Raw genomic sequence first — 57671 nt, forward strand, 5'->3', positions numbered from 1 at the left:
GTAGCGGCGCGGATCTGTGTTGTCCACCTCCTGGCCGATTCGATAGATCTCCTCGACGCTGATAAGGCGTGGGTCATCATATTTACGCATGCCGCGCGGGTCACAGTAGACGATATATTTTACCGAGGGGATGCTGTCGCCCAGCTCCAGCAGCTTGTCACACTGCTCCTCATCTTCGGCGACGATCACCTTGGCCTCGCTGCGATTGAGCAGGTAGGCCACCTCTTCGTGCAGCGAGTCTTGATAGACACCCAGGGAGAAACAGGCCAGCGCATGGGCGGCGACTTCGCCCCAGACCCACTCGGGACGATTCTCCCCCAGCAGGGCGATGGTGCTGTGGGACTCGATACCCAGGTGGTCGAAGGCCAGCGCCATCCACTTCACCCGGTTGTGATAATCTTGCCAGCTGAATTCGGTCCAGATACCGAACTCCTTCTCGCGCATGGCGACCTCGCTACCCCAGTTGGCCGCATTATGGCGCAGGATCTTGGGAAAGGTGTCGAGTGAGCCCATGTCGAAGGCCCGCGCCGTCGACGCATTATTTACCTGAGTCATTAGCCAACCTCTTGTAATTGCTCGTCATCTTCAAGGCCTAGGTAGGCCTGTCTCACGTGCTCGTCGGCCATCACCGCTTCGGGCAGACCAGAGATCAGTTTCTTACCGAAATCGAGCACCATCACCTCATGGGAGATATCCATCACCACCCCCATGTCGTGTTCAATCATCACCACGGTAATGCCGAACTCTTCATTGAGATCCAGGATATAGCGGGCCATATCCTCCTTCTCTTCCAGGTTCATCCCCGCCATCGGCTCGTCGAGCAGAATCAGCTTAGGGTTGAGGGCCATGGCACGTGCCAGCTCGACTCGCTTGCGCAGGCCATAAGAGAGGGTGCCGGCGATGGATTTACGTACATGGGAGATGTCGAGAAAGTCGATGATCTCCTCCACCTGGCGGCGATGGGTCAGCTCCTCTTTCTGCGCCGGAGACGCCCAGTAGAGCGGGCCGGTGAGCCAGTTGTTCTTCATCAGGTGGTGACGGCCCACCATGATGTTGTCCAGCACCGACATGTGACCAAACAGCGCCAGGTTTTGAAAGGTACGGCCTATGCCGAGATCGGCACGGGCATTGGGCCTGAGATGGGTGACATCCTGATTATCGAAATGAATCGTCCCCTTCTGTGGACGGTAGCGACCCGAGATGCTGTTGAGCATCGAGGTCTTACCCGCCCCGTTGGGACCGATAATCGAAAACACGGCGCCGCGCTCGACCTCGAAGCTCACATCGGTCAGGGCCTTTACCCCACCAAATGCGAGCGAGATCTGATCGACAGTTAAAATGGTATCTTTCACAACCCTACTCCTTTAAACGGCTCTGCCTGGGTATTTCGGCGATGAGTCGCCCCGGCGGATGCCAGGACGAGGGTTAAACGGGTAAAAAAAGCGGGGAGGAATCCCTCCCCCAAGAGCACTTACAAGGCGTAACGCATTGAGAACTGTGCGTAGTTAGAATCGACGTTCTGGTCGTCCAGGGCGAAGTTACCCACTTCGATACCCACGGCCAGTGCCGGTGTCAGGTTTTGGAACAGGTTGACGCTCCACTGACTGCGATCCGCATCCGACTCGTCTGTCTCGATACGGCCATACAGGAAGGTGCTGCGCAGGGTATCTGTCCAGTAGTGACGGTAGGCCGCCAGATAAGAGGTGGTGGTTTCAACCTCTTCACCGATAAGATCTGGCGTCACCCCCAGGCCCACATAACGGCCCACTTCCCCCTGGTGGAACTGGAAGCGCAGATCGTCTTTACCGAAGGTGTTGATGCGACCGGCGATAGAGCCACCGAAGGCGGTTTCGCTGTTGCCGCCCAGGGTATTGAGCTGACGACCCAGGGCCGAGATGGAGACATTACCCCAGTCGCCCTTGAAGTTATAACGGGCTACTACGTCCGGCAGATCGTCGTTAGCGGTATCACCGCCGTGACTCTCAGGGTTCTCGATAGAGACCTGGAAGCCACCTATGTCGTAGCGGATCTGCCCCTGACGCACGAAAGCCAAACCGACTGTGGCACCGGCAAAGTCGGCGGTTTCCGGGATGGCGCTGGTGTTCATGAAGGTGGTCCAGGTCTGACCCACGGTTAAGTCTTTGTACTTGATGAAGGCATGACGCAGACGCGGATGGGCCGAGTTAGACACCACCTGGTTACCGCCACCGCCGAGGAAATCCATCTCGATGAAACCCATCACGTCGCCGTGAACATACTTGGTATTGAAACGAGACTCGTTGGCGAAGATACGGAACTGTGACGCGCTCTCTTCGAGCGGCGTGCCTGTGCCAATCCAGAAGTCGCGATAGCCGACATCGCCGTTAACATAACGGGCATCGACCTTGAGGTAGCCGCCAAACGACAGCTTGCCGTCGTCGCCGACATTAAAGTCATAGCCTGCCATGGCCGAACTGGCCATCAGGCCGAGTGAAGTTGCGATCGTGAGTTTTTTTATTGTTGATATCATCTTGATTATCCCCTTTTGTGGTTGCATTCAAGATGGAGAAATGCCTCCTTTGCCTCAATTGGGAATAGGTAGTAATGCAGCGGTAGTAGGCCAAAGGGCGCAATACGTGAGACTTAGACAGTAAGCACTAATACTTAAGTCGATGGCCGTAAATGCCGACTTTGGCCTTAACTGTGATATGTTGGCTTGAATAACAAAATAAAAGGAGTGAGCCGGGATGGCGAGATAAGCTCCTGAAAAGATAGGATAAGTGACAAATGTTCCCTAACTGGCTTTTGGTCGCCATCAGCATCAGCTACATAGGCCTGCTGTTTTTAATGGCGTTTCTGGGTGACAAGTACCGCGGCAAGTGGTTTGCCGGGCAGCACACCATCATCTACTCCCTGTCGCTGGGGGTCTACTGTACCTCCTGGGGCTTTCTCGGCACCGCCGGACAGGCCGCCAATAACTCCTTCGCCTACCTGCCAGTTTATATCGCGCCTATCCTGCTGTTTATCTTCGCCTGGCCCTTTATCCAGCGGGTGATCCGCGTCTGTCTCAAGCTCAACATCACCTCGATTGCCGATCTGCTGGCGGCCCGATTCGGTAAATCGCCCTTGCTGGCGGTGGTGGTCACCTTCGTCGCCCTGTTCGGCACCCTGCCCTACATCGCGCTGCAACAGAAGGCGATCGTCAACTCCTATGAGATCTTGAGGCAAGACCATCTGCTCTCCTCCTGGCAGCTGGGCCTGGTGGTGAGCCTGATCCTCGCCGGTTTCACCATAGTGTTTGGGGTGCGGGCCATCGACGTGACCGAGCGCCATCCGGGGATGATGCTGGCCATCGCCTTCGAGTCCCTGGTGAAACTCATCGCCTATCTCACCATAGGCATCTTCGTCTCCTTCTTCCTGTTCGACTCCCCCATGGAGATCTGGCAGAAGGCCACAGAGATCAAGCCGATTGCAACCGAGTTCACCTACCCCAACTTCATCTCGCTGTTTGGCCTGCTGATCATAGTGATGTCGGCGTTTCTCTGCCTCCCACGCCAGTTTCAGGTGTTGATCGTTGAGCTCAAATCACAAAAACATGTGCTCTGGAGCCGCTGGACCTTCCCCCTCTATGTGCTAGTGTTTGCCTTCTTCGCCACCCCGCTGGGTCAGGCGGGCAACATCCTCTATGGCGACTCGCTGCAGAGCGATGCCTATGTGCTGTTTCTGCCGGTATTCAGCGGCGATATCTGGCTGGGGCTGTTTAGTTTTCTCGGCGCCATCTCGGCGGCCAGCTCCATGGTGATCATCTCCACCATCGCCCTGAGTACCATGCTGAGTAACGAGATCGTCTTCCCCACGCTATTTAAGATCAACAACATACAGAGCAACGACTTCCACAAGTTCCGCTCGCACCTGCTTAATATCCGCAAGGCGTTGGTGCTTCTGGTGATCTTCTTGAGCTATGGCATGTTTCTCATCGCCCCGCCCGATACCCTGGCATCTTTAGGTGAGGTAGCCTTCGGCGCCATCGCCCAGATCGGCCCGGCCCTGTTTGCCGCCTTCCTCTGGCGTCGGGTCACGCTGATCGGCGTATTGGTGGGGATCTCCAGCGGCTTCGCCCTCTGGCTGGTGCTCAACCTGCTGCCACAGCTCGGCCTCTATGGCCATCCGTTTGCCGGTAGCGGCTACTCCATGACCACTATGGCGACCCTGGTTGGCCTGTTTGTCAACGTGATGGCTATCTGGCTGGTCTCCTCCTTCACCCGTCAGAGCGTGCATGAGCAGATGCAGATAGGCCACTTTATCGAGCGCCCCGAGCTGGATAAGGCGCTGCCCGAGGTGCCTAAACATGTGAACCCCACCGAGCTCGAACTCCTGGTGGCCCGCTTCATAGGCAAGGACAAGGCCGCCCAGGGCTTCTACTCCTTCTTCTCCTGTCAGCCTCAGCCGATTCAAGATAAGAACGCCCATAACCAGGCGCTGATCTTCTTTACCGAAAACATGCTCGCCAGCGTCATGGGGTCGGCCTCGGCGCGCCTGGTGCTCTCCTGCGCACTCCATGGACGCGACATCGCCATCGAGGATGTGGCCCAGCTGGTAGAGGAGGCCTCGAGCCACCGCAAGGAGTTCAGCCGCAGCGTGCTGCACAGCGCCATCGAGAACGCCAGCGAGGGGATATCTGTCATCGACAAAGATCTCAACCTGGTGGCCTGGAATCAGCAATATCTCAGCCTGTTTAACTACCCGGACGACCTCATCTACATCGGCTGCCCCGTGAGGCAGCTGATCGAATATAACCTCAAGTTCGGCAAGGGCTATATTCCCAACCTGGATGAGCAGGTGGAGCGGCGCCTCAACTTCCTGCGACAGGGCAGTCGCCACGCCACCGAGCGCATCCAGCCCGACGGCAAGACGATACGCATTCAGGGCAACCCCATCCCGGGCGGCGGCTTCGTGATGATTTTCTCCGACATCAGCATGTACCGCGAGGCGGAAAAGCTGCTGAAAGAGAAAAACTTAGACCTGGAAGCCAGGGTATTTGAGCGCACCAAGCGCCTGGAGCAGGCCAACCTGCAGCTGGCCAAGTCCAACGCCGAGCTGGCCGAAGCCCTACAGAAGGTAGAACAGGCGCACCAGAAGAAGAGCCAGTATCTGAAGGCCTGTAGCCATGATCTGCTACAGCCACTGTCGGCCGCGCGGCTGTTCTCCTCCGCCTTTGTCCAGGGGGGTCAGCTGTCGAACAAGCAGAAGCAGCAGATCGGCTATATCGACAACGCCCTGCAGGTGGCCAACGAGCTGCTGCTGGATCTCAACGAGGTGTCACGCATCGAGGGCGGTACGGTCGTGCCCGAGATCACCGAGTTTGCCCTGCAGGAGGTGCTCGACTCTCTGGTAGAAGAGTTCAGTGCCATGGCCAATACCACAGAGGCTGAATTTAAGTGTATCAAGACCAAGCTCTGGGTGCGCAGCGACAAGGTGCTGCTCAGACGCATCTTACAGAACCTCATCAGCAACGCGTTTCGCTATGCCGGTGGCGGTCGCATCCTGCTGGGCTGTCGCCGCCACGGCGATACCATCGCCATCCAGGTGGTGGATGATGGCCCGGGGATCCCGGATGACAAGCAGGCGGTGATCTTCGAGCAGTTTACCCGTTTGCAGCACTCGGGCCACGAAGGGGTCAACGGCCTGGGACTCGGGCTCAATATCGCCCAGGGCCTGGCGGAGCTGATGCAGCACAGGCTCACCCTGTCATCTAAGGTCAACCAAGGCAGTATCTTCAGCCTGAGCCTGAACGCCGTCACCCCGAAACTTGTCGAGGAACACGCCAGCCAGCCGGATATTCTCACCCTCAACGGCGTACATGTACTCTGTGTCGATGACGATCCGAACGTGCTGGCAGGCATGGAGGAGCTATTGAAGGGCTGGAAATGTCAGGTCTATACCGCTTCCTCGGCGCAGCAGGCCAAGGCCTGTGTCGGCCAATTTGCCAGTAAGATAGATATAGTACTGATGGACTATCAGCTGGAGAACAATCAAAACGGCCTGGATCTCATGGCCGAACTGCAGGCCATGTCCAGCCGCCCCATCCCGGCGATTCTGATCACCGCCACCATAGACGAAGAGGTGGTGCAGCGCACCAAAGAGTTGGGCTATGGCTATCTGCGCAAGATCATCAAACCCATCGCCCTGCGCGCCGTGATGAGTGCCACCCTGGCCAACAGCCTGCACAACAACTACTCGGCGCAGCCGAGCCCTCACTTTAATCTAGTAGACCCACTGACCGACTAACGAAAACGCCCCGCACCTGAAATCTACAGATGCGGGGCGCTTCTAGCTAGCTCAAACTGGGCCTATTGGTCCTGAACCTCTGCGGCTAAACCTCTGTGGCTAAACCTCTTCCACTTCGGCGGTCAGCGGCGTCTTATCCAGATAGAGCTGACTCATGGCGATCACCGCCTGGGTGCGTGTGTGTACCCCGAGCTTGAGGAAGATAGCACTGGCGTGGGCCTTGATAGTTGCCTCCGACAGGCCCAGTTCATAGGCGATCTGCTTGTTGAGCAGGCCATCGGCGAACATCATCAAGATCTTGTGCTGACGTGGAGACAGGCTGGCTATCTTGCTGCTCATGCTGTCCAACGTGACCGCGCTGAGATCCTCACAGCCCGGCGGCGTCCACTGGCGTCCTGCCATCACGGCATTGATCGCCTTGACCATCTGCTCGACCGGCGAGGACTTGGGAATAAAGCCCGCCGCACCGAAAGACATCGCCTTACCCACGGTGACTTTATCCTCCTGGCCGGAGATCACCACTATCCCGATATGGGGATAGCTATTACGAATATTGACGAGTGTGTTGAATCCATGTGCGTTAGGGATGTTCAGATCCAATAAAAGCAGGTCTGCATCCTGGTGCTGGGTTAAGATCTCATCCAGTGCCGTCACCGTCTCCGCCTCGAACAGCAAAGGCTGATCAAACTGGGTGGTTAGGGTGTTTACGAGTGCTTGTCTAAACAGTGGATGATCATCAGCTATTATTATTTTTAGTGGCTGTAACATTTTTGATCCCTCATATGTACTCATTTCCAGTCTACGCGAACCTTAGAGATTATCAAACAGGCCTAAAAGCCGTAGCCGAGGAAGCACTTGTCAGTTAACATTTACATTACAACTAGATAGCGGCATAAATTTGCTAAAGCCCATCCTCGGCAGTGGCGTCAATATAGACTTATTATCTAGGTCAGGGCGCTATTATTTGTGCTAGAGATGACGTATTGAGGAGATGTTCGGCGCTTAATGGTCCAATAACGGCCCATGGCTCGCACCGAAATGCCCCATGATTTGCCGAGAATCATCTATAGGCGCTGGCTTGAACATATCACACGGCTCACATATTCTAATCAATATCAGCCACGAAAATCATCGCCAAAGCGCTGGGCGAGACAGTACGCCTCGTCACTATTAGCAAGAAGCATAATAGCGCTTCAATACAATAAAAAGATCAATAATTTAAATCCTAACGCTCGACAACAGAAACCATTTAGAGGGAACGCAGTTGCCAGATAAGACAGCATTGGTATTAGGAGGCGGTGGTGCGCGCGCCGCTTACCAGGTCGGGGTACTCAAGGCGATAGTGCAGTTCTATCCCCGTAACCACGGCGTGCCCTTTAAGATCATCTGCGGCACCTCTGCTGGCGCCATCAACGGCACCTCGATTGCTACCCACGCCTCCTGTTTTCACCTCGGCGTACGTAAGCTAGAGTGGGTCTGGCGCCACTTTAACACCCATAAGGTCTACCGCTCCTCTTTCGGCGGCATCTTCTCTCACCTGGCACAGATGGCATTGATGGGACTACAGGATGTGAAGATCAACACAGAAGCCGGTAGCCTGTTCGACAACCAGCCCCTGAGAAATCTGCTGAACAACCTGATTAATTTCGAGCGGATCGATCGCAACATTGCCAATGGCGCCCTGCACGCCCTTAGCGTAGACACCTCCTGCTATAACTCGTCGCGCTCGGTGAGTTTCTTTCAGGCCGCCAAAGAAATTGAAGACTGGAACCGTGCCCGACGTGGCGGGCAGCGCACCCATCTGCATACCGAACACCTGCTGGCCAGCTCCGCCATCCCCCTGGTATTCCCCTCGGTGAAGCTCAATCGCGGCTATTACGGCGACGGCTCAGTGCATCAGCTGGCCCCCCTGAGTAGCCCGATCCATCTTGGGGCGGAGAAGATCATGGTGATCAACTTAGAGAGTCCCCACAAGCAGGTACATAAGGAGTTCGAACATCATCCCAAGACGGCAACCATAGCCGGTCACCTGCTCGATACCATCTTCTCCGACACCCTCAACAGCGATCTCGAGCGATTGCAGCGGATCAACGGCACCATAAACCTGATCCCCGAGGAGCGCCGCCATGAGGCGTCGCTCAAGAACATAGACACGCTGGTAATTAAGCCCAGCGAAGACCTTAGTCTGCTCGCCGCCCAGCACTATCATGAGATGCCCCTGGCGGTGAAGCTGCTGCTAAGGCTGATCGGCATCAACCAGCAATCGGACTCGAGTATCGTCTCCTACCTGCTGTTCGAGCAGTCATACTGTAGCGCGCTGATCAACTTAGGTTATCAAGATGCCATGTGTCAGATAGATGAGATCAAGGCCTTCTTCAAAATCCCCTAGACCAGATTAGCAAGGTGTTGCCCAGACTCATCAGCACTATCCGATGAACAGCCTGGGGTGTGCTGGGTGAGAATGACCTGACTGGCACATTCGGCCCACAGACGATAGCTGCTGGCGCTGGGGTGAAAGCCATCGCTGGCCAGGGCTTCACTCGTCAAGGGTAGCCTTAGCGGCAACAGCTGGCAGGCATTCTGGTCACGGCAAAACTGTTTTAAGGCCTGATTAAATAGCGCCTCTCTTCGCTGCAACACACCGGCCAGAGGCTGAGCAAAGCCGGGAAAGGCCCCCAGGGGTGGCAGTGGCGTCAGCAGCAGCCTGGCATCTGGCGAGTCCTGTAACAGTCCCTCGATAAGTGCGCGGGTCGCGCTCAGCCAGCGCTGTACGCCTATGGGCGAGAGTAGATCGTTGACCCCCAGGGAGATAAGAATGACGTCGACCCGAATCGGTTCTTGCCGGATAAGCCTTAGCGTCTGGGACGTCGTCATGCCCGACTTGGCCAGCAAGCGCCAATGCAGGCGAAAGTGGGGCTGCAACAGCGCCGTCAGCTGACCACTCAGGGCCTCATCCTGACGGGCTACGCCAACTCCGGCGGCGGCAGAATCGCCCAGAATTAGTAGCCTAAGCGGCGGTCCCTCCCCCAGCTCGCCGCAGCGTTCGCCTTCGGGCTCGGGCAACCTGGGCGTGCGCAACTTTACCCACAGGGCCTGCATCAGCAGCAGGGGAGAAAATACTAATAACAGGCTTGCTCTCATCATAGGCTTGCCATCGCTTTAACCCTGAAGCAGATAGTGCTCGGCCTTCTCGATGCGCCGCGGCTTACCCAGGATGATCAATATATCCCCCGGGCGGATCAGCCAATCCAGCTCGGGGCTTTCCACCTCGGCGCCGCTGCGGCGCACCGCCCTCAGCTCCACCCTCAGCTTCTCCCAGGGAATGGCAGAGAGTGGCTGCCCTACCACCTGCGCCCCCTTAGGCAGGGCGACGGCGTGCAGCAGCTCCAGGGTAAAGTCTGTCTCCTCGCCAGAGAAGAAACCATGCAGATATTGGTAGTGATTGCGCCGCTCATACTCGAGGCGCTTGAGGATGCGAGTCAGGGGCACGCCGCACTGATAGAGCACCTGAGACACCAGCATCAGGCTGCCCTCTAAGGTCTCGGGGATCACCTGACTGGCACCGGCTTCCTCTAATGCCTCCATCCCCTCATCGTCACGGGTTCTCACCAAGATCTTGGCCTCGGGCGCCAGCTGACGACACAGGGGCAAGACCTCATCGAGCACATGACTGCTGGTGAAGGTCAGCACGATCAACTTGGCCTGTTTAATCTGCGCCTGCTTGAGGATCGCCCGCTTGGCCACATCACCAAAATAGACAGGCTCGCCGGCCCGGCGCGCCTCGGTCACCCTGGTGGGGTCCCTGTCGAGCACCAGATAGGGGATCGCCTCCGTCTTCATGAAGCGTGCTATGGTCTGCCCTACCCGGCCATAGCCCAAGATCAGCACCAGGTCACTACTCTGCTCTGGGATCGGAATAGTTTCATTGCCCCCCTGCTTGATGGACTTGACCCCATGTAGGCGCCTGGCGATATCCACGCTGTGGCGCACCAACCAGGGGGCCACGGCCATGGAGAGTACCGCCACCATCACCAGCTTAGTGCTGACGGTGATCTCCAGCAGTTGATAGTTAACCGCCAGCGCCAGCACCACGAAGCTGAATTCCCCCACCTGCGCCAGGCTGATGGCTGTCGCCACCGAGGTACGAAACGACTCCTTGGCGGCCCTGAGTAGACCAAAGACGATCAATGCCTTGGCGATGATCACCGCCACCACCAACAGAATCACCTGCCACCAGAAGGTGATCACCAGGCTAAAGTCGAGCAGCATACCAATAGAGATGAAGAAGAGCCCCATCAGCAGATCCCTGAAGGGACGAATATCAGCCTCCAGCTGGCGTTTATATTGGCTCTCGCCAAGCAGCATACCGGCGATAAAGGCCCCCAGAGCCATGGAGAGGCCAAGCCACTGGGTCAAGGCGCCTGTCACCAAGGCCACGACCAGGGTTGAGAGGACAAATAGCTCGTTGGAGCGAGAGCGGGCCACCTCGTCAAATACCTTAGGTAGCGCCCACTTACCCACGGCCATCAGCGCGACAAAGGCCAGTACCCCTTCGCCCATGGCGAGCAGTATCTCATGCCAGCTGAGCATCTCACCATCAGAGGCCAGCAGCGGCATGAGAATCAGCAGGGGCACCACTGCCAGATCCTGAAACAGCAGCACACTGACCGACAGCTCCCCGTGACGCCGTCTGAGCCAGCCGCGCTCGTTGAGTAACTTCAAGACGATGGCGGTAGAGGAGAGGGCTATGGCCGAGCCCACCACGATAGACTCGCTCAGGTTAAGGCCCATCAACATGCTGATGCACATGGTTAAGACGGCAGTCACGAACACCTGGGCGCTACCCAGGCCAAACACTGTGCGACGCATAGCCCACAACCTGGGCAGAGAGAATTCGAGGCCGAGAGAGAACATCAAGAGCACCACCCCCAGCTCGGCCACCGAGTGGATCTGCTGCTGGGTGAACCAGTTGAACGCAGAGGGGCCACTGATCACCCCAGTGATCAGATAGGCCAAGATCGCCGGCAAGCCCACCCGCCTAAAGAGGGCGATCGCCACTATGGCCATCATCAACATCAAAAGGATCTTAACCAGTATACTGTGTTCCATTAACGCTCCATTCTACTTGCGCCGCCCTCAATTAAGCCTGCCCCAATTCGCCCCGTGGCGCGACCTCATAGTGTCAAGTTTATTGCCACAGTCAAAATACTGTCATCATCTAAGTTGCTGCTACCTCAGACTAACTCAATGACAAATATAAACAAAATCATCATTTAGTATTAGGCACGATTTTTGCTTTATATAATCTATCTCGGGTCCGTTACATTGTGGAGTAAAGATTATGGACTTTGCCTTAGCGACAGAATTTTCGTTTGACGAATATCGCTATCAGCCAGATCACCATCACAATACAGTCGGTGCGCCTAACCTGGTCACCGTCATGCAGCAGCTGCATGAGAGCCTAGATCCACGGACGGTATTTGCCTGCTACGGCAAACTCATGGGACAACACTTGCCTGTGCAGGGAATCACCCTGTGCTATAAAGAGTATCAGCTAAGCTGGGGCGGTGAGCAAGGTTTACTAATAAAACAAAACCTTAGCCATGATGGGGTGAGCATCAGCATCGCCTATCGTCTGTCGGCGCCGCTGATCAAGCCACAGACAGAGCTGCTGTACCAGTTGCAATCGCTGTTGTTGAGCCCTCTGGTAAACGCCATCGCCTACCAGCAGATGGCGAGACAGGCGATGCACGACTCACTCACCCAGCTTGGCAACCGCCGCTACTATGAGCAGAGTCTCAAACAGGTACTGGCCCGCGCTCAACGCCACGGCGACGCCATCACCCTGGTGGTGCTGGATCTCGATAACTTCAAGAGTCTCAATGATAAGTATGGTCACCTGGTCGGTGATGAGGTGCTGAGTCAATTCGGCCAGACGCTGAGTCAGGCGATTCGCGACAGCGATCAGGCCTTTCGCATCGGCGGGGACGAATTTGCCCTCCTTATCGAAGGCGATGCCCAGGCGGCAAGCGTGCTATGTGAACGTATCCTCGCCATGATGGAGCACGATACCCTGCTGAATAAGTTTCAGGTGCAGACCAGCATAGGCGTGGCTCAGTGGCAGCTAGGTAATGAAACCGAGACCCTGTATCTCAGGGCAGACAAGGCCCTCTATCAGGCCAAGGCGGCGGGACGTCGCTGCTACCGCGTCGACTAGCAAGCGACCTAAACTAACTTTGCTAAAATCGTGGCGAAAATTGTATCAAAAACTAGTCACGCGGCAGCAAAGGACGCCGCCATGTGAGTCCTATCCCGGCGTTAGGCGAGGCTAAACTGCCAGCCGCCCTCGCCCTCAGCCGCCAGATAACGTTTATCCACCCAGAGCCCGACTGCGGCCACTAAGTGTTCGCCTGCGAAAATCAGCGGGATCCGCCCGCGCTCCCAGGGCGGCACGGCAAACTCTTGCCACAGCTTCTTCAGCTCCCGCCCCTTGTCTCGCCCATGGGGGTGACAGCGCAGCGCGCCCGGGGCGCCAAAACGCAGCGTCACCTCATCACCTTCCAAAAGCAGCCGAGGCCCAGTCATGCCCCACTTAGCCACTAACTTGCTGTGGCTATCGAGGGGCCAGCTTAGCTCGCTCGCACCTTGGGATAGTGTGTCAAGGCTCAGGCCTGACAAGACTTGCTCGCACCTTGGCTCAACCTCGACAGGGTCCAGATAGAGGGATTGCTGAAAACGTCTCAGCACCATAGATTTGATACGAATCGCCACCTGCGCATCGGCCTTGGCCTCGAGCTGCGCCAGAATATCGGCAAGCTGCGCCGCCGAGGGCAAGGCGAAACCACTATGTTCGATAAAGCCCCGCAGTAGATGGGGGCGCCAGCGCTTGGGTTCTTGCGCCAGCAAGGTGAGATCCAGCACTGGCTGCCGACTATAGGGCACAGACATCAGCATGGCGGGTAAGCGAAGACTCACCTCCTCGTCGATAAGCGCCTGCTGCTCGGCGCACAGCTGGGCGCTGCGACTCGCCGTGGAGGCAAAGGCCGGCCAGCGCGCCGTGAGGGTCGGCAGCACTTCATTACGCAAAAAGTTACGGTCGAAGCGACTGTCCTGGTTACTCTCATCCTCGATATGCTCAAGCCCCAGTGCCTTAGCAAACGCCTCAATCTGGGCGCGGGAACAGGTCAGCAGCGGCCTGAGCAACAGATTCTCTGGGGTAAAGGCCTGCACCTCTCCCATGGCCGCCAACCCCTTGGGCCCAAGGCCGCGCTTGAGCGCCAGCAATAGGGTCTCGAGTTGATCGTCCTGATGATGGGCAGTAAGCAGAATATCGCCAGGGGCCAGCTCACTTAACAGCGCGTCGTATCTCGCCTCGCGAGCCGCCGCCTCCAAGCTGATGCGGGCGCCGCTGGCTACGGTCACCGATTTAACCGCTATAGGCAAACCATAGTCATGGGCGCGGCGCTCACAATGAGCCTGCCAGGCGCCAGCATTGCCGCTGAGGCCATGATGCACATGCACCAAAAGATATTGATACTCGGGATGCGCCTTGGCAAAACGGCTCAGCCCATAGGCAAGCACCTCTGAATCGACGCCGCCACTGTAAGCCAGCACTAACTTCATAGCTGGCTTAGTGCCGGGCTCAGGTGCGACACGCGCCAGCAACTGGGTCAGTGCCGCAGTCGGACAGAAGCTATCCTGCGCCATCTAGAAGAGGATCCTTACCTTGTCTGAGCCGGTCAGTGTCTCCAGCGCCAGCATCAGCTCGTCGGTCGGATTGACCCGCCACTCATCCCCCAGCCTGAACTGGGCCTTGGCGGTGGGCTGAGCATAGTTGATCACCAAAGGTACACTCCCCGCCTTCCAGGGCTCGACAGCTTGTTGGAACTGACTGAGCCAATCGGGATTGATGCTCTCGCCATCCAGATCGACCTCGACCGCGTGGGCGAAGTGACTGCGCGCCTCACCCATATCGATGATGTTGCGGGCCGTCATGCGATTGCCGCCGGAGAAGTCGTCGAAACTCACCTCTCCTTCGACGATCAGGATCCTGTCTTTCTCCAGCAGTTCGCCAAATTTCTCAAAAGCCTCGGTAAACAGCATCACCTCGAGGCGGGCACTCTTGTCATCCAGCGTCACCAGGCCCATCTTGGAGCCGCGTTTGGTCATCATCACACGGGTAGCCACCACCAGGCCTGCGGCCTTGGTGGTCTTGCCCCGCTCGGTAGGATGCACATCCTTGAGCCTGCCCGAGGTATAGTGCTTCAGCTCCTTGAGATACTGATTGATGGGGTGGCCGGTGAGATAGAGGCCCAAGGTCTCCCGCTCGCCTTCGAGCCACACCTTATCGGGCCAGGGCGTGCAGTGCACAAACTGCTGCTTGTTATCTTCCGGCTCGCTGTTGAGCAGGCCGAACATGTCGTGCTGGCCAATCGCCTCGGCCTTGGCGTGCTGATCCGCGGCGCGTATCGCCTCTGGCAGGGTCGCCATCATGGCGGCGCGGTGCGGCCCCAGGTTATCCAGGGCGCCGGCGCAGATCAGTTTTTCGATAACTCTTCGATTGAGCTTCTTGAGATCGACCCTGGCACAGAAGTCGAACAGATCCACGAATGGACCTTCTTCACGGGCCTTGAGGATCGATTCCACCGGCCCCTCACCCACGCCCTTGATGGCGCCGATGCCATAGACGATGTTGAGGTCGTCGTCCACGGTGAAACGGAACAGGCCCTTATTGACGTCCGGCGGCAGCAGCGGCAAGCCCATGCGCTCACACTCGTCCACCAGGGTGACGATCTTGTCTGTGTTGTCCATATCCGCCGACATCACCGCCGCCATAAACTGTGCCGGATAGTGGGTCTTGAGCCAGAGGGTCTGGTAGGACACCAGGGCGTAGGCGGCCGAGTGCGACTTGTTAAAGCCGTAACCGGCGAACTTCTCCACCAAGTCGAAGATCTTCATCGCCAGCTCGCCATCGACGCCGTTCTTCACCGCCCCCTCTTCGAAGATACTACGCTGCTTGGCCATCTCCTCGGGCTTCTTCTTACCCATAGCACGACGCAACATATCCGCGCCGCCCAGGGTGTAGCCAGCCAGTACCTGGGCGATCTGCATCACCTGCTCCTGGTAGAGAATGATGCCGTAGGTTGGCTCTAGGATCGGCTTGAGACTCTCGTGTTGCCACTGTTGATCCGGATAGGAAACCTCTTCACGACCGTGCTTACGCTCGATGAAGTTATCTACCATGCCCGACTGTAGCGGCCCGGGTCGGAACAGGGCCACCAGTGCGATCATATCTTCGAAACAGTCAGGCTGTAGTCGCTTAATCAGGTCTTTCATGCCGCGGGATTCCAGCTGGAATACGGCGGTGGTCTCATAGCGCTGTAGCAAACGGAAGGAGGCCGGATCATCCAGCTCGATCGCCTCGATACGCACCGGCTCTTTGCCCTGCTTCTCGAGGTGCGGATTGATCATCTGCAGCGCCCAGTCGATGATGGTCAGGGTCCTGAGACCCAGGAAGTCGAACTTCACCAGCCCCGCGGTTTCCACGTCGTTCTTATCGAACTGAGTAACAGGGTTGTGGCCCTCGGCATCACAATAGAGCGGCGCAAAGTCGGTGATCACAGTCGGGGCGATCACCACGCCCCCGGCGTGTTTACCCGCGTTACGGGTGACCCCTTCGAGCACCCGACACATGTCGATGAGATCTTTAACCTCTTCGTCGGCATCATAGGCCTCGGGCAGCGCCGGCTCGGCCTCGAACGCTTTGGCCAGTGTCATACCGGGCTCTGCCGGGATCATCTTAGAGATGCGGTCGACGAAGCCATAGGGGTGACCCAGCACACGGCCCACGTCACGCACCACGGCCTTGGCCGCCATGGTACCGAAGGTGATGATCTGTGACACGGCGTCGCGGCCATAGAGATCGGCCACGTGATCGATCACCTCGTCGCGTCTGTCCATACAGAAATCGACATCGAAGTCGGGCATGGAAACACGTTCTGGGTTAAGGAAACGTTCGAACAGCAGGTCGAATTCCAGCGGATCCAGGTCGGTGATCTTAAGGGCATAGGCCACCAGAGAACCCGCCCCCGAACCACGGCCAGGACCGATAGGGATGCCGTTGTCCTTACCCCACTGGATGAACTCCATCACGATGAGGAAGTAGCCGGGGAATCCCATGTTGTTAATTACGGTCAGTTCGACGTCGAGACGCTCGTCGTACTCGCCCCGGCGCTCGGCGCGCTCCGCCTCCTCTGGGAAGAGGAACTCGAGACGCTCCTCCAGGCCCTTCTTGGAAACCTCGACCAGGTAATCTTCGATGGAGAGGTCACCGGTGGGGAAATTCGGCAGGAAGTATTCACCGAGTCTCACCGTCACGTTACAGCGCTTGGCAATTTCGACACTGTTTTGCAGCGCCTCGGGGATATCGTCAAACAGCTCGCACATCTCATCCTGGCTGCGGAAATATTGCTGCTCGCTATAGCGGCGCGGCCGCCTTGGATCTGCCAGGGTGAAACCATCCGAGATGGCCACACGGATCTCGTGGGCCTCAAACTGCTCCGGCTGTATGAAGACCACCTGATTGGTGGCCACCACAGGTAGCTCTTTCTCACCCGCCAGCTCGACGGCCATATGCAGGTAACGCTCCTCGTCGGGGCGACCGGTGCGGATCAGCTCGAGATAATAACGGTCGGGGAAATGGGTCTGATAGAAAGCGACCAGGGAATCCACCTGACCGCAGTTACCCTTGAGCAGCGCCTTACCGACGTCGCCATCTTTGGCACCAGAGAGCAAAATCAGCCCTTCGCTGTAGCGCTCCAGCCAGGCCTGGTCGATCACAGCCCTGTCTTTTACATGGCCACGCAGATAGGCATCACTGATCAGCAGGGTGAGGTTCTTATAGCCCTCGTTGTTCATCGCCAGCACTGTGATAGAGCAAAACTCGTCCTCGAAGCCCGGCACAAGCATGAAGAAGTCACAACCGACGATGGGCTTGATCCCCGCGCCGTGGCAGCCGCCATAAAACTTCACCAGACCACAGAGGTTGGTGTTGTCGGTCAGGGCCAGCGCGGCCATCTGATCTTCACTCGCCTTGGCGAGAATGGGCTTGACCTTGGCCAGGCCATCAGACATGGAAAAATCACTGTGTACGCGCAGGTGCACGAAACGAGGTTCTGACATATGGAGGTTCTAATTTAGTTAGCTAGTTTTCTAATATTTATGCGACGAACTATTCCCGTAAAAGAGTCGCCTTGAAAAGTCACCTTTAAAGAGCAACCTTGAAAGAGTATCAGAGTCACACACAGGGCACCAGTGGCGCCCCGGCGCATCGACTCAACAGGCGTCGAGACGCTCCTTGACCGGCCTGAAGCTCTTGCGGTGCTCGGCCAGTACACCATGGGCCTCGAGCGCCTCAAAATGGGCCTTGGTGGGATAGCCCTTGTGCTTGGCAAAGCCATACTCTGGGTAACGCTCATCCAGGGCTTCCATCTCTCTATCGCGCACCACCTTGGCAACAATCGATGCGGCGCTGATGGCCGGGATCAGGCCGTCGCCCTTGATCACCGCGTGGCCCTCTAGGGTGGCGTCCTCGAAGGCGGGTACCCGATTGCCGTCGATAAGCACCCTATCGGGTCTGGCCCGCAACCCAGCCACGGCGCGCTGCATCGCCAGCATGGTGGCGTGCAAGATGTTGAGCTCGTCAATTTCGCTCGGCGAGCAGCGCCCGACGCTGACATCCAGCGCCTTGGCCAGGATCTCCTCGTAGAGGGCGTCGCGCTTCTTCTCCGACAGCTTCTTGGAATCATTGAGCCCTTCGATGGGAGTGTTAGGGTCCAGCACCACGGCTGCGGTGACCACATCGCCCACCAAGGGGCCGCGGCCCACCTCGTCGACACCGGCGTAGAAGCCACTACATAGCTCATCCACCTGCTGCGGGGTGATCTGCTTATAGATTGCCATTATTTTATCTCCCCTAGTTGGTCTCGATGAGTTCGATAACGGCCTGAGCAGCGCGCGCACTGGCGTCACACCTCAACTGCTGATGCAGGGCCATAAAGGTCGCCATCAAGGGCTTATGATCGCCATCAAGCTGGTTTGCGACGGCCTCGGCTATCTTCTCTGGCGTACAGTCGGCCTGAATCAACTCAGGAATGATCTCCTTACCCGCCAGCAAATTAGGCAGCGAATAGTGGGAGATCTGCATCATCCCCTTGGCGATGCGATAGGTAATAGGCGACACACGGTAGGCGACCACCATGGGACGCTTCACCAGCATGGCCTCCAGGGTCGCCGTGCCTGATGCGAGCAGAATAGCATCCGCCGCGGCCATCACGGTGCGAGACTGTCCCTCCACCAGATGAATGTCGAGATCCGGCGCATGGGTCTTAAGCGCCTGCTCAAACTGGGCGCGGCGCTTGGTATTGACCAGCGGGGTGACAAACTTAAGGTCCGGGTAGCGCTGACGCAATTTCACCGCCGCCTGCACGAAAGGCTCGGCCAGCTGCTTGAGCTCACCGCCGCGAGAGCCGGGTAAAATGGCTAGGTATTCATCATGAGGCGCTAATCCCAACTGCTCGCGGGCACTTACTTTATCGCTTTCCAGCGGAATATCGTCCGCCAGCGTATGACCGACAAAGGTGCAAGGCACATTGTGCTTGTCGTAAAAGGCCTTCTCGAAAGGCAGCAGCGACAGCACCATGTTAGTTGCCTTGGCGATCTTGAAGATCCGCTTAGGGCGCCAGGCCCAGACCGAAGGGCTGACATAGTGGACCGTCTTGATCCCTTGGGCCTTGAGTTTCAGCTCCAGGCCGATATTGAAATCGGGGGCATCGATACCGATGAAGCAATCGGGCTTTAGGGCGGTGATCTCGTCGATCAGCGTCCTGCGTACCTTGAGCAGGCGTGGCAGGCGCGACAACACCTCGACCAGCCCCATCACGGCCAGCTCTTCGAAAGAAAACAGGGATTCAAACCCCAGGGCATCCATCTGTGGGCCACCGATACCGACAAAGCGGGCATCCGGGTATTGCTGTTTCAAGGCCTTGATCAGGCCGGCGCCGAGAATGTCGCCTGACAACTCACCCGCCACCATGGCGAATACTTTTTGATTGCTCTGATTCATCTTCTGTTACTTGCTTATACCAATCCTAATAAATAACTGATCATGCTAGCTTGTTAAAATACTCGGTCACGGCATTATAATTTTTAATTTTATAACAACTACTTACCTAAAAACCATGCCTTTTCCCAAGCGTTTTCCAGCACTAATTCTGCTCACTTACCGTGATTGGTATTACTGAAAATAAAAAAGCCCGTGAATACGAGCTTTTCTTCGATAACCAATACCGATTAATACCGATTAACGCGACCGATTAACCCAACCGATTAATGCAACCGATTAGCGAATAATGCCTCGGCTTGAGTTGACCACAAAGTCCATCATCAGCTTAACCTGCTCATCCTGGGCATCCTCACCCAAGGCGGCAACCGCCTCTTCTACGGTAAAGCCCTTACGATACAAGGTCTTGTAGGCACGGCGTACCGCTAACTGGCTCTCCTTGGAGAAGCCACGGCGTTTCATGCCTTCGCTGTTCAGTCCCCTTGGGATGGCTGGCTGACCCGATGCCATCACGAAGGGTGGGACATCTTGCAGGATCAACGAATAACCAGCAGTAAAGGCGTGGGCACCGATATGAACAAACTGGTGCACGCCTGTCATGCCGCCTAAAATCGCCCAGTCGCCCACATGGACGTGACCTGCGATAGAGGCGTTGTTGGCCATGATCACGTTATTACCCACCACACAGTCGTGGGCGATATGCACATAGGCCATAAACAGGTTGTTGGAGCCGATACGGGTCTCGCTGTTATCCTGCACCGTGCCGCGATGTATGGTGACAGACTCACGGATCACATTGTTGTCGCCGATAATGAGTCGGGTTGGCTCGCCAGCATATTTCTTATCCTGGCAATCTTCCCCTACAGAGGCGAACTGGAAAATACGGTTACCCTTACCGATAACCGTAGGGCCCTTGACCACCACGTGAGAGCTGAGATGACAATCGTCGCCGATCTCGACATCTGGGCCGATGTAGGTCCACGGGCCTATGGTAACATTGTTACCGATTTTGGCATCTGGGTGTACAAATGCTAACTTATCAATCACTTGGAAATCTCTCTGCGGGCACACATGATCTCTGCCGAACAAACTAGTTCGCCATCAACCTTAGCTTCACCTGTGAAGACGCCAATCCCGCGGCGTTCTTTAATCATCTTAACTTCGAAATGAAGTTGGTCACCTGGCTCGACCACACGCTTGAAGCGGGCATTATCGATACCGGCGAAATAGTATAAGGCATCGCTAGATGGCTCATCGCTCATGGTTTTAAACGCTAACAGACCGGTTGCCTGGGCCATGGCCTCGAGGATCAATACGCCTGGCATAACCGGCGCCACAGGGAAGTGTCCCTGGAAGAATGGCTCGTTGATGGTGACATTCTTGATCGCGTGCAGTGTTTCACCTGGCGTAAAGTCGAGGACTCTATCGATCAATAAAAACGGATACCTGTGAGGTAGAAACTTTAGGATCTCTTTGATATCCATCGTATTTAATTGATTTGACACTCAATAACTTCCTTAGCTGCCCTCGGGCAGTTAATCATCTGAATTAACGTTTTTTTCAAGCTGTTTCACGCGCTGGAATAACTCATCAAGTTGTCTGAATCTGACGGTATTACGTCGCCACAACTTGTTTTCCATCGCAATGGTCGCAGAAGAGTATACACCAGGCTCGCGAATAACACTCGTCACATTAGTGCCACCCGAGACATGGGTACCGTCGGCAATCGACAGATGCCCTGCTACGGCGCTGTTGCCGCCAATGATACAGTATTTACCTATGTTACAGCTGCCGGCAAAGGTCGAACTGCCTGCCAGCGCTGTGTTTTCACCCACTATAACGTTGTGGGCTATCTGCACCTGGTTGTCGATGATCACGCCATCGTGGATCTCTGTATGATCCAGCGCGCCGCGGTCGATACTGGTACAGGCGCCGATCTCGACACGATTGCCGATACGCACCCCACCGGTTTGTGGGATCTTGATCCACTGACCACGCTCGTTGGCATAACCAAAGCCATCAGAGCCGATCGCTGTGCCCGAATGGACGATACAATCTGTGCCCAGATGCACATCGTGATAAATCGTCACATTGGCCCAGAGTATGGTATTTGAACCTATGATGACATCCTGGCCTAGCACACAGCCGGGACCTATCTGCACATTCTCACCTAAGATGACGTTGGCGCCGATCACCGCATTGGCACCTATGGCGACACCTTCACCCAACTGGGCACTAGGGTCAATAACCGCACTAGGGTGAATGGCCTCGGCGGCCTTAGGCGTGGTGTCGAGCAGCTGGGCCACTCTTGCGAATCCCACATAGGGGTCGGCTAACACTATGGCATTGCCGTTGTAATGCTCCGCCATCTTGGGCGAGAGCAACACGGCAGAGGCTGCCGTGCCTTCTAGCTGACTCTGGTATTTGGTATTTGCCAGAAAGGAGATCTCCCCCGCCTGAGCCTTCTCCAGCGTGGCGACACGGTGAATGGTCACCGTCTCGTCACCCTTGACCTCGGCATTTAGATGGGCGGCGATCTCACTTAGGGTATAACTTGTCATCAATGCTTAGCCTTTGCTCAGAGCTTCAACCACTTTGCTGCTGATGTCTGATGTCGGCTTCACGTAGATCACGGCGCCGCGCTGTAGCACTACGTCATATTGCTCTTTCTCGGCGATGGCGCTGATGGCTTTTTGAACCTTAACCAATAGCTTGTTTTGCTCTTCACCGTTACGACGACGCATATCTTCGTCTAGCGCCTTACCCTTAAGCTGTAGCTCAGCCTTGAGAGACTCCATCTTACGCAGCATCTCAGTCTTCTGAGTTTCGCTCATCAGCGCCGCATCGCGTTGCTGCTTCTCTAGCATGCCGCGAAGCTCGTCCTGCATCTTCTGCACGCCAGCCACACGATCACCGAACTCGGTTTTCAGTGTCTTGCTGACTTCTTCGCGCTGTGGTAGCTGCTCAAATACCGCCTGCATATCGACTACGGCAATTTTTTCAGCTTGTGCCGCAATAGGCGCACCCAACAAAACCAACACCATCATTGCGCGATTAAACATCTTATTCAAAATAAACTCCTTATAATCAGCAAAACTTGCCGATGACTTTTTATTTAAATTAGTTCTACTTTAGAAAGTTTTACCAATGTTGAACGAGAAGATCTCTGTGTCATCATCTTCATATTTTTTGATTGGCCATGCAAGACTAAATACCATAGGTCCCATGGGCGACAACCATTGCACGCTCATCCCCGCCGAGGCGCGGATGCGCCCTGGGTCTGAATAGTCCGACAGCTTGTCAAACTGCTCAGCCGGCAGGAAGCGATAGGCGTCATAATCGAACTCGGTATCCCAGACGTTACCCGCATCGACGAAGAAGCTGGTACGAACCGAGTTGGTGTAGGCCTCATCCAAGAATGGGGTTGGCACTATCATCTCGACACTCGCCGTGGCAATGGCATTACCACCGATAGAGCGACCATCACTTACCGTGACACGGTTAGGATCGCCAGGCAAGGTACAGGTATCACCGGCAGGATCCGGCGAGCAAGGCTCGCTGCCACGGTACAGGTAGAATGAACGTGGACCGACAGAGTTAGACTTGAAGCCACGCAGTGAGCTGCTACCACCCGAGTAGTAGTTCTCCCAGAAAGGTAGGATCTGGTCATTGTCGTTAAACTGGCCATAACCGTTACCATAACCCAGGCGCGCCTTAGTCAGGAGCACGAAGCTGTGACTACGGTTGATTGGCCAGTAGAAGCTGGTATCGAAATCAGTCTTAAAGTACTGCAGATCCGAGCCCGGTACCGTCATCTTACCGCTCAGGCGCTGTGATGAGCCGTCAGTTGGGAAGGTACCGCGGTTAAGCGTGCTGCGGTACCAGCCAAGGGTCAGCTCGAAGTTGTCGAACGACAGGTCGGCGTTAGGATCGTTGGCATCACGGTAGATGTTGTAGAAACGCAGGGCCTGCTCGTAGGCCGAGATCTCCGAGATACTGTTGTGACGATAACCGATACCACCGTTGATACGGTTGTATTCGTTGATCGGGAAGCCAGAATTCAGCGCAATACCGTAAGAGCTGTTCTTATAGCGCTCAAGGTTCGCTTCCTGAGCGTCAAACTCGTTCCAGTAGATGCTACCACCCAGGCTCACCCCATCTTTAGTGAAGTATGGATCTGTGTAGTTGATGTTGACGTTCTTGGAATACTTGTTGGTATTGAGGTTGATCCCCGCCTGGTTACCCGTACCGAGGAAGTTACTCTGCTGCACACCAAACTGCAGGCTCAGTCCCGACTCGGTACCATAACCCACACCCGCGTTGAACGAGCCAGATGGCTGCTCCTTCACGGTAAAGTCAACATCCACTAGGTCATCAGTGCCCGGTACCTGAACTGTCTGGGTATCGACGGTTTCGAAGTAACCCAAACGATTCAGACGCGCTTTAGACTGTTCGACCTGAGCCGAGTTCAGCCAGGCACCTTCCATCTGACGTAGCTCGCGGCGCATCACCTCGTCTTTAGTCACCTGGTTACCGGTAAAGTTAATGCTACGCACATAGACACGCTTACCCGGCTTGATGTTAACGTTGAGGGCGACCTCTTTGGTCTCATCATCAATCTCAGGATAGGTCTTCACCTCAGGATAGGCGTAACCGAAGCGGCCCAGATACTTGCCGTACATCTCTTCGGTAAAGGTCACATCCGCGCCGTTATAGGTATCACCAACCTTGATTGGCAAGATCTTCTCCATCACCTCTTCGCGCCCCATGAGGTCGCCAGTCAGGTTAACTTCCTTAACCTTGTACTGCTCACCCTCATCGACGTTAATGGTGATATAGAGACCCTTACGGTCAGGCGTCATCGCCACCTGAGTCGAGGTTACCTCGAAACGGATATAACCACGGTTATGATAGAAGGTCTTGATGGTCTCAAGGTCGGCCTGCAGCTTCTGCTTCTGATAGCGACGCTCGCCAAAGAGATCCCACCAGGCCACATAGTCTTTCAGCTCCAGCATGCCGATAAGCTCTGCATCGCTAAAGACAGTGTTACCCACCACGTTGATCTGGCGAATCTCTGCCGCCAAACCTTCGGTAAACTTAAACTTCAACTCGACACGGTTACGTGGCAGGTTGATCACCTGCGCTTCCACCTTGGCGCCATATTTACCTACGCCGTAGTAGAAGTCCTGCAGACTCTTCTCGATGCCGCTAAGCATGGTGCGGTCGAGTGACTCACCCGACTTGACGCCACTGCCGTCGAGACTCTCTTGCAGCTGCTCGTCCTTAATGTCTTTGTTACCTTCGAAGGTCACTACGCTGATGGTAGGTCTCTCTTTGACCGTCACCACCAAGACACTGCCGTCGCGACTCACCTCGATATGCTCGAAGTTGGTCGAGGAGTACAGGCTCTTGATCGCCTGCTGCAGACGCATCTCGTCAACCGTATCCCCTACCTTGATGGGAATATTCAACAAGGCGGCACCCAGCGCGACACGCTGTAATCCTTTAACCTGGATGTCGGTCACTTCAAAAGGCTGGAATGTATCGGCCCAACCCTTCCCTGATAAAGACGCACCGACTAATAACATCGAGGCAAAAATTTTATTCAATCTCATAGAGCGCTTCTAATTATGTGTCTGTCCTTGCTCAGAGTCGGGAAAAATCATTGAAAAGGGCGATACTCATCAACATTAGCAGCAAGGCTGCCCCAAATCTGAATCCAATTTCCTGCACCTTTTCCGGTACAGGCCTGCCTGTGATCACTTCGATGAAGTAATATAACAGATGCCCGCCATCAAGCACGGGTAAAGGCAATAAATTAATAATGCCTAAATTCACGCTGATTAATGCCAGGAATCCCAAAAAGTAAACTAATCCGTAATTGGCGCTGCTTCCCGCGCCCTGAGCGATGGAGATAGGACCGCTCAAATTCTTCACCGACACGTCACCGGTAAATAACTTGCCGATCATCTTAATGCTGACCGATACAAGTTGCCATGTTTTATCCGCAGCGACCCAGAGGGACTCGCCGACGCCATATTCGAGCTGCAGGCGCATCTCTTCGGGCCAAGGTGCCTGGGTCGGCGCCACGCCAATCACCCCCTCGACCTTACCACCATCAATGGTACGAGCCTTAGGAGTAACATCAAATTTAAGCTGTTCGCCGTCGCGTCTGATGGTCACGGTAAGCCGCTTGTCGGCAGCGGCCTTGACCTTAGTGACAAACTGATCCCAGTCGCTATAGGCACGGCCGTCGACGGCAACCAAGGTATCGCCGACCCTCAGACCCGCAGCGTAGGCCGCGCCATCTTCGTCGACAAATCCCAGCGTAGGGGTAATGGCGGGTCTATAGGGGTTAAGGCCTAAAGAAGTAATAGGCGACTCTGTCTCTGGGTTAAACTTCCAGTTGCGAGTGTCGAGCTTATAGGTACGCTCCTCGCCCATCACGCCAGATAAGGGCGCCAAGGTCACATCGATGGCTTCATCGCCGATATGGCCCACCAGGGCATAGGTCACCTCTTCCCAGTTGCGCACACTGCTATCGCCAACGGCGATCACCTGCATCGGCTTGTTGACCTTAACCACAGCCGCGGGGGAATCAGCCTGGGTCGATTCGATCACCGGCTTTATCGAGGGCACACCTATGAGGTACATGATGTACAGGGCAAAGATGGCAAAGACGAAGTTCGCCATAGGGCCGGCACCGACGATGGCGATGCGCTGCCAGACTGATTTGCGGTTAAAGGCCTGTGGCTTTAGCTCATCGGCAACGGTATCGACGCGCTCATCGAGCATCTTGACATAGCCACCCAAGGGGATCATGGCCACCACGTATTCGGTACCATCGGCACCGATTTTGCGCCAGATAGCCTTACCAAAACCGATAGAGAAACGCTCAACTTTCACGCCACAGCGTCTGGCCACCCAAAAGTGACCATATTCATGGGCCGTGATCAGAATCCCAAGGGCAATGATGAATGAGCCCAAGTTCCACAAAAAGTCTAGCATTCCTCTCCTTATCTCTGCTTCTGTTGGCGCGAGCCTGAAAACCTAATTGGCGCGCCTTAAAGCTTATTTGGCATGAGCCTTAAAACTTATTTGGCGTGAGCCTTAAAGCTTGGCGACTCGTTCCTGCGCCGCACACCGTGCCAGGCTGTCCAGCGCCAAAATATCTTCTATGGTGTCTAAGCTACGCTGCTCGACATGGCTTAGGCAATACTCGTTTACCCGGGCGATATCGGTGAAACGTATCTTGCTGGCCAGGAAGGCCTCTACCGACACCTCGTTGGCCGCGTTCAGTACCGTTGTGGCTTCCTGCCCCTGCTCGCAGGCATCTATCGCCAGCTTCAAACAGGGAAAGCGGTTGAAGTCAGGCTTAAGAAAGCTTAACTGTCCGACTTTGAAAAAATCTAAAGGTTCAACGCCCGCCGAAATTCTTTGCGGATAGGCCATGCAGTGAGCGATAGGGGTGCGCATGTCAGGGTTGCCCATCTGGGCCAGCACGCTGCCATCCTTATACTGCACCATAGAGTGAATCACGCTCTGGGGATGCACCACCACCTTGAGTTGGTCTTTGGTGGCGTTAAACAGCCAGCGGGCCTCGATATACTCGAGCCCCTTGTTCATCATACTGGCAGAGTCGACCGAGATCTTGCGGCCCATCGACCAGTTAGGATGTTTGCACGCCTGATCTGGCGTCATCTGACTCAGGCTGTCGAGATCCGAGCTGAGAAATGGTCCGCCGGAGCCTGTCAGCAGAATATGTGAGATACCCGCACCGGCCAGATCACAGGCGCCAATGGCCTGCTGAGCAGGCTCAGGCAGACACTGGAAGATGGCGTTATGCTCGCTGTCCACAGGTAACACCTTGGCGTTTGAGCCCTGCATCGCATCGATAAACAGGCGACCCGACATCACCAATGATTCTTTGTTGGCCAGCAGCACCCTTTTACCGGCCTTAACCGCCGCCAGTGTCGCCGGCAAGCCCGCCGCGCCGACGATGGCTGCCATGACGCAGTCGACCTCGGGGAGCGCGACGATAGCCGCCAGCTCATCTTCACCCGAAGAGACGGCAATCGCCATATGCGGCGGCAAGCGACGCTGCAACTCGGCCGCCGCCTGTGGGTCGACCATGTGGGCGATCGATGGATTGTGCTTGATACACAAGTCCAGCATCTTATCGACGCTCTTATGGGCAACCAGGGCAAATGCCTTGTAGGCCTCAGGATTTTGCTCGATAACGCTCAGGGTACTGGCACCGATAGAACCTGTGGCGCCCAGAATCACCATTTTCTGCATGGTTACATCCAAAATGCGATATAAATTAGGGTAAAGATAGGCAGTGCCGCCGTCAGGCTGTCGATGCGATCCAGCACACCACCATGACCCGGCAATATGGTGCCCGAATCTTTAATCTCGGCCACCCGCTTAAACATACTTTCAGAGAGATCCCCAAGGGCGGAGACCAGGGCAACAAACAGGGTAACACAGATCACTAGCCCCAGCTCCTGCTCGGGCGAGACCATCATGACCCCGGCCACTACAACCATAGTGGTCACCAGGCCACCGAGAAGCCCCTCGACGGTTTTTGCCGGGCTGACGTTTGGCATCAACTTGTGTTTGCCCAGGGCCTTGCCGGCGAAATAGGCGCCGGAATCGGTCGCCCATACGGTCAGCATCACCAGGAACACCAGGGAGCCGCCATAGTAAGGCATGCTCGCCGTGCTCAGGGCTTTTAGCGCGATCAACGCAGTGAAACAGGGAACTAAGGTCAGCTGGCCAAACATGGACTTGAGCATATGGCTCTTGGCCCACAACGCCGAACTTTTAGGGAAACTCAGCACCAAGAGGAGTGAGATGGTCCACCACATGGCGCCAATGAGGGTGATGGCCAGATAGACGGGGTGCATTTGCCCCTTAAACCATATCTCTTCGGTAGGCACCAAGAGGTTTAACGCTACCAACAAGATGCCTATGGTCAGGGTGAAACTCCACTGGGTCACATTGCAGCGCTTGTCTATGATGCGTCCCCACTCCTTGGCGGCAATCAAAAATACCGCCACCAAGGCCCATGAAAAATACTCCACAGGGAAAAAGAAAATGGCTCCCATCACCAATGGGATCAACCATACTGCTGTTATTATTCTATGTTTTAGCAAAACTTTCCCTCTTATATTTATTACTCAGCCTGCAAAGTCTCAATTTGAGAACCCGTCAATCCAAAACGGCGCTGCCGGGTAGCAAATACGGCTACCGCATCTTTAAAGGCTTGTTCATCAAAATCTGGCCACAACACATCAGTAAACACTAACTCTGCATAGGCAGCTTGCCATAACACAAAGTTACTAATGCGAAAATCGCCACCGGTGCGAATCATTAAATCAACTTCCGGTTGATTTTGCATGCTTAAATGCTGACTTAGCGCCTCCTCGGTGAACTGACTGCTGGTCATTTCACCAGATTCCACCTTTTTGGCTAAGGTTTGCGCCGCCTGCACTATGTCCCAACGACCGCCGTAGTTAGCGGCCACATTGAGAATTAAACCATCGTTGTGAGCCGTCTTCTCCATCGCCGCGGCGATCTGCTTCTGCAGTCGGGCAGAGAAACGACTGGTGTCCCCTATGACGTTGAGCCTGACACCGTTTTTATCCAGTAGTTTTATTTCTCGTTGTAAAACGGTGAAAAACAGCTCCATCAATAGGCTGACTTCTTTCTCGGGTCTGCGCCAGTTCTCACTGGAAAACGCAAACAGGGTTAACGAACCTATCCCCATCTCTCGTGCCATACTCACGGCGCGACGAACAGTCTTCACACCGGCCTTATGACCCACGACACGGGGCTTGCCCTGTGCCTGTGCCCAGCGCCCGTTGCCATCCATGATGATAGCCACGTGCTTGGGGATAGACTGTTTTACCAGCTCTGCGAGTGCTTCATTAGATAACTCAGAGCCAGATTGAGATTCGATTGACATCTATTACAACCCTTAAAAATAGCAAACGCCGTGTAGTATACCCCTACACGGCGTGCGAACTCTAGTAACGAAACAGGGAGATTAGACTTCCATCAACTCTGCTTCTTTTGCCGCCAAGATCTCATCGATCTGCTTGATGTGAGCATCAGTAAATTTCTGAATCTCATCTTCGGTGCGGCGTACATCGTCTTCGGTACACTCTTTTTCTTTCTCTAGCGCTTTCACGTCAGAGTTAGCGTCACGACGTACGTTACGTACGGCGATACGACCGTTTTCAGCCTCGGCGCGAACGACCTTGATCAAGTCTTTACGACGCTCTTCGGTCAGTGCAGGCAGTGGGATACGGATAGTCGTACCGGCAGACATTGGGTTTAGACCCAGATCTGAACTCATGATCGCCTTCTCAACGGCTGCAATCATAGTGGTATCGAAGACTGTGATTGCCAGTGTACGAGAATCTTCGATCGATACGTTACCCACCTGCTTAAGCGGCGTTGGCGTACCATAGTAAGGCACCTTGATTGAATCAAGCAGACTTGGGTGAGCACGACCAGTACGTACCTTAGCCATTTGATTCTTAGTCGCTTCAACACACTTCGCCATGCGGCTCTTTGCATCTTCTTTGATTTCGTTAATCACGTTAAATATCCTTAAATTCGTTCGTATCGGGTTATTTATTCGGCAGTCTTACGGCTACTTCTGATAAGCGTACCTTCATGGTCGCCCATGATAACACGTCGTAGCGCACCAGGCTTGTTCATATTAAACACTAAGATAGGCATATCGTGATCTCTTGCAAGAGTAAATGCCGCAAGATCCATCACTTTCAATTCTTTTTCTAGGACTTCGCCATAACCCATCTCGTCATACTTCACCGCTTCAGGGTTCTTGACCGGGTCATCTGAGTAAACACCATCTACCTTAGTGCCCTTGAGCACCACTTCGGCTTCGATTTCGATACCGCGCAGGCAGGCGGCAGAATCTGTGGTACAGAAAGGATTACCCGTACCGGCAGCGAAGATCACTACTCGGCCAGATTTAAGCAGGCTAATCGCTTCGGCCCAGTTATAGTCGTCACACACGCCTTTCAAAGGGATGGCCGACATCAGGCGGGCATTCACATAGGCTCTGTGCAGCGCATCGCGCATCGCCAGGCCATTCATTACGGTTGCCAACATGCCCATATGGTCACCCACCACACGGTTCATACCGGCTTGTGCCAGGCCTTCACCGCGGAAGAGGTTACCGCCACCAATCACAACACCTACCTGAATACCAAGCTCGACCAGCTCTTTAATCTCTTGTGCCATGCGATCTAGCACCTTGGGATCGATGCCAAAGCCCTCTTCGCCCATCAGGGCCTCGCCACTCAGTTTGAGAAGAATACGTCGAAAAGCAGGTTTTGGATTTGTGCTCATAGTTGTTTATCCTGATAAATGCCGATGGGTAACGTGCCAATTATATAAGAAAAAAAGCGCTCTGCAGCAATCTAATTGGCATAATAAAACCGCAGCGAATGCTGCGGTTTTTAGGGTATCTTACAACTGGCTATTAAGCCTTAGAAGCGGCGATTTGCGCTGCTACTTCAGCGGCAAAATCTTCTTCTTTCTTCTCGATACCTTCACCAACTTCTAGACGAATGAAGTTAGTTACTGTAGCGCCTTTCTCTTTTAGGATTTCGCCAACAGTCTTCTTAGGCTCCATGATGAAAGCTTGACCAGTCAGTGATACTTCACCGGTGAACTTCTTCATACGGCCAGAAACCATCTTCTCAGCGATCTCAGCAGGCTTACCTTCGTTCATTGCGATTTCGATCTGAACGGCTTTCTCTTTTTCAACAACTTCAGCTGGTACGTCTTCTGGGTTAACGTAGTCAGGCTTAGAAGCTGCAACGTGCATAGCAACGTGCTTCAGAGTCTCTTCGTCAGCTTCGCCAGAAACAACAACACCGATACGGTCGCCGTGACGGTAAGAAGCTTGGTTAGCACCATCGATGTACTCAACGCGACGAACGTTGATGTTTTCACCGATTTTAGCAACTAGCGCAACACGAGTTTCTTCGAACTGAGCTTGTAGATCGGCAACAGATACCTTACCTGCTGCAGCAACATCTAGAACTTCGTTAGCAAATGCTAGGAAGTTAGAGTCTTTTGCAACGAAGTCAGTTTGACAGTTAACTTCTAGAAGTACTGAGAAACCTTCGCCTTGCTTGATCAGGATAGTACCTTCAGCAGCGATGTTACCCGCTTTCTTAGCAGCCTTAGCAGCACCGCTCTTACGCATGTTTTCAATCGCTAGCTCAATGTCACCATTGGTTTCAGTTAGCGCTTTCTTACAATCCATCATGCCAGCGCCAGTACGCTCGCGTAGTTCTTTAACTTGGGCAGCAGTAATTGCCATTGTTAAATCCTCTATAGGTAACTCTACAAATCAAATGTGAAAAAACAGGGGCCTGTGGGCCCCTGTTCACCAATTATCTATCTTGGTTAATAAGGGCGATGAAATTCATCTCGCCTTTATTATTCAGCTTCTACGAAACCGTCTTGCTCAGCTTGTACCGCTAGGTCTTGACCACGACCTGCTTTAGCAGCCGCTGCTACTGACTCAGCATACAGACGAATTGCACGCATAGCGTCATCGTTACCAGGAACGATGTAGTTGATGCCGTCTGGAGAAGAGTTAGTATCAACAACAGCAACAACTGGAATACCTAGGTTGTTAGCTTCTTTAATAGCGATATGCTCATGGTCAGCACCGATAACGAAGATAACGTCAGGTAGGCCGCCCATGTTCTTGATACCACCAAGAGACTTTTCTAGCTTCTCAAGCTCACGAGTACGCATTAGCGCTTCTTTCTTGGTCAGCTTGTCGAAAGTACCGTCTACAGACTGGCTCTCAAGATCTTTTAGACGCTTGATTGATTGACGAACTGTTTTCCAGTTAGTCAGCATGCCGCCCAACCAACGGTTGTCAACGTAGTATTGATCACAAGAAATAGCAGCTTCTTTGATCGCTTCGCTTGCAGCGCGCTTAGTACCAACGAAAAGTACTTTACCTTTCTTAGATGCTACGTTGCTGATGAACGCTAGTGCTTCATTGAACATAGGCACAGTGTGCTCTAGGTTAATGATGTGTACACCGTTACGAGCGCCGAAGATGAAAGGCTTCATCTTTGGGTTCCAGTAACGAGTTTGGTGACCGAAGTGAACACCGGCCTGAAGCATGTCGCGCATTGAAACTGTAGTCATTTTTTTACCTTAAAAAATTAGGGGTTAGACCTCCACGCATCCCATATCTCCGACCTAAATAGGCACCCCGAAGAACGTGTCGATACGTGTGTGATTTAGTATTTAGTCATAGCCATGTATAATGGCCGCCACATTCGCTCTGAGATGGGGTAACAATGCACCTCATCGACAAGAGTCAAACATAACGGCGCGCTTTATACCATAATATCGGCGCCAACACAAATTTTTAGCGCCCTGAGGCGCCCCGAATTCGACTACCGACACAACAGAGAAAGCTTAATGAGTATAGTGATAAAAACCGCCGAAGAGATCGAAAAAATGCGCGCGGCAGGCAAGCTGGCCGCCGAAGTATTAGAGATGATTGCCCCCCACGTTAAGGCTGGGGTCACCACAAACGAACTCAATGATATCTGTGCGAAATATACCGAAGAGCAAGGCGCAATTTCGGCCCCGCTGGATTATCACGGCTTTCCTAAATCTATCTGTACTTCCATCAACGAAGTCATCTGCCATGGTATTCCCAGCGATCGCGCCCTCAAAGATGGCGACATCATCAATATCGACATCACAGTGATCAAAGATGGCTACCACGGCGATACCTCAAAGATGTTCCTCATCGGCGATGTCAGCGCAAAAGACAAGCGCCTGTGCCGCGTGGCTCAGGAAAGCCTATATGAAGCGATCAAGAAGGTACGTCCAGGCATGAAACTGGGCGAGATCGGCACCATCATCGAAAAATATATCAAGAGCAAGAAAACCGGCCTGGAGAAATATAGTATCGTGACCGACTACTGTGGCCATGGTATCGGCGCCGGCTTCCATGAGGAGCCACAGGTGATGCACTACAAAAACAATGACAAGACAGTACTGCGTCCTGGCATGTGTTTCACCATAGAACCGATGATCAACGCCGGTCGTCACACCAGTGTATTGGATAAGGACGACAACTGGACCGTCACTACCTCCGACGGTAAAAACTCGGCCCAGTGGGAACACACCCTGCTGATCACGCCAACTGGCGTGGAAGTCCTGACTCTGCGCGAAGAAGAAAACTTCCCCCGCATCATCAACCACTAATCGCACACGCAGCTAAATTGTGGTTTACTCCCATAGCAGGCCATCCGGCCTGCTATGCTCGCTCTGAGGTTAAGGACTGCAATGAACACTGCGCTAACAGCTAAGAACGCCCTAAAACAACAAAACCAAGAACTCCTAGAACGTTTCAGCGCCGGCGAATCTGTCACCGCCCTGGTCAGCCAACGCTGCCGTTTCGTCGATGAACTCCTCATTGCCCAGTGGCAAGCCCATCAACTCGATGAAACCCCTATAGCCCTGATCGCCGTCGGTGGCTATGGGCGTGGGGAGCTGCACCCGCAATCCGATGTGGATCTGCTGTTCCTTATCCAAGGCGCCCTCGCCCAGAGTGACGAAACCAAACTGAGTCAGTTTATCGCCTTCCTCTGGGATTCGGGCCTCGAGGTGGGCCACAGCGTGAGAACCCTGGATGAGACCATAGCTCAGGGCAAGGCCGATATCACCATAGCCACCAACTTGCTCGAAGCCAGATTACTCTGCGGGCCCCAGGCCATGTTTAACACCCTGTATGACAAGGTGCGCGAAGGTGACTTCTGGCCCGCCAGCGACTTTTTTGTCGCCAAGCGCGATGAACAGGTCATGCGCCACGCCAAGGCCAGCGCCTTCGATCTCGAGCCAAATCTTAAATCTTGCCCGGGCGGCCTGAGAGACATCCAGACCATCACCTGGGTAGCAATGCGCTACTTCGATGCCAGCTGCGCCGAGGAGCTGGTCGCCCATGGCTTCCTCGAGCAGGATGAACTCGAGGAGCTGCTCGAGTGTCAGGGGTACCTGTGGCAGCTGCGCTTTGCCCTGCACCTGATCTCGGGGCGCGACGAGAACCGTCTGCTGTTCGATCTGCAGCGCCAGGTGGCAGAGCTTCTTGGCTACAAGGATGAGACTCAACTTGCGGTCGAGCAGATGATGAAGCGCTACTACCGCACCGTGCGCCGGGTGATGGAGCTCAACCAGATGCTGCTGCAACTCTTTAAGCGCGCCACCTTGGGCCACACCAAGGAGCTGGAGATCCAGCCCATTGACGAGCATTACCAGCGCCGCGGCAGTTTCATCGAATCTCTCCAGGCGGATCTGTTTAAGGACCCTGTGGAGATCATGCGGGTATTTTTACACGCGGCGCGCAACTCCAACATCAAGGGGATCTACGCCCCTACCCTGCGCAGCCTAAGACGCGCCCGTCGCGCCCAGCAGGCGCCGCTGATGGACAATGAAGATTGCCGAAAGGTGTTTTTGGAGATATTGCGTCATCCGCGTGGTATCGCCTCACTCTCCTTGATGCACCGCCATGGCATCTTATCGGCCTACCTGCCCGCCTGGCGTAGCATCGAGGGGCAGATGCAGTTCGACCTATTTCACGCCTACACGGTCGATGAGCATACCCACAGACTACTGCTCAACATCGACAGATTCTCACAGACGGAGCAAAAGGATGAGTTCCCTCTGGGCTCCATACTGATCAATCAGCTGCCCAAGAAGGGGCTACTGGTACTCGCGGCCATCTTCCACGATATCGGCAAGGGACGCGGCGGCGATCACAGTAAGCTCGGCGCCGTCGATGCCCAGGATTTTTGCGATCTACACGGCCTCAACAAGCATGACGGCCGCCTGGTCAGCTGGTTGGTAGAGAATCACCTGGTGATGTCGGTGACCGCCCAGCGCCGGGATATTTCCGATCCCGATGTGGTGGCCGAGTTTGCCGACAGGGTGCGCGACGCCGTGCACCTGAGTTACCTCTACTGCCTCACGGTCGCCGATATCTGCGCAACCAACGAGAAGACCTGGAACAACTGGAAGGGCTCGCTGCTGCGCGATCTCTACTTCTCCACCCAGAGGGTACTCGCCCGGGGCAAGGAGAAGCCGGTGGATATTCGCGCCCGCGTGCGCGAGCATCAGGCCAAGGCAAAGAAAGAACTGCTACGCCGCGGGATCAAGGAGAAGAGCCTGGATACTCTCTGGCAGCGCTTCAAGGCCGACTACTTCCTGCGTCATCAGCCCAATCAGGTGGCCTGGCACGCCGAAGCGATACTCAAGCACAAGCATGACGAGGCCCTGGTGCTGATCTCCAAGCACACCACACGTGGAGGGACCGAGCTGTTTGTCTACAGCCAGGATAAGCCTAAGCTGTTTGCCACAGTGATGGCCGTGCTGGACAACAAGAACATCAATGTGCACGACGCCAATATCATGACCTCTAAAGATGGCTACGCACTGGATTCTTTCGTCATTTTAGAGCAAGATGGCAGCCCGGTGTCACAGATCTCCCGTATCCAGGGGATCAAGAAGGCATTGGTGAAAGCACTAAGCAATGACACGGCAAAACTGCCAAAATTTAAGAAGCTGCCGCGTAAGATGAAACCCTTTAGGGTACCGACGCAGGTGAGCTTCCTGCCGGCGCGCAAACCAGGCACCAGCATGATGGAGCTGATCGCCCTAGACAGCCCAGGGCTACTGGCCAAGGTGGGGGATATCTTTTATCGCTGTGAGATCACCCTGTTAGCGGCAAAGATCACCACCATAGGCGAGCGCGCCGAAGATTTCTTTATGTTGCAGACACGAGATGGGCAGCAACTGAACGAGACACAACAAGAGGCGCTCAGTGAAGCACTGGCCAAGGCGCTCGATACGCATAACCAAGTTTAATCAACAGACTATTTTACGATAATTGGGAGACGTTAATGGAGGCTTTACGCCAACGTATAGAAGCAGCTTTTGAAGCTCGCGCAGATATCACCCCTACCACAGTCGAGCCGAGTGTTCGTGCCGACGTTGAGAAAGCCATCGCCATGCTGGACACTGGTGAAGCACGCGTTGCCGAGAAGATCGACGGCGAGTGGCATGTGCATCAGTGGCTGAAGAAAGCCGTATTACTCTCTTTCCGCATCTTCGACAACCAAGTGATCGACGGTGCAGAAACCAAGTTCTTCGATAAAGTACCGATGAAATTTGCCGACTATGATGAGGCACGTTTCAAGCAGGAAGCGATCCGTGTGGTACCACCAGCGGCGGTGCGCAAAGGCTCATTTATCGGTAAAAATACCGTTCTTATGCCATCCTACGTTAACCTCGGCGCCTATGTCGACGAAGGCACCATGGTAGACACCTGGGCAACCGTAGGCTCTTGCGCCCAGATTGGTAAAAACGTTCACCTGTCAGGCGGTGTCGGTATCGGCGGTGTATTGGAGCCACTGCAGGCCGGTCCAACCATCATCGAAGACAACTGCTTCATCGGTGCGCGCTCAGAGATCGTCGAAGGCGTAGTGGTCGAAGAAGGCAGTGTTATCTCTATGGGGGTATACATAGGCCAGAGCACCCGTATCTATGATCGTGAAACCGGCGAGATCCACTATGGCCGTGTGCCCGCGGGCTCGGTCGTGGTTTCTGGCACCCTGCCATCTCAATGTGGCAAATACAATTTATATGCCGCCATCATAGTGAAGAAGGTCGACGCCAAGACCCGCGGTAAAGTGGGTATCAACGAGCTACTGCGCATCGTCGATTAATCACTTTCGCGACCCAATTTAGAAAAGCCAGGTGATCGCCTGGCTTTTTTATTTCTTTAGGGATAAACAGACACATTCTGTTACTCCCAGACACAGTCAGATCCACTCCTCATATACCGATACATTTCGCGACAAATCGCTAACAGCTTTTCACTACATAAAGGGCTTTACTCATAATCGATCCCAACGGAAATATGCTAGGAGCACAAAATGAAAAAGTTACTAACGATTGCCGCCATCGCATTAGCCCCACTGGCTTTTTCTTCTCAAGCCGCCATGTCGCCTCAGATGGAAAAAACCTTAGTTGCCGTATGCAAGGCCGGTGCAAGCAACAACATGGTTGAATTTAGCAGTACACTCAGAGAGTATCGCATCAATAAGCAGCGCGTGTTCCCACGCTTGGTATGTAATGATCAGAGCTTCCATCAGTTTGCCCTGAGCAACGGCGCCGATCGCACCGCCGCCAAGATTGCCCCATACGCCCTAGGTACTGTGACCATTAAAGATATCGCCATGAATTATGGTGACCAAGATATCTTAGCCGTTAACTTCTAAACCAATAGCTAACGAGTCTAAGACAAAAGCTACGCTAGATTGCCGATAAAAAAAGAGCCTAAAGGCTCTTTTTTATTGGGGGTCGCTGATAAATAAGCTCGCTAAAACACAACCGTCTTATTGCCGTAGACAATCACCTCTTCTTGCAACACCAGTTGCAATGCCTTACTGAGGACACTCTTCTCGACATCCCGGCCACATCTGGCCAGCTCCTCGGCGCTGTAACTATGATCCACTGGGATAACGTCCTGCTTGATAATCGGCCCTTCATCCAGACAGTTATTGACGAAATGGGCCGTGGCACCGATGATCTTCACCCCTCGCTCCCACGCCTGGCGATAGGGAGAGGCACCAATAAATGCCGGCAGGAAAGAGTGATGGATATTGATGATACGATTGGGGTATTGCTCAACAAATTCAGGGGTCAATACCCGCATAAATTTCGCTAACACCAGGTAGTCTGGGTCATATTGCGCTATGACTGCTAGCATCTCCTGTTCATGTTCATGGCGGGTCTTGCCCTCGTGAGAGACACAGTAGAAAGGCACATCAAACTTGTCGGCCAGCGGCTTGAGCGTATCGTAGTTGCCAACGATAGCGGCTATCTCCACATCCAGACCACCATAGTAGGCCTTCATCAGGATATCCCCGAGGCAATGCGCCTCCTTGGTCACCATCACCACCACACGCTTCTTGCCCTTGACCACCAGCTTTCGATGTCGCTGCTCAGGAAGCACCTCATCGATATCGGCCAAGAATTTCGCCTCATCGAACACACCTTCCAACTCGGTGCGCATGAAGAATCGCCCCTGAGCATTATCGACAAATTCACTATTCTTAACGATATTGAGCCCGTGGGCATAACAAACACCCGTGATCTTAGTGATAAGTCCTGGTGCGTCGGCACAATCTGTGATTAATACTCTCTGTTGCATCTTCTCTACCTCTTAATGTCAAAATCTCACTATTTGTGCCTATCTAGATAGCGTTGCAGTAAACGCCTGATACTCTCCGCTTTCGTGCCATAAACCAGCTGAACACCGTTTCCGACTAACACCACCCCCTTAGCCCCTAGCTGATTAAGCTGAGCCTTGTCCACCAACTCGGCATGCTTCACGCTGATACGCAGCCGTGTCAGGCAGGCGGTTAACTCATTGATATTATCCTGCCCCCCCAGGGCGGTGATCATGGAGATCAGGCCGGCCCGCTGGCCGCTCCCCGCCTCCATGCGTCCCGGCGTCTTGAGGTTAAAGGCCAATATGGTGCCGCGAAACACCAGGTAATAGATAACCGCCGTGATGGGACCGAGGATCAAAAACCATTCTACATTTCTGGACTGTCCCAGCAATAGACTGAAATCGACTAAGCCATGGGAAAACACCACGCTGTGGTGGATATCCAGCGAAATCGTCACCGCATAGGCAATCCCCGTCATCAGGGCGTGCAGGATAAACAGCAGCGGGGCGACAAACATGAAGGCAAACTCGATGGGCTCGGTGACCCCTGTCAGCCAACAGGCGGTGGCCGCCGACAGCATGATACCAGCCACCCGGTTGCGCTCATGTTTATCGGCGCAGCGCCAGATGGCCAGCGCCGCCGCGGGCAGCCCCCACATCTTAATCAGGTAGCCACCAGCCAGGTTACCGGCCTGCGGATCTCCCGCCAGGTAGCGGGCCACCTCTCCCCTTACCCATTCATCGCCATTAAAGTATTGCCCCATCTCCAGGTAGAAAGGCGCATTCCAGATGTGATGTAACCCAAGGGGGATCAGCAGGCGTTCCACCATGCCGTATACGGCAAACGCCGAGGCGGGTTCCTGATAAACGGCCCAGTTAGAGATCTGCTCAATCCACTGTGAAAGCAAGGGCCACAACAGCAGAAACAGATAGGCCAATAAGATAGCCATGGGCAGCATCATCAGGGGCGCCGAACGACGCCCTTCAAAGAAAGAGAACACCGCAGGCAAACGTATGCGCTCGCTATGTTTGACCGCAAAACAGGTAAAGGCCCCGACCATCATGCCACCGGCAATCCCTGTGTCTATGGTGGCTTGCCCCAAGATCATCTCGGTGGGCAAGTGATGGATCTTCGCCAGGGCCGACAGGCTAGAGAAAAATACCCCATAACCGAATACGGCGCTAAAGGCGGCAATCCCCTGATCTTTGCAGAAACCTATGGCTATGGTAACGGCAAACAGCATGGGCATCATGGAGAAAACCAGGTTGCCTACTGTCCACATTAGGGTAGCAAGATCGGCCGAAATAAAGGGGATGGGATTAGTCGCCAGGCCTATCATCACCCCCGCGGCGGGCAAGATGGCGATAGGCAGCAGCAGCGCTTGGCTCAGCCGCTGGGCAAACTTAAACCATTGACGACTGATCCGACTTAATCGGCCGCGCGGTCGTTGATGAGTTGGGTCCATTGGGTTAACCATGCTTTTGCTTCTACTTCCGGCTCCATCGTCTCACAGGCATCTATCTTAAGCAGTTCGCCTATGCGTGTGCCACCAAGCTCAGTCAACAACTCATCGAAACGTATGCCGGCAAAACAGAAGGTCTCGTAACTCGAGTCCCCCAGCGCCACCATGCCATATTCGAGTTTAGGCAAATAGGGCGCCTCGCCCCTCAGGGTCTCAAACCAAGGGCTGATATCATCGGGCAGATCGCCCTGGCCCGTGGTTGAGGTCACCACCAGCAGCAACTCATCCTCGGGTGGTACGAAACCATTGAGCGTCTCAGGCGTCATCAGAGTAACCTGGATATCTTTGGCCATCAGCTCTTCTTGCAGGGTCTCGGCAACAAACTGCGCATTACCATAGACAGTTCCATATACCAGATTCACTTTTCTCATGTTTTACTTAGCCCTTAGCGCATTATTTACTTATACTCTAAACATACTTTATTGAAAGCTTGATAGCTACACTAGGTTATTGAGTTTCAAGGATCAATTAGATGCGACACTCGAGCCGACAGAAACATCTAAAGCATGTTCACCGCAGCGCGCACATCAGGCGCATGTGTTATTTCAGAACCGTTCAGTCCCTCTCGCTCAATCCGCATCCCCCATCAGAAACAGACGCCCCCGAAGAGAAACTATCCCCCCTCTCGGCAATCAAATCGGCCTGCGCACTGGTAAAGTAACCACAGGCCCTTAGCCTTGAGCAACAGAAGTTTTGCTTTGAGACATTCTGTTTTCGAGGCTAGATGCTAGAAACTAGACGTTAGACATTAGAAGTTAGCGATTAGACGTTAAAGGTTAAGCCTCACAGATTAGCTGCGCAGCTTCGCCGCTCAGCAGTGTATCGTCCCACCCCAGTAGCTGAAACAGCGCCAACCACTCACTCTCTAACTCTGCCTCTACCGCAATTCGCTCGCCACTTCGCGGATGATTAAATTCCAGCTTCTTGGCAATCAGCCACAAACGATTGATGCCACTATGCTCACGCATGAAACGGTTCTGTTTGCCGTCGCCGTGAGTAGTGTCACCTATGATGGGGTGACGCAGATGTGCCATGTGCCGGCGTAGCTGATGCTTACGCCCTGTATGTGGTGTCAGCTGAATCAAGGCATAACGACTGGTGGCGTATCGGCCTGAGGGATAAGGGATCTCACAGTTGAGCAAGGGGCGATAGCTTGTCTGCGCCTCCTGCGCCGCCTTATTGGGATCGACATCTTTGTCGCCCAGCTCATCGAGTTCCTGCTTCAGAGGATAATCCAGCAGCCCTGGCTCGTGCATATTGCCCCTGACCAAGGCGATATAGTGCTTTTTCACCGACTTACTGGCGAACTGTTCGCACAGTTGATTCGCCATCTCACTGCTCTTGGCAAACAGCAATACGCCAGAGGTTGGCCTGTCGAGACGATGGACGGGGAAGACGTGGCAGCCCACCAGATCCCGCGTCATCTGCATGGCAAAATATTTCTCCCGCCTCGCCAGATAACTGCGGTGTACCAGCAGGCCGGCAGGTTTATGGATAGCGACCAGGTCGTCATCTTCGTAGAGGATCTCGATTTTCGGTGCCACTTCGACTCTGGTGCTGTCATGATCACCGGCTAGTTGCTCGGTAAGATTTTCCATAGGTTCAGGATTAATTGGATCCACTCAAATGCTCATCTAATTGATTAATAATGTTGATTAAAGCTTGCATCTCGCCCCGCCCCTGCCACACATACTCAGCCATAGGGCCTAAAGCTATCTGACTGGGTAGCGTGCCATTGACCGCAATGATCTCGCCCATCTTGGGCAGAAAGATAAACTGTAGCCACTGCTCAAAGGCCATGGACTCGCAGGCAAAGGGGGTCGGGTCGGCCATCGCCTCGACGGAGGGCGGCTCGTCTTGCCACAGTTGCAGTCGTTTCAATTCGGCTTCGATAAGCCTTAGCTGTTTTTCGGTATAGAGCGACACACTTTCCTCAATGATATCTTTCCCCACGGCGCCTAGACCTGCGAGCTAATTCGGCCGAAATTGTACCATCTCACCTGACTTCTCCCTATAATAAGCGCCATTTAATCTGTTCCCTGTAAGTAAAACGGCATTCAAATGACTGAAATTACGACCCTGACTCAATTTCTCACCACGGCTAATACCCAGTTCCAGGTCTATGATCTCGGCCGCCGGGTACAGCATATCGACATGATGGCCTTCTCCCAGATTGAGGCCCTCCAGGCACCTTACCCTTCGCCTATACAGGGTCATGCGCAATTTGCCATCGTCTTCTGGGACAAGTCTAACCAACACTTCATCTGGTTCCTCAAGTTACCTCTGGATGAACGTGGCCTGCTCTCACCGGCGCCGAGAACACAGTTTATCCGCATGGTGATTGAGGCCCTAGGCAGCGACCCGACTCAGGCTTTATCCGAGGAGCAGCAAGACAAGCTCGCCAACCACCCCTTCGCCTTCAAACCCAGTGCGGAGAAACTGGCGCTGTTCAACGCCTTGGTGCGTAAACAGCTGGGCCTACCTGCCTCGGCGCAATATGAATTTGCCTATCAATACCTATCGGGACAAGTTTCACCTGAGCGTTGGCAAGATGTGGGCTTACAGGGATTAGCCGACATCTGCGTGCGCGCCACGGCGCTCGACCACAGTGAGCAGCTGCTTAACGCCTTTGAGCACAGCGCTGACGAAGTCAAGGTAGCCCTGTGCCAACAGCTAGAGCACATCAGCCTCGAGGCGCCCTTAGCCGAGCGGCTGCTTGAGGCGTTTTATCAAGCCAGTCCCGAACAGAGACTCTACTATCTGCGCGCCCTAGCCTCGGCGCCAGCCCTGGCACAGCAAGCGATACAGTACCTGGATGAGCAAGATGCGCTGGATGACAACGCCTTGATCACCATAGCGGGCCGAAATTGGACCGCATTAAAAGACGATCGGACTCGCAAGATCTATCTCGAGGCCTTAGCAAAACAACCCCAGGGCTTCTTTAACCAGATCTTTGCTGATATTGTGGCAATTCCAGCGATACGAACTCAACTCTTGATGGCATTAAGAGACAGCGAGCGCAGCCAAGCCCTCGCCAATGCCATAGGTGGACTCTTTAGGGTGACCAAAGCATGATGACAGACTTTTTAATGATCGCCGCGCTGGTGATCATTGCCGCCTTCTTCTGGCAGCTAAGACAGATGGCCGAGCTGAGCCGGATGTTCGCTAGCAGTGAATGCAAGAAGCAGCGAGTACAGCTCCTGGCTATCGCCATGGAATCGGCCCGTCCCAGCATTGGCGGCACTAGCGGACTCACCTGGAAAGCCAAGTTCTTGATGGAGTTCAGTACCGACGGTATCAATCAATATCGTGCACATATCTGGATGCATGGTAAGAAGATAGAAAAAATTCAGTGGCCCATCTTTCCCGAGCCGGAATGGCTGGAAGCCCCTGAGGCAAGAGGCTCGGTCGGCGGCAGCTGTGGCAGTCGTGGCGGTTGCAACTCTGGCGGCTGTAAATAAGCGATCAAGTTCACCTCTAAGGCTGATCCACAATAGTGCTCAGCCAGCCGCAATGCCTTAATCAAAGAACTTTGACCAAGATACTTTAATCAAGGCGCCTAAATCGAGGCGCCTCTGATGACAAATAAGGCTCACGGATAGAAATTCTCTATATGGCGCAGATAAAGAAAAAGCGCGGCTCAATTAAGAGCCGCGCCTTCTGTCTTTTTCGCTAAGCAATCCAGCTATTTAAGTGCTCCCTGCTCCATCCTTGCGAATTTATGCTCCTTGCATCTTCCTTGGTCCTTCCGTTCCTTGTACCTTTTAGCACTTGCGTACTTAGGTACCGTCCCTTTGCTTGGTCATCCATTTACCAAGTTTGCTTAATCCTTAAGCATGTCCAGTCTCGTCCTTGGGATTCCTTTCCTACACTCCTTGTCATCTGCCATCCTAGGCAGATATCCATCATCCTTGAGTGTTTGGCCTTCCCTAGTTGTCGACTCTTCCGTGAGTTGCCATCCTTGTACCATCCTTGCCATCATCATCCTGATGATGATTAGGTCGTCCTGACCCTTCCTTATCCATTCATCCTTGAACACTGTTAATTCTAGCGCCCTTGTCGCCCAATAATAGAGGCGGAAAAAGTTCTGCTTAGCTGGTCACATTATTGCCATCTCAATAAAAATAGATAAATACATGAATTTAATGACAAATAAAGACTGATACAGATATAGATAGCAGGCCGTCAGCTTTATCTCTCACATCAATGTAAGAGATGTCTCACACGGCGGCGGGCACTTTTTGTGAGTTAAGGCTAACACCTGCAAAACCTTTCGTTTCGTGCGCCCAGGCCTAGGGCTTAGATAGCCCAAAGAGATTAACCCAAAAAAGAAAAGGCGCACCATAAGTGCGCCTTTCTATACTCTTGTGTTAGCCATCCTGCTATCACCTTGCTCCCTGCATCATCCTGATCACATCGGCTTCCTGCCGTCTCCAGTTCCTGAGACATCCTATCTTTTTCTTCCCTGGGTGGTCGACTCATTCAACCACGCTCCCACATCCTATGGGCTCCGGCGCTTCCTGCCGCTATCCTTTTATGCTTACGCTTACCTGTTCCCTAGTAAGTTGTCCTTTGGTTACACTCGTATCCCTTGAGTGAATATCCATTTCGCGATGATCCGTATCGCCTATCGTCCTAAAGCATCCTGCTCTCGTCCCTGATAAGATTCTCGCGTCCTCGACAATCTTGCTCTTCCTTGGCCTGCTATTCCTTAGCTTTGGCTATCCTTTGCCTTCACATTGCTTAAGTAAGCTTCTTAACTTAATTTCAGTATACTGGGCGCAGCGCCAGAATGTACGCCTCTGAAAACGACCTTAAACCGATTAATTTTCAAACAAAGCAAAAGTTAAGCATAAAATATTGAATATAAAGATTATTTAAGTATCCGCAGGAGAAAACAGGGGGTAGATAAGGAGGAAGACTCACATACTTGTAAGCGATCTCTCACAAACAGCTTGGCAAATTGTGAGTCGCCTGTGCCATAGTGCGATTTTCAAAGACCTTCTCTGAACCAATTTAGCGCCTCTAAGCCAAGCGCTGCCCCCCCGTTTATTAACCAGGAGCCACGAGCTTAATCTGCCGCGAGATAACTGACATCAGTTAGACCACCTTAAGACAGCGTTATTGACCAAGCAATCATCGACGCCCGGTAAGCCACTGGGCCAACATCACCCAATCGGCAATGAAACTGTAGAAGGGATACTCAAAGGTCGCAGGCCTATTTCGCTCAAACACGAAATGTCCTATCCAGGCCGCACCATAGCCCAAGATGGGCAGCAGCCACAGCATCCAATAATTGCCCAGCACAATAGCCATGACTAAGAGTGCGACCACCGACAGGCTACCGACATAATGCAAGGTGCGGCACCTGGGATCTCTATGCTGCGACAGATAAAACGGATAGAAATCCCGAAAGCTGGTATAGCGTTTACTCAATTTCGGTGCTCCGATAGAAAAGCAGCTCCCCCGGCACACCACCGATAACGAGGCGCTCGATGGGCGCAAAATCCATAGAAGAAAAGAGATGAGCATGCTCGTCCTGTGTCACGTAAACCCCAACGCCTTCGAGCTCGGGTTGCTCATCACACCAGCTCATTACCGCCTGAATCAAACGCTTACCTAACCCCTTATGCTGCTCGATCGGGGTGACGGCAATGAACTGCAATATGCCGCATTGAGTGCTGGGCAGATGCTCGAGGATCGAAGACTCTTTCTTCATCAGCGCCTGGGTCGACTGCCAACCGGCGCTTAACAACATCTTGAGGCGCCAATGCCAATATCTGGCTTCCCCTAAAGGCACCTGTTGGGTCACGATACAGGCCAAACCAATCAGGCGTTCCTCCTCAAACAGGCCGATCAAAGCCTGCTCCTCTTGCCAGAGGGTATGCAGTTCCTCGCGAATAGCCCCACGCAGCTTCTGTTCATATTGCGCCTTGTCTCCCTTATGCAGGGCGGCAATAAAGAAGGGATCATCATGGTAGGCGTTATAGAGAATCGAGGCGGCGACACGTAGGTCTTCGGCGGTTAAATAGACAGCTTTATAGGTTTCATTAACAGGTGGGGTAGCTGTTGTCATCATTGCTGTTATTCCTTGATCTAGATCAACATTGTCCAATGTAACAAGCTCGTAAAAAAGTGCAAACTTTAATCGATTCGAAACTTTATCAATTTATTGCATACTAAATAGGAGCACCTCATTACTACTAACAAGCGAGGGATAAGATGGATATAACACAACCCGATCTAGCCAGCTTATTTGATCAACTCGGCCTGCCGAGCGACCCCGATGCCGTAGAGGCTTTTATCAAGCAACATTCCATCGCCGCGGAGATCCATATTGCCGAGGCGCCCTTCTGGTCTCAAGCCCAGAAGCACTTTTTAGCCGAGGCCTTAGCAGAAGATGCCATGTGGACAGAGGTGATCGATCATCTCGATGCCCAGCTTAGAGCCTAGGCTATAGAGCTAAAGTATCACCTTATAGCGCAACGAACTAAAGCCGCAAAAAGGCTTAACACCAAAAGGCCTAAACAAAAAAGGCAAGCCAAGTTGGCTTGCCTTTAAAGGTTAACTTATTCCATTACATGTTGTGGTAGGCCTTCTCGCCCCAGCCCACGACGCGGTTATCCGTGATCACGATAGGTGTACATTCATCCTTAGTGGTCGTGCCATCTTCGCGCGTACGCTGGGTACGATAGTAGAGTACGTTGACCGTCTTATCTTGCTTGGTATAGGCCTCATTAAAATCGGCAGTGCCCATCAATGTCATCACCTGGTCGCGGGTCATCCCCAAAGATAACTTAGACAGATTAACGCGGTTCTGCTCCTGCACGCGCTCCCAAGAATTACCCGTGCTCCATCCCTTGTCGCCTTCGCCCACATTCAATACACACCCGGATAGCGCTAAACTGGTGGCGCCTAAGACCAATGCTGTTGTTAATTTTGTTTTCACTTTCACGTCCTGTTTATCTATTATAACTGGATTCAGGTAAAGCAAAGCTTATGCCAAACAGACATATTTATATTTATCAACACCTTAAAATAAATTTGATTTTTAATTTATGTCAGCCAAGCTAAAAAGTAAGGAATTTCACCAATCATGAGTCCTCTCGAACAGGTGCTGGTCGCCGCACGAAAATTGAGTCTGGCGGGTAAGCCCCCCAGCCTGGCCTTAATCAAGGCGAGTCTCGGCAACTCACTTCCCATGCCCGTACTGGTACAAGGGTTACAACGCTTTAAATCCATGTCGGCCGACGAACAGTCGGCGATAGTGGTTAGCGCAGCGGCACCTGCACCAAGTATTCAGAGTGCAGAGGCGGCGCCGAGTCTTGCCCATCTGGCACAGCAGGTCGCTAAGCTCACTGCCACTCAAGAGATCTTGATTGAACGTATCACTGAGCTCGAAGCCAAATTAAACGACAAGGGTGATTGCTGATGCACGTGGTGGAACTCAGATTTGAGTGTTTTGACAACACCACCATCACGACCGCCGAGCGTGCCATTAATGGTCTGCTCGAAGCCTACCGCGCCAATGGTCAGGTATTGGGACGCGAATTTGCCGTGGCCTTCAACGAAGGTGAATTCAGGGTGCGTCTGCTGTTACCGGAAAAGAGCAGCCTGGCCAAACGTTTCAACAGCCCCTGGGTCAACTATGCCCTCGAAGAACTCACCGAGGCCAAACTGCTGCATCCAAGAGAAAAATATATCGGTCAGGATATCAACTCTGAGGTGAGCAGCACTGAGACACCCAGCTGGCAACTACTCTATACCAGCTATGTGCATATGTGCTCTCCGCTGAGAAATGGTGATACCCTGCAGCCCATTCCCTTGTATCGACTCCCGGCGACCTTTAACGGCGATCACAAGCGGGTGATCAAGTGGCAAACCGAATGGCAGGCCTGTGATGAATTGCAGATGGCGGCGGCCACTAAGGCAGAGTTTGCCGCCTTAGACGAGCTGAGTCAGTGCGACAGCGACCTGTTTCGTCGCGGCTGGGATCTGCGTGGACGCATCGAATACCTCACCAAGATCCCTACCTACTACTATCTCTATCGTGTAGGGGGCGAGAGTCTGGCCGCCGAACAGCAAAGACCCTGTCCACGTTGTGGTAACCCCCACTGGCTACAGGAGACACCGCTGCTGGATCTGTTCCACTTCAAATGCGATAACTGCCGTATCGTCTCCAACATCTCCTGGGATCACCTCTAACCTAGGCGCCGCTTCACCCAAGACGCTTAGCCGATATAAGCCTTTGCGAAGAGACTCTCTCTAACGCCAGGCTGAACTCTTTACCCTTTAGCGCGCAGATGACGCCACATGGTCTTGAGTCGCTGCCAGATCCCGGGATGATCCGTCTCGGGCATAGCGACTTCGACCGGTTTCTGCGGAGGACAGACTCGCGGGCGAAGAGAAGCAATAAAATCCTCCAGACTATCGGCCAGTTGACGATGAGGCTGCTCACCCGGGAGCTCTATCCAGACGCTGCCATTCTCATTATCCACCACCAACATCTCGTCGCCTTCCCCCAGCACGCCAATAAACCAGGTCGCAGGCTGTTTCAGCTTCTGCTTCATCATCAGATGGCCGATGAGATTTTGCTGTAAGTATTCAAAATCTTGCTGGTTCCAAGGCTGTAGTAGCTCCCCTTCGCCAAAGTCCGACTCAAACATCAGCGGCGCCGCAAAGTAGCGACCATACAAGGCCTGTATGCTAGGATGCAATCTGATGGAGAGCGCGTGCTCTATGTTGTCGAACTGCCCCTGGCTGTCGCGTCTTACCGCCTGCCACTGCACCGAGCGCTCGGGCGACGCTTCCACCTTTTCCTGATCGCACGCCAGGACGCAGATTGAGACTTCCCCTAGCGGGAAATAGCGGGGAGATTCCCCCAATTTGTCGCTATAAGCTTGATGATAAAGCGTAAAAAATTGATCCAGTGCAGGCAAAGAAGACACTTAGCAGTTACCCGAATTTTAAGTATAATGTGCGCCTATTTTGACATGGAAAAACGATTGATGACACAGGTTCATGACCCTTATCGCGACGCCCCCGCGTTGTCCAAACTGACCTTAGGTAAATCGACTGACTATCAGGCCCAATACGATGCCTCCCTGCTACAAGGCGTGCCGCGCCAGCTCAACCGGGATGCCATCGCCTTAGGCGATACCCTGCCCTTCCATGGCGCCGACATCTGGACCGGCTATGAACTCTCCTGGTTAAACACCAAAGGCAAGCCCATGGTGGCCATTGCCGAGTTTATCCTCGACTTCAACAGCGACAATCTGATCGAGTCCAAGTCTTTCAAGCTCTATCTCAACAGCTTCAACCAGACCCGCTTCGACTCCATCGAGCAGGTTCAGCAGACTTTAGCCAAGGATCTGTCGGCCTGCGCCGGCGGTGAGGTGGTGGTGAAAATCATCGAGCCAAAGCAGTTCGTCCATCAGCGCGTCGTAGAACTGCCAGGCACCTGCATCGACGATCTGGATATCGAGATCGACAGCTATGAATTCTCTAGCGATTATCTTATCGATAGTACGGATGACAAGAGCGTGGTGGCCGAGACACTCACCTCTAACCTGTTGAAGTCTAACTGCCTGATCACCTCTCAGCCCGACTGGGGCAGCGTGATGATCCGTTACCAGGGCCCTAAGATAGATCGCGAGAAATTGCTGCGCTATCTTATCTCTTTCAGGCAGCACAATGAATTTCACGAGCAGTGTGTCGAGCGTATCTTCGTCGACCTCAAGCGCCTGTGTCACTGCGCTAAGCTGACCGTCTATGCCCGCTACACCCGCCGCGGTGGCTTAGACATTAACCCCTATCGCAGCGACTTCGAAAATCCACCGGAAAACCATCGACTGGCGCGCCAGTGATCCGTTGAATGCGTAAATAAGCCCGCACTAAGCGGGCTTTTTATTGCCCTGAAGATGCTGCGCCTGTAGCAGGCTCACCAGCGTCTGGCGCAGCCACACATTGGCAGGATTCTGAGCGAGCCGTTTTGACCACAGCATATAGATATTCAGTGGCTTGGTCTCAAAGGGGGGCTCAAACACCTGCAGCTTAAACAGTTCGGCATATTCCCTGGCGTAAGACTCGGTCACAATGGCTAGGGCATCACTCTTCGCCGCCGTGGCTATCATGCTCAATAGCGAAGACTGTTCACAATACACCTTACGCTCCGGCAGCACCTGAGTCGTCAGCATATCCACCACCTTGAGGTTAAAACGCCTGAGGTTGAAGATGATATGCTTTTCCGCAAAATACTGCTCAAAACTCAGACTCCCCTGAATGCGAGGATGCTGCTGGCGCGCCACACAGACGATGCGCTCTTGCAATATCTGGGCAACGTCGAAGCCGGCTTCCTGTGGCTTAGAAACATCGATAGCCAGATCCACCTTTTCAGTTTGCAGATCTTTCAGAAAATCCTGCTCCTGCACCGGCGCTTCCTTAAAGATGATCTCCACCCGCATCTCACTGAGGTGTTCCTCAGCCGCCGTCTGAAGCAGCTCAATGATGGTGTCGTTGGCATAAACGGTGAAGGTTCTCTGGCTCAACTTAGGATCGAAAGCCTCCAGGCCTGCAACCAACTGCTCGATTTCAGCCAAGGGTCCAGCGAGATGCCGATACAGATTCAGCGCCGCGGCCGTGGGTTTAACGCCTCTTCCCACGCGCACAAACAGGGCTTCGCCAACCCTGGCCTTCAGGCGGGCGATGGCATTACTCACCGAGGACTGAGTGAGATCCAGTTCCTCAGCCGCCTTGCTAAAGGACTCGGTACGACAGACGACGGCAAACACCCTTAACAGGTTCAAGTCTAGTGGTTTACGTTGTGGCATAGGCTCCAATACTATTTATATTATAAATATTATAAAGCAGGTTACCCCTAATTATTTAACAGCTCAAGCGCCATATACTGACCTCATCGATTAAAAAACCAGCTAAGGGTCAGACCATGAAAAAGACACCATTAACGCTTTGCCTGCTCGCCGCATTATCCAGCAACGCCCAAGCCGCCCAACATGAACACGACCACATCAGCGTCGGTTATCAGGGTAAGGCCGCCACTGCCCACACCAAAGAGGCTAATAAGGCACTGGCACAGAAACTCAACTTTGCCGACACGACCGCCTTCGAGGCGTCTAGTGCCAAGCTGATTGCCGAGTTGGATAAGACGACTGCCGCCATTCTGCGCGCCGACTTTACCTTTCTCGGCGACGAGGCGCCAGACACCATCAACCCATCGCTGCATCGTCAGGCAAGGCTCAACATGGTCGCCAACGGACTGTACGAAGTGCGTGATGGCATCTATCAAGTCAGGGGGACAGATCTCGCCAACCTGACCCTTATCCGAGGGAAAACCGGCTGGATTGCCTATGATGTCTTACTCACCAAAGAGGCCTCAATGGCATCGATACAGTTTGCCATGAAGCACCTGCCCAAAGATGGCGATCTCCCCATCGTCGCCATGATCTACTCGCACAGTCATGCGGATCATTTCGGCGGCGCCAGGGGCGTGCTGACGCTTTACCCAGACGTCAAAGTCTACGGCTCTCATAACATCACCAAGGAGATCGTCGACGAGAACGTGCTGGCCGGCAACGCCATGAGCCGCCGCGCCGCCTACCAATATGGTGCTACCTTAGGGAAACATGAACACGGTATCGTCGATGCCGCCCTCGGTAAGGGGATCTCCAAGGGGGAAATCACCTTCGTCAAACCCGACTATACGCTCAACGCTGACGCTAAGTGGCAGACACTGACGATAGATGGCCTGGAGATGGTCTTCATGGATGCCTCTGGCACAGAGGCGGCATCGGAGATGATCACCTACATTCCGTCGATGAAGGCCCTGTGGTCGGCTGAGCTCACCTATCAAGGCATGCATAACATCTATACGCTGCGCGGCGCGAAGGTGCGTGATGCACAAAAATGGTCTAAAGATATCAATGAGATGATTAATGCCTTCGGGGATGAGGTGCAGGTGCTCTTCTCCTCCCATTCGGCGCCCATCTGGGGTAACGGCGCCATTAATGATTTCTTACGCCTACAAAGGGACAACTATGGTTTCATCCACAACCAGACCCTGAGACTGGCCAACCAGGGCGTCAGCATTCAGGATATCGGCGACGCGATTCAAGAGGTGCTCCCCGCCGCCATCGAGCAGGCCTGGCATACCAAGGGCTACCACGGTACCTATAGCCACAATGCTAAGGCGGTATACAACATGTACCTAGGCTACTTCGACATGAACCCGGCCAACTTGAATCCGCTGCCGACTTCGCCCGAAGCCGTAAAGTTTGTCCACTACATGGGGGGCGCCGAACAGGTGATGGCGAAGGCCAGCCAAGACTATGCCCAGGGTGAGTATCGCTTCGTCGCCACCGTGCTTAACAAACTGGTGACGGCAGAGCCAGACAATCAATCCGCTCGCGATCTGCTCGCCGATACCTATGAACAGCTGGGCTACCAGGCCGAAGGCGCAGGATGGCGTAACATCTACCTGACCGGGGCCCAGGAACTGAGGATGGGAATTCAACCTGGCACGCCAAAGACGGCATCGGCAGATGTGCTAAGTGAGATGGCTCTCTCGACCCTTTTCGACTTCCTGGCGGTGAAGATAGATAGCCTCAAGGCCGAGAAACTGGGCCGGATCAGCCTGAATGTGATCACCCCTGACGAGTCGAATGTCCTCTATGTCGAACTGAGTAATGGCAACCTAAGCAACATCCAGATTAACCAGCCCAAGGTCGCCGATGCCACGCTCACCATCAACAAAACCGACATCACCCGGATATTGCTAGGTCAAACCCAGTTAGCTAAGCTGCTACAGCAGGGAGAAGCCAGCATGACAGGCGATCAGCAGGCCTTTAACAAAATCGCCTCGACCATGGTGCAGTTTGATCCTAATTTCGAAATCGTCCCGCTGGGAAAACGCGAACATAAACATGATTCACAGCCATAGCTTAGTATCTTACTAACTTGATTTAACCAAACGCCAAACTTAGCCGGTTTGGCGTTTATCCCTTCAACCCGGTTAATGCAAAAAATATTATTAAGTATTAACTAAAAATACTACTTTAGAGATACCTCCAAATTAGTATAAGTTCATGATCTTAATCACAATTATTGACACAAAAACTTAATCACCGTGTAACATTGTTTTAGATCAACAAATTGATCCTTTTGCAGTCCTATAACAGCTGGTGAGCAATGACCAAACAAAAGGATCACAATTAATGAAACTTCATGCCCTCAGCCTTGCCGTGCTTGCCAGCTTATCCGCCTCTGCCCTTGCGACAGAGAGCGTCGATCCGCTGAAGAAGGCCTTTATCGACGATTCTAAGGTAAACGTACAATTTCGCCTGCGCTATGAAGATGTGGATGTCGCCAATGTCGACGAGCAAAATCAGACCACACTGCGTACCCGCCTGACCTATCAAACCGGTGATATTTATAATCTATTTGCCTTGGCAGAAGTGGATGATGTGCGCTCTACCGATGATGAGCCTCTCATTGCCGACTACGAATATACCCAGATCAATCAGGCCTTCATCGGTTATCGAGGCCCGGCTAACACCCTGGCTCAATATGGTCGCCAACGTATCTTGCTCGATAACCAACGCTTCGTCGGTGGTGTAGGCTTCCGTCAAAATGAGCAGACCTATGACGCCTTCTCGGTAAAAAATACCGCCGTTGAAGGACTCACAGCTTACTATGCCTATGTGAATAACGTTAATCGCATCTTCCCCGAAGGTTCGGGCAAAGACGAGCACAAGAACGAGACTCACCTGGTTAACGTTAACTACAAAGGGCTAGAGTTCGTTAAGCTCAGCGGTTATGTCTACCTGATCGATAACGTCAATGTTGCCGCCTTCTCGACCGATACCTATGGTGTGCGCGCGACCGGCGACATCAAGCTAGATAAACTTAAGTTCAACTATGAGGCAGAATATGCCCAGCAGTCTGAAGCGGGCGACAACCCTGTAAGTTACTCGGCCTCATACTACAAGCTAGGCGCTGGGGTTAACTTCGACGCATTCGGCGCTAAAGTGGGCTACGAAGTATTGGGTTCAGACGATGGTAAGGCTGGCTTTATCACGCCACTGGCGACTCTGCACGCCTTTAACGGCTGGACAGATAAGTTCCTCTTCGGCGGTAAGGGCAACTGGGAAAACGGTATCGTAGATACTCATCTTATTGTGACCGCAAAGGTTGCGGGCCTGAAACTACTCGCCAAGTATCACAAGTTTGACTCTGACTATGGTGATGTCGACATGGGTAAGGAATGGGGCGTATCGGCGACCTATCCTTTCGCCAACCACTATAGCGTGGGTCTGAAATATGCCAGCTTCAGCGGTGCCGATGAGGGTTACGCCTTCTCTAACGACACAGACAAGCTATGGCTAACCTTCCAGGCAAAGTACTAAATCAGAAGTACTAAGCCAATTTCCTATCGCCCAAGGCGGGCGATAGGCGCTAGTACTCCCTGAATTGCAACAGCTTTGCAGGAATGCCAATTTTAACCTTGGTTTTCCTGCTTTTTTCTGTCTACCGCTGTCGATTCAGGCTGCTTCACTCTATCAAAGCCTAATAAACCCAGACTATATCCTAGGGTCTGTTGATCTTTGCCGTTTATTTTTGCAGCAGTTTGAAGGTGATTTATACAAGGCAGAGTCCGTGTATTGTAGTTATTCTACATGAGCGGGCAATAACGCCGTAGAAATGGCCTACAAAAGCTGCCCGAAGGGTTCATCTAAACGCGCCTTGCCCTTTGTTGCCTGCTATTTACATAGAATAACTATGCCGCACAGCATGCGCCTTGAGCAAAATGCGTTTAGATCGAACAAAAATTAAACCTGAAAGATAAACAGACCCTAGAGCTAAGAATAAAAGCTATTCGGCCAGCAACAAGGCCTGCGCACTCACCATCTCACAACGTAACGCCAGAGGCTGTGTCGAGGAGAGACTCAGCGCAAAACGATACTCATCATCGAGTTGCCCCAGCATACTTTGCCAGCCAGCGGCAGGCCGAGCCAATTGCTGGCTGTCGCTGGCATCGGCTTGGTCAGCATTTTCTCCGACGAGAAACAGGCTCACCGCCTCTTCTATCCAGGCTTGTCGGGCCGCTGAGCCATTAAAATTTAGCGCCTGATGCGGGGCATCACTCAAGGCGAAATAGAAAGACTTGAGAGAGAGTGCCAGCCCCAACCCCTTGGCCTTGATGTATGACTCTTTCAATGCCCAGAGATCAAAGAATCGCAGACGCTGCCGCTCAGGTGGCAAGGCCAGCAGGGCGTCTCGCTCCTGCTGGGTAAAGTAATGGTTAAGGATGGCGTGAATGTTAGTGTTAGTACGTAGACGCTCGATATCGACGCCCAGTTCCAGCCCCCTGACCTGTTGCTCTGGCCCTAAAGCTTTTGAATTAAAGGACTTAGATGCTAAGGACTTAGGTGTTAACGGCTTAGATGCTAGCGTCTTGGGCAATCGAGCGATCGCCAATAGCATATAATCGCCGCTGTGACTCAGGTTAAACACCAGACGGCTGCGCTGAAAAAGCGCCTTACTCAGCACAGGCTTGCCCTTATCCAGATAATCGAAACGCCACTCTGTGGGGGCGATAAGATCACCGGCTTCACCATTCAGGCGCTCATGGGCCTGCGACAGCAGCAGGCGCAGATAGCATCTGACCAAGAGTCCCTTCTCTCTGGCGGACGCCATTCGATAACGCGTCACTTTCTGCTGCTCATCCAACGGCAGGGTGTCAAGCAGGCGCGCCTGCTGCTCGGCGCTGAAACCGGGCAAATTCAATGGGCAGAGATAGAGATGTACGGGAATAGCGTCCCCAGTGACCTTGTTCAACTCGGTTAATGTCCTACTTGATAAGTTGGCCAAGCCTACCATCGACGGCCTAGGAGCACCACCTGAGCCGCTAAAATAGGCCTCTCTTTGAAACCTAGCTCCGATGCAAACCAGCTAAAAGCTCCACTTGAGCTGCAGATAGCCTAAGGTGGACGCCGACTGGCCGAAGAGGCTCGCAGTCGAGCCATCGAAGCGCTGTGCGATCAGGCTAACCTGCCAATCGTCTGCCAGCGAATACTGATAGGTGACGCCCACAAAGAAGGAGCCATCATCATAGTAGCTGGCATTGCTGCTCAGGCGGCTGAGGGGCGTGATGTCAAAGCCGACATCCAGATAATAGGTCCAGGTCGTAAAGCTCAGGGTACGTGCCGAAAGCGGCAGATTAAGATAGAGTAAGGCACTGTCGGCGCTCAGGGGCGACGAGATATAGAGGGCGGCGCCCAGTACGCGCCAGTTGACATCACTGGCGAAGCTGTAATCCATCTCAAGCGTCGCCACTGTGTTGGCCCTCAGCGCCTGTGGCTGCATTTTATCCTGAGCCTGAGTCTGGGTCTGAATAAGTATCTGTGGCCCGCTCAACTCAGGTGAAAGCCTCGCTCCTCCCGAGTCATCGATAGGGTCAAAATAGCTCAGCTCGCCCCGTAGCCCGGCGCCAAAAAGATCGCCGGCAAACCCGCCACCGAACACCCTGTCATCGCGGGTCTCGCCTATGATCAGCTGCCAATCCCAGCCTAGGTTATAGCCAAAAATGTCATCGCCAAGAACGCTATGCCCGAGATAGCGGCCGGCATACTGGCGGTTAATACGATCAGTGGCTGTGGTTAGCCCTTCATCCCCCTGGCTATAGACAAGCTCCAGTTGACTGGCATAACCCAGTTGACGGCTAAGCTTAATGGCATCGACGCCCCGGCGCTCAGGATAGTCGACATCATAGATGGAATAGGCGTTGAAGATATCATTGGGGTTCCACAGGGTACTCATGGCCCAGTTGACCCTAAAGCGGCCTGCGGTTAGCTCCCACTTGTCAGCGAACTGCCAGCTCAGGTAGGCACGATCTAACTGACTATTGCCGATCCAGTCGCCACTCTCTAGCCAGTTGGCAGACAGATCCCAGTAGCCAGGATCCCTCGAGACTAGTTCGCCATAACCCGGCAGGCTGGTGGTGTCACCCGCCATGAGACGATTGCGCAGCCCTACGTTGACCCTGACTCTTTTCCAGCGATACTCGGCATCGATACGATTATGCAGCAGGCCGTCCCACAACTTGTCGCCCTGCTCTGGCGCAACCAAAGAGCCCAGATAACTCACATAGCCTTTGACCTGCCAGGGCTGCTCGGGCGCAACGCCGGGAATGGGCGAAGCTAATGCCACTAGGCTCGACTGAGCCGCGAAGAGGCAGACGACGGCAGCCAAGCATGGCCTTAGCATAAGCACTCAGCCGCCCGATTCATTGACGGCGATCCTCGACCAGGCGGCCATCTTCAAACACTATCACCCGCTTGGCTCTGGCGATCACCCGTGGATCATGGGTCGAGAAGATAAAGGTGGTGCCCTCCTGCTCATTTAAGCTCTGCATGATATCTAAAAG

The 57671-nt window shown here is 53.6% G+C and carries 51 protein-coding genes (2 of these 51 cut by a window edge); 15 read left to right on the plus strand and 36 right to left on the minus strand.

Annotated features, from left to right (window positions below):
- The 3 genes from L2731_RS01410 to L2731_RS01420 all read right to left on the minus strand — a co-directional run.
- Window positions 1-555, minus strand: partial view of a long-chain fatty acid--CoA ligase gene (locus tag L2731_RS01410; RefSeq protein WP_249251537.1) — the beginning only. Its footprint begins 1413 nt before the window's first position; 555 of the gene's 1968 nt are visible here — the first part of the coding sequence; the start codon lies at window positions 553-555; the stop codon falls past the left edge of the window.
- Complete coding sequence (locus L2731_RS01415; RefSeq protein WP_249251538.1) at window positions 555-1352, minus strand: ABC transporter ATP-binding protein; 798 nt, start codon at window positions 1350-1352, stop codon at window positions 555-557. Before L2731_RS01415 ends, L2731_RS01410 begins: the two co-directional genes overlap by 1 nt.
- Window positions 1353-1471: 119 nt before the next feature.
- The gene (locus tag L2731_RS01420) at window positions 1472-2509 is read right to left on the minus strand and encodes a DcaP family trimeric outer membrane transporter (protein WP_249251539.1); all 1038 of its coding nucleotides are present in this window, start codon (window positions 2507-2509) and stop codon (window positions 1472-1474) included.
- Between the two features lie 257 nt (window positions 2510-2766).
- On the opposite strand from L2731_RS01420, the gene L2731_RS01425 reads away from it, so the two are divergent.
- Entirely contained in the window at window positions 2767-6267 is a 3501-nt protein-coding gene (locus tag L2731_RS01425) for a hybrid sensor histidine kinase/response regulator (RefSeq protein WP_249251540.1), read from the plus strand.
- Between the two features lie 99 nt (window positions 6268-6366).
- On the opposite strand, the gene L2731_RS01430 is transcribed toward L2731_RS01425, so the two are convergent.
- Window positions 6367-7035, minus strand: coding sequence for a response regulator transcription factor (locus L2731_RS01430; RefSeq protein ID WP_041509294.1), 669 nt, complete (start codon window positions 7033-7035; stop codon window positions 6367-6369).
- Window positions 7036-7531: 496 nt separating this feature from the next.
- Between L2731_RS01430 and L2731_RS01435 the strand changes: the two genes are divergently transcribed.
- Window positions 7532-8656 (plus strand): patatin-like phospholipase family protein, encoded by a 1125-nt coding sequence (locus L2731_RS01435; protein ID WP_239851538.1) that lies wholly within the window; start codon window positions 7532-7534, stop codon window positions 8654-8656.
- On the opposite strand, the gene L2731_RS01440 is transcribed toward L2731_RS01435, so the two are convergent.
- A complete protein-coding gene (locus L2731_RS01440) occupies window positions 8653-9411 on the minus strand; it encodes an SGNH/GDSL hydrolase family protein (protein ID WP_249251541.1) in 759 nt (252 codons plus the stop codon). The genes L2731_RS01435 and L2731_RS01440 overlap by 4 nt on opposite strands.
- A gap of 15 nt (window positions 9412-9426) precedes the next feature.
- Window positions 9427-11376: a monovalent cation:proton antiporter family protein gene (locus tag L2731_RS01445; RefSeq protein WP_239851541.1), complete on the minus strand. Its 1950-nt coding sequence runs from the start codon at window positions 11374-11376 to the stop codon at window positions 9427-9429.
- 232 nt (window positions 11377-11608) lie between these two features.
- Here L2731_RS01445 and dgcS point away from each other — a divergent pair, with 232 nt between their 5' ends.
- Window positions 11609-12484 (plus strand): diguanylate cyclase DgcS, encoded by an 876-nt coding sequence (dgcS, locus tag L2731_RS01450; RefSeq protein ID WP_239851544.1) that lies wholly within the window; start codon window positions 11609-11611, stop codon window positions 12482-12484.
- Between the two features lie 101 nt (window positions 12485-12585).
- On the opposite strand, the gene tilS is transcribed toward dgcS, so the two are convergent.
- The 17 genes from tilS to rpsB all read right to left on the minus strand — a co-directional run bounded on the left by tilS (window position 12586) and on the right by rpsB (window position 32605).
- Window positions 12586-13974: a tRNA lysidine(34) synthetase TilS gene (gene tilS, locus L2731_RS01455; protein WP_249251543.1), complete on the minus strand. Its 1389-nt coding sequence runs from the start codon at window positions 13972-13974 to the stop codon at window positions 12586-12588.
- On the minus strand, window positions 13975-17448 hold the full coding sequence (gene dnaE, locus L2731_RS01460; protein WP_249251544.1) for a DNA polymerase III subunit alpha: 3474 nt from the start codon (window positions 17446-17448) through the stop codon (window positions 13975-13977).
- A 153-nt stretch (window positions 17449-17601) separates the two neighbouring features.
- Window positions 17602-18228 carry a ribonuclease HII gene (rnhB, locus tag L2731_RS01465; RefSeq protein ID WP_249251545.1) on the minus strand — a complete coding sequence of 209 codons (627 nt, stop codon included), beginning with the start codon at window positions 18226-18228 and terminating at the stop codon, window positions 17602-17604.
- A gap of 13 nt (window positions 18229-18241) precedes the next feature.
- On the minus strand, window positions 18242-19390 hold the full coding sequence (gene lpxB / locus L2731_RS01470; protein WP_249251546.1) for a lipid-A-disaccharide synthase: 1149 nt from the start codon (window positions 19388-19390) through the stop codon (window positions 18242-18244).
- A 276-nt stretch (window positions 19391-19666) separates the two neighbouring features.
- Window positions 19667-20434 carry an acyl-ACP--UDP-N-acetylglucosamine O-acyltransferase gene (lpxA, locus tag L2731_RS01475; protein ID WP_249251547.1) on the minus strand — a complete coding sequence of 256 codons (768 nt, stop codon included), beginning with the start codon at window positions 20432-20434 and terminating at the stop codon, window positions 19667-19669.
- Window positions 20431-20892: a 3-hydroxyacyl-ACP dehydratase FabZ gene (gene fabZ, locus L2731_RS01480; RefSeq protein ID WP_041509285.1), complete on the minus strand. Its 462-nt coding sequence runs from the start codon at window positions 20890-20892 to the stop codon at window positions 20431-20433. Before fabZ ends, lpxA begins: the two co-directional genes overlap by 4 nt.
- Before the next feature lie 30 nt (window positions 20893-20922).
- Entirely contained in the window at window positions 20923-21948 is a 1026-nt protein-coding gene (gene lpxD / locus L2731_RS01485; RefSeq protein ID WP_249251548.1) for a UDP-3-O-(3-hydroxymyristoyl)glucosamine N-acyltransferase, read from the minus strand.
- A gap of 6 nt (window positions 21949-21954) precedes the next feature.
- Complete coding sequence (locus L2731_RS01490; RefSeq protein ID WP_041509543.1) at window positions 21955-22449, minus strand: OmpH/Skp family outer membrane protein; 495 nt, start codon at window positions 22447-22449, stop codon at window positions 21955-21957.
- Between the two features lie 69 nt (window positions 22450-22518).
- Window positions 22519-25002 carry an outer membrane protein assembly factor BamA gene (bamA, locus tag L2731_RS01495; RefSeq protein ID WP_041509283.1) on the minus strand — a complete coding sequence of 828 codons (2484 nt, stop codon included), beginning with the start codon at window positions 25000-25002 and terminating at the stop codon, window positions 22519-22521.
- 31 nt (window positions 25003-25033) lie between these two features.
- On the minus strand, window positions 25034-26395 hold the full coding sequence (rseP, locus tag L2731_RS01500) for a sigma E protease regulator RseP (RefSeq protein ID WP_249251549.1): 1362 nt from the start codon (window positions 26393-26395) through the stop codon (window positions 25034-25036).
- Between the two features lie 102 nt (window positions 26396-26497).
- Window positions 26498-27685, minus strand: coding sequence for a 1-deoxy-D-xylulose-5-phosphate reductoisomerase (gene ispC, locus L2731_RS01505; RefSeq protein WP_249251550.1), 1188 nt, complete (start codon window positions 27683-27685; stop codon window positions 26498-26500).
- 2 nt (window positions 27686-27687) lie between these two features.
- Window positions 27688-28545 carry a phosphatidate cytidylyltransferase gene (locus L2731_RS01510; RefSeq protein ID WP_041509280.1) on the minus strand — a complete coding sequence of 286 codons (858 nt, stop codon included), beginning with the start codon at window positions 28543-28545 and terminating at the stop codon, window positions 27688-27690.
- 20 nt (window positions 28546-28565) lie between these two features.
- Entirely contained in the window at window positions 28566-29357 is a 792-nt protein-coding gene (uppS, locus tag L2731_RS01515; RefSeq protein ID WP_041509279.1) for an undecaprenyl pyrophosphate synthase, read from the minus strand.
- A gap of 81 nt (window positions 29358-29438) precedes the next feature.
- Window positions 29439-29996, minus strand: a complete 558-nt coding sequence (gene frr / locus L2731_RS01520) for a ribosome recycling factor (protein WP_041509278.1) — start codon at window positions 29994-29996, stop codon at window positions 29439-29441.
- Between the two features lie 35 nt (window positions 29997-30031).
- Window positions 30032-30775: a UMP kinase gene (gene pyrH / locus L2731_RS01525; protein WP_011866430.1), complete on the minus strand. Its 744-nt coding sequence runs from the start codon at window positions 30773-30775 to the stop codon at window positions 30032-30034.
- A gap of 133 nt (window positions 30776-30908) precedes the next feature.
- Entirely contained in the window at window positions 30909-31757 is an 849-nt protein-coding gene (tsf, locus tag L2731_RS01530) for a translation elongation factor Ts (RefSeq protein ID WP_249251551.1), read from the minus strand.
- 119 nt (window positions 31758-31876) lie between these two features.
- Entirely contained in the window at window positions 31877-32605 is a 729-nt protein-coding gene (rpsB, locus tag L2731_RS01535; RefSeq protein ID WP_011866432.1) for a 30S ribosomal protein S2, read from the minus strand.
- Window positions 32606-32839: 234 nt separating this feature from the next.
- Here rpsB and map point away from each other — a divergent pair, with 234 nt between their 5' ends.
- The 4 genes from map (at window position 32840) to L2731_RS01555 (ending at window position 37752) form a co-directional block, all read left to right on the plus strand.
- The gene (gene map / locus L2731_RS01540; RefSeq protein WP_268747955.1) at window positions 32840-33682 is read left to right on the plus strand and encodes a type I methionyl aminopeptidase; all 843 of its coding nucleotides are present in this window, start codon (window positions 32840-32842) and stop codon (window positions 33680-33682) included.
- 81 nt (window positions 33683-33763) lie between these two features.
- Window positions 33764-36337, plus strand: coding sequence for a bifunctional uridylyltransferase/uridylyl-removing protein GlnD (gene glnD / locus L2731_RS01545; RefSeq protein ID WP_249251552.1), 2574 nt, complete (start codon window positions 33764-33766; stop codon window positions 36335-36337).
- Window positions 36338-36372: 35 nt separating this feature from the next.
- On the plus strand, window positions 36373-37197 hold the full coding sequence (gene dapD / locus L2731_RS01550; RefSeq protein ID WP_249251553.1) for a 2,3,4,5-tetrahydropyridine-2,6-dicarboxylate N-succinyltransferase: 825 nt from the start codon (window positions 36373-36375) through the stop codon (window positions 37195-37197).
- 210 nt (window positions 37198-37407) lie between these two features.
- Window positions 37408-37752 carry a DUF3718 domain-containing protein gene (locus tag L2731_RS01555; protein WP_041509273.1) on the plus strand — a complete coding sequence of 115 codons (345 nt, stop codon included), beginning with the start codon at window positions 37408-37410 and terminating at the stop codon, window positions 37750-37752.
- A gap of 101 nt (window positions 37753-37853) precedes the next feature.
- On the opposite strand, the gene purU is transcribed toward L2731_RS01555, so the two are convergent.
- The 5 genes from purU to L2731_RS01580 form a co-directional block, all read right to left on the minus strand.
- A complete protein-coding gene (gene purU, locus L2731_RS01560) occupies window positions 37854-38687 on the minus strand; it encodes a formyltetrahydrofolate deformylase (protein ID WP_239851558.1) in 834 nt (277 codons plus the stop codon).
- Window positions 38688-38716: 29 nt separating this feature from the next.
- Window positions 38717-40186 (minus strand): PTS transporter subunit EIIC, encoded by a 1470-nt coding sequence (locus tag L2731_RS01565; RefSeq protein ID WP_415836992.1) that lies wholly within the window; start codon window positions 40184-40186, stop codon window positions 38717-38719.
- Window positions 40138-40602, minus strand: a complete 465-nt coding sequence (locus L2731_RS01570; RefSeq protein ID WP_041509270.1) for a flavodoxin — start codon at window positions 40600-40602, stop codon at window positions 40138-40140. The genes L2731_RS01565 and L2731_RS01570 overlap by 49 nt, the downstream gene beginning before the upstream one ends.
- A gap of 405 nt (window positions 40603-41007) precedes the next feature.
- Window positions 41008-41829, minus strand: coding sequence for a tRNA pseudouridine(65) synthase TruC (truC, locus tag L2731_RS01575; protein ID WP_249251641.1), 822 nt, complete (start codon window positions 41827-41829; stop codon window positions 41008-41010).
- Between the two features lie 10 nt (window positions 41830-41839).
- Complete coding sequence (locus tag L2731_RS01580; protein WP_249251554.1) at window positions 41840-42157, minus strand: YqcC family protein; 318 nt, start codon at window positions 42155-42157, stop codon at window positions 41840-41842.
- A gap of 135 nt (window positions 42158-42292) precedes the next feature.
- On the opposite strand from L2731_RS01580, the gene L2731_RS01585 reads away from it, so the two are divergent.
- Entirely contained in the window at window positions 42293-43306 is a 1014-nt protein-coding gene (locus L2731_RS01585; protein WP_249251555.1) for a DUF3549 family protein, read from the plus strand.
- On the plus strand, window positions 43303-43692 hold the full coding sequence (locus L2731_RS01590) for a DUF3301 domain-containing protein (RefSeq protein WP_239851565.1): 390 nt from the start codon (window positions 43303-43305) through the stop codon (window positions 43690-43692). The genes L2731_RS01585 and L2731_RS01590 overlap by 4 nt, the downstream gene beginning before the upstream one ends.
- Before the next feature lie 1675 nt (window positions 43693-45367).
- Here L2731_RS01590 and L2731_RS01595 read toward each other — a convergent pair.
- Window positions 45368-45667, minus strand: a complete 300-nt coding sequence (locus L2731_RS01595; protein ID WP_249251556.1) for an Mpo1-like protein — start codon at window positions 45665-45667, stop codon at window positions 45368-45370.
- On the minus strand, window positions 45660-46310 hold the full coding sequence (locus tag L2731_RS01600) for a GNAT family N-acetyltransferase (RefSeq protein ID WP_082035588.1): 651 nt from the start codon (window positions 46308-46310) through the stop codon (window positions 45660-45662). Before L2731_RS01600 ends, L2731_RS01595 begins: the two co-directional genes overlap by 8 nt.
- 143 nt (window positions 46311-46453) lie before the next feature.
- Here L2731_RS01600 and L2731_RS01605 point away from each other — a divergent pair, with 143 nt between their 5' ends.
- Entirely contained in the window at window positions 46454-46684 is a 231-nt protein-coding gene (locus L2731_RS01605; protein WP_239851568.1) for a DUF2789 domain-containing protein, read from the plus strand.
- A gap of 124 nt (window positions 46685-46808) precedes the next feature.
- Here L2731_RS01605 and L2731_RS01610 read toward each other — a convergent pair whose 3' ends face one another.
- A complete protein-coding gene (locus tag L2731_RS01610) occupies window positions 46809-47180 on the minus strand; it encodes a DUF3192 domain-containing protein (RefSeq protein ID WP_239851569.1) in 372 nt (123 codons plus the stop codon).
- A gap of 147 nt (window positions 47181-47327) precedes the next feature.
- On the opposite strand from L2731_RS01610, the gene L2731_RS01615 reads away from it, so the two are divergent.
- Both L2731_RS01615 and L2731_RS01620 read left to right on the plus strand, forming a co-directional pair.
- Entirely contained in the window at window positions 47328-47663 is a 336-nt protein-coding gene (locus tag L2731_RS01615; protein WP_249251558.1) for a hypothetical protein, read from the plus strand.
- The gene (locus tag L2731_RS01620) at window positions 47663-48436 is read left to right on the plus strand and encodes a Zn-ribbon-containing protein (protein WP_239851571.1); all 774 of its coding nucleotides are present in this window, start codon (window positions 47663-47665) and stop codon (window positions 48434-48436) included. Before L2731_RS01615 ends, L2731_RS01620 begins: the two co-directional genes overlap by 1 nt.
- Before the next feature lie 80 nt (window positions 48437-48516).
- Here the strand turns inward: L2731_RS01620 and syd are convergent, their stop codons facing one another.
- Window positions 48517-49179: a SecY-interacting protein gene (syd, locus tag L2731_RS01625; RefSeq protein WP_249251559.1), complete on the minus strand. Its 663-nt coding sequence runs from the start codon at window positions 49177-49179 to the stop codon at window positions 48517-48519.
- A gap of 60 nt (window positions 49180-49239) precedes the next feature.
- On the opposite strand from syd, the gene queF reads away from it, so the two are divergent.
- Complete coding sequence (gene queF, locus L2731_RS01630; RefSeq protein WP_249251560.1) at window positions 49240-50097, plus strand: NADPH-dependent 7-cyano-7-deazaguanine reductase QueF; 858 nt, start codon at window positions 49240-49242, stop codon at window positions 50095-50097.
- A 27-nt stretch (window positions 50098-50124) separates the two neighbouring features.
- Here queF and L2731_RS01635 read toward each other — a convergent pair whose 3' ends face one another.
- Complete coding sequence (locus L2731_RS01635) at window positions 50125-51060, minus strand: LysR family transcriptional regulator (RefSeq protein ID WP_249251561.1); 936 nt, start codon at window positions 51058-51060, stop codon at window positions 50125-50127.
- A gap of 116 nt (window positions 51061-51176) precedes the next feature.
- On the opposite strand from L2731_RS01635, the gene L2731_RS01640 reads away from it, so the two are divergent.
- Both L2731_RS01640 and L2731_RS01645 read left to right on the plus strand, forming a co-directional pair.
- Window positions 51177-53186 (plus strand): alkyl/aryl-sulfatase, encoded by a 2010-nt coding sequence (locus tag L2731_RS01640; protein ID WP_249251562.1) that lies wholly within the window; start codon window positions 51177-51179, stop codon window positions 53184-53186.
- Window positions 53187-53460: 274 nt separating this feature from the next.
- Window positions 53461-54651 (plus strand): alginate export family protein, encoded by a 1191-nt coding sequence (locus L2731_RS01645; protein ID WP_239851577.1) that lies wholly within the window; start codon window positions 53461-53463, stop codon window positions 54649-54651.
- Window positions 54652-55117: 466 nt separating this feature from the next.
- Here L2731_RS01645 and L2731_RS01650 read toward each other — a convergent pair whose 3' ends face one another.
- The 3 genes from L2731_RS01650 to L2731_RS01660 form a co-directional block, all read right to left on the minus strand.
- Window positions 55118-56083, minus strand: a complete 966-nt coding sequence (locus L2731_RS01650) for a 4'-phosphopantetheinyl transferase family protein (protein ID WP_249251563.1) — start codon at window positions 56081-56083, stop codon at window positions 55118-55120.
- A gap of 114 nt (window positions 56084-56197) precedes the next feature.
- Window positions 56198-57511 carry a porin family protein gene (locus tag L2731_RS01655; protein ID WP_249251564.1) on the minus strand — a complete coding sequence of 438 codons (1314 nt, stop codon included), beginning with the start codon at window positions 57509-57511 and terminating at the stop codon, window positions 56198-56200.
- 19 nt (window positions 57512-57530) lie between these two features.
- Window positions 57531-57671, minus strand: partial view of an ABC transporter ATP-binding protein gene (locus L2731_RS01660; protein WP_239851582.1) — the end only. 543 nt of this gene lie beyond the right edge of the window; only the last 141 of its 684 coding nucleotides appear in the window; its start codon lies off the right edge, out of view; the stop codon is at window positions 57531-57533.

This window comes from Shewanella aquimarina (assembly GCF_023349185.1).
Lineage (GTDB): Bacteria > Pseudomonadota > Gammaproteobacteria > Enterobacterales > Shewanellaceae > Shewanella > Shewanella aquimarina.

Bases quoted from the DNA above. Each gene is read 5' to 3' on its own strand.
- L2731_RS01615 (WP_249251558.1), top strand. From the start codon at position 47,328: ATGAGTCCTCTCGAACAGGTGCTGGTCGCCGCACGAAAATTGAGTCTG.
- L2731_RS01420 (WP_249251539.1), bottom strand. From the start codon at position 2,509: ATGATATCAACAATAAAAAAACTCACGATCGCAACTTCACTCGGCCTG.
- dapD (WP_249251553.1), top strand. From the start codon at position 36,373: ATGGAGGCTTTACGCCAACGTATAGAAGCAGCTTTTGAAGCTCGCGCA.
- truC (WP_249251641.1), bottom strand. From the start codon at position 41,829: ATGGAAAATCTTACCGAGCAACTAGCCGGTGATCATGACAGCACCAGA.
- L2731_RS01645 (WP_239851577.1), top strand. From the start codon at position 53,461: ATGAAACTTCATGCCCTCAGCCTTGCCGTGCTTGCCAGCTTATCCGCC.
- L2731_RS01640 (WP_249251562.1), top strand. From the start codon at position 51,177: ATGAAAAAGACACCATTAACGCTTTGCCTGCTCGCCGCATTATCCAGC.
- tilS (WP_249251543.1), bottom strand. From the start codon at position 13,974: ATGGCGCAGGATAGCTTCTGTCCGACTGCGGCACTGACCCAGTTGCTG.
- L2731_RS01620 (WP_239851571.1), top strand. From the start codon at position 47,663: ATGCACGTGGTGGAACTCAGATTTGAGTGTTTTGACAACACCACCATC.
- tsf (WP_249251551.1), bottom strand. From the start codon at position 31,757: ATGGCAATTACTGCTGCCCAAGTTAAAGAACTACGCGAGCGTACTGGC.
- L2731_RS01555 (WP_041509273.1), top strand. From the start codon at position 37,408: ATGAAAAAGTTACTAACGATTGCCGCCATCGCATTAGCCCCACTGGCT.
- L2731_RS01440 (WP_249251541.1), bottom strand. From the start codon at position 9,411: ATGATGAGAGCAAGCCTGTTATTAGTATTTTCTCCCCTGCTGCTGATG.
- L2731_RS01490 (WP_041509543.1), bottom strand. From the start codon at position 22,449: ATGTTTAATCGCGCAATGATGGTGTTGGTTTTGTTGGGTGCGCCTATT.
- dnaE (WP_249251544.1), bottom strand. From the start codon at position 17,448: ATGTCAGAACCTCGTTTCGTGCACCTGCGCGTACACAGTGATTTTTCC.
- L2731_RS01605 (WP_239851568.1), top strand. From the start codon at position 46,454: ATGGATATAACACAACCCGATCTAGCCAGCTTATTTGATCAACTCGGC.
- bamA (WP_041509283.1), bottom strand. From the start codon at position 25,002: ATGAGATTGAATAAAATTTTTGCCTCGATGTTATTAGTCGGTGCGTCT.
- L2731_RS01655 (WP_249251564.1), bottom strand. From the start codon at position 57,511: ATGCTAAGGCCATGCTTGGCTGCCGTCGTCTGCCTCTTCGCGGCTCAG.
- pyrH (WP_011866430.1), bottom strand. From the start codon at position 30,775: ATGAGCACAAATCCAAAACCTGCTTTTCGACGTATTCTTCTCAAACTG.
- uppS (WP_041509279.1), bottom strand. From the start codon at position 29,357: ATGTCAATCGAATCTCAATCTGGCTCTGAGTTATCTAATGAAGCACTC.
- L2731_RS01585 (WP_249251555.1), top strand. From the start codon at position 42,293: ATGACTGAAATTACGACCCTGACTCAATTTCTCACCACGGCTAATACC.
- L2731_RS01590 (WP_239851565.1), top strand. From the start codon at position 43,303: ATGATGACAGACTTTTTAATGATCGCCGCGCTGGTGATCATTGCCGCC.
- rpsB (WP_011866432.1), bottom strand. From the start codon at position 32,605: ATGACTACAGTTTCAATGCGCGACATGCTTCAGGCCGGTGTTCACTTC.
- L2731_RS01430 (WP_041509294.1), bottom strand. From the start codon at position 7,035: ATGTTACAGCCACTAAAAATAATAATAGCTGATGATCATCCACTGTTT.
- glnD (WP_249251552.1), top strand. From the start codon at position 33,764: ATGAACACTGCGCTAACAGCTAAGAACGCCCTAAAACAACAAAACCAA.
- ispC (WP_249251550.1), bottom strand. From the start codon at position 27,685: ATGCAGAAAATGGTGATTCTGGGCGCCACAGGTTCTATCGGTGCCAGT.
- L2731_RS01425 (WP_249251540.1), top strand. From the start codon at position 2,767: ATGTTCCCTAACTGGCTTTTGGTCGCCATCAGCATCAGCTACATAGGC.
- L2731_RS01635 (WP_249251561.1), bottom strand. From the start codon at position 51,060: ATGCCACAACGTAAACCACTAGACTTGAACCTGTTAAGGGTGTTTGCC.
- dgcS (WP_239851544.1), top strand. From the start codon at position 11,609: ATGGACTTTGCCTTAGCGACAGAATTTTCGTTTGACGAATATCGCTAT.
- L2731_RS01600 (WP_082035588.1), bottom strand. From the start codon at position 46,310: ATGATGACAACAGCTACCCCACCTGTTAATGAAACCTATAAAGCTGTC.
- L2731_RS01565 (WP_415836992.1), bottom strand. From the start codon at position 40,186: ATGGTTAACCCAATGGACCCAACTCATCAACGACCGCGCGGCCGATTA.
- queF (WP_249251560.1), top strand. From the start codon at position 49,240: ATGACACAGGTTCATGACCCTTATCGCGACGCCCCCGCGTTGTCCAAA.
- L2731_RS01570 (WP_041509270.1), bottom strand. From the start codon at position 40,602: ATGAGAAAAGTGAATCTGGTATATGGAACTGTCTATGGTAATGCGCAG.
- purU (WP_239851558.1), bottom strand. From the start codon at position 38,687: ATGCAACAGAGAGTATTAATCACAGATTGTGCCGACGCACCAGGACTT.
- lpxD (WP_249251548.1), bottom strand. From the start codon at position 21,948: ATGACAAGTTATACCCTAAGTGAGATCGCCGCCCATCTAAATGCCGAG.
- rseP (WP_249251549.1), bottom strand. From the start codon at position 26,395: ATGCTAGACTTTTTGTGGAACTTGGGCTCATTCATCATTGCCCTTGGG.
- lpxB (WP_249251546.1), bottom strand. From the start codon at position 19,390: ATGAATCAGAGCAATCAAAAAGTATTCGCCATGGTGGCGGGTGAGTTG.
- L2731_RS01445 (WP_239851541.1), bottom strand. From the start codon at position 11,376: ATGGAACACAGTATACTGGTTAAGATCCTTTTGATGTTGATGATGGCC.
- rnhB (WP_249251545.1), bottom strand. From the start codon at position 18,228: ATGGCAATCTATAAGCAGATCACCCCGCAGCAGGTGGATGAGCTATGT.